Here is a 55,775-nt window from a genome sequence, read left to right as displayed (position 1 = left end):
GTATGAGTACCCGCTATTAACCGAAGTACAGGCTGGCTCATTTTGCCCGGTTAATACATACACAGAACGAGACGCGAAGGAATGGGTTTCAACTACTGTTAAAGCCAGTGATTCTGCCTTTTGGCTTGAGGTATCAGGTCATTCGATGACTGCCCCGCCAGGAGTAAAACCGAGTTTTCCTGAGGGAATGCTTATACTCATAGATCCAGAACAGGATGTTGAGCCTGGTGATTTCTGTGTTGCAGGTATCTTCAACGATTCAGAGGTCACATTTAAAAAATATGTTCGAGAAGATGGTAAGCCATGGCTTGAACCTCTAAACCCCAGCCCTCGCTATCAGGCCATTGAATGTAATGAGAATTGCAGGATAATCGGCAAAGTTGTTAAGGCCCAATGGCCTGAAAATATCTTCGAGTAAGGAGCCATCCGGCTCCTTTTTTTTGCATCTTTTTTCACCTTAACAATCATAAAGTTAACACTACTGATGATATTTTTATCACTACAGGTGTTGACCATTTAATTACTATTGGTGATACTCAATATGCGCCGGGGTGATGATGTTTAAGACCATCGGTAGGTTAGCAGTACGGCATATGGCACATGTGTCGCAGCGGTCCGGGGATTCCTTGCATTACTTTTTCCAGATCCAGCGGGTAGCCGGAATGTGCAAGCCAGGCAAGTACGACGGCCAGAGACGTTTCACCAGCGTGGCGATCAGGTGACAGCCCAGACGATATCTGAGTGGCTATAAAAACAGATGGGAGCCGGTGGAATCCCGGCACACAACATGAAAGCGCACTCCATCAACTATCGGTTGTGGATGGCAGGTAAGTAAACGAACGGAGTGCGCTTCCAGTTGTGTTAACCGTAGTAGCTGTACCAGATGCTGTGTGTAGTCTTGGCGGTGGCAGTGCTTTGTTTGTTTTCCTTGCTGACCACCGCATTTTTTCACAACTGAAAGCGCGTTCTGTATACATCTTGAGAGGCCTCAGTCGTTGAATCAACTCAGGAGAACGCGCTCTCAATTGTGGAGAAGTAACGTGTCGACATTGCAGTGTCGATTGTGGCTGCCAGCCTCAAGCATCCTCAGGGTGCTTGGTGATGGTAATAACGCCATCTCAACCAACAGGAGACGATGAGCCTGTTCTGGTTGGATTGGAAAAATGTTATTTGCCCGCTCAGCGGCGGGCGCTTTTTCTGGAGGTAGCATGTCTGCAAATGATTTGGCTGTTAAATATGGTACTTATCAGCCCGAGAATTTACTGGTCATTCTTCCACTTGAAGAAGCGTCAGACATTATTCGTGAAAGTCTTCGCGCTGAGGTTCGCCACGAGCTGGAATATGAATACGATGACCGCATTTCTTCTGCTGAAGAAGAGGCATCTGATTGGGAATCACGGGCAGACAGCTACGAATGCGATGCGATTAGTTTTGCCAGAGCGATAGAGAAAGCCTTGCTTGCACCAACCTTGGATGAAGCAAAAATTATTCTCGAACGCGTTCGTTCTGATAATCGAGAATATTTTTAATACCTAATGAATAAAAACGAATTTGGCAGCATTCAAGTGCCGGGATTCGTGCAACCAAAATTCAGCGCTGTGCAGAGCGCGTATAACACGGAGAAACTATCCATGACGAACACACAGAACGTCACCGAGTTACAACCACGCATGACCCGGGAGCAGCTGATCGACGCAGCGCGTAAGGCAGCCCCTCTCCTTCCTGCCGCTTATGGTTGGTTGGTTAACGAAATGGCAACGCGCCTTGATGTAACCAGCGTCGCGCTTTGTGAAGCGATGGCTCAGCGTAAGGAACTGGCTGTTCAGAACGCTACTCTGCGTGAAGATGTCGCAAGCTGGGCCAAAGAGTGTGACCGCATTGTTGAACGCCACACGAAGACCAGAACCAATATGCATTTATTGGAAGCCCAGCGAGAACTGCGTGAGTTGTCTACCGTCGTTATTTCCCAAAATAACGAGGTGGCTCTCTGATGGCTAACTCATTCAAGCAAATGACCCGTGACGGGACAATCAAGCGCACCGATACCGGGATGTTCATCAGCCTTGACCAAATCCATGTGCGTGAAGGTTTCAACAAACGCGAAGATGATGAACGTACCCGCCAGGCAGATGATGACCTTTTCAACTATCTGATGAATGGTGGCTCTGTTCCCCCGCTGGAGGTTATCGCCCGTGATGAAGGTGGAGTGTGGGTTGTTGAAGGCCACCGTCGGCGTCGCTGCTATGCGCGCTGTGCAGAAGCTGGTAAGCCAGTAGACCGGATCCACATCATGCCGTTCAACGGTAGCGATGTTCAGCGCCTGGCGCGCATCATGACCAGTAACAACCAGCTCCCGCTATCCGATATGGAACAGGCAGCTGTTATTCAGGAGCTACATAACGCCTTTAACCAGACCACCAGCGAGATAGCAAAGCTGGTGAATAAGTCTGTGGCCACCGTCGAGAAGCTGCTGCTCCTCAGCACGGCGAACCATGACGTTCAGCAGGAGGTTAAATCCGGCGCTGTGTCAGTCGATGTCGCGGTTGATCGCGTTATGGAGTATGGCGAACAGGCCGGGAAAGTTCTCCAACATGATAAAGCTGTAGCGGCTGCCCAGGGTAAATCGAAAGTAACCCGTAGCTCTATCGCGCCGGAACTGAGCGTAAAGAACGCACGCCGTTTCGTTGAGCTGATGGCTCAGGCCACGATTAGTGATGAAGGTGTCTTCACTCTTGAAGGCACTGCCCTGGCCGAGGCGCTGTCGATTATGGACGAACATAAAGCAATTGCCGAAGCGCGTGAAACTTACCGCCTTTCCCAGCCAGTCCCTTCAACAGAGATTATCGGAAAGGTCCTCTACGTCAGGATGAACGGTAAGGATATTGGTTCAGCCGTTATCTACCGAGGTAAAAATGTATGGCTGCACATGGATGACAAGAGAGTGCTTGTAAACCAGTCAAAGGCCGTTTCCTACTTTGTTAAAAAATACAAAATGCAACAGGAGCAAAATCATGACAGCCAATAAACCAATGACCGGCGAACAGCTGGATGAACTGATGACTATTGCTGTCAACATGCAACGAGACAGTGAAAAAGTTAGTGACCGCCCTGCTGCTATGTTCGCTTATGCAGTGCAGGTAGCTGTTCTGGAACTGCGTAAGGTTCGTAATGAAGCTGCGGTGATGGCTGCGGAGAATGCGGGGCTGAAGACAGCGATTGACGCAACTATCGGATGGCAGCAATCAACCGATTCGGAGAATGTCGAAAGCGTTCGAATGCTGGTCGACGTTAAAACCCCGGCTACCGACGCTTCCCTGGCTGAAGTGCGGGCTCAGGGTGTGGAGATGTTGACGTCCAAACTCCAATCCTTGATTGACGAGGGTAATTTCGAAGGAGACGAAATTGGCGTGATTGCCGGAGCCGTATACACAGGTGCGGACATTGCCGCCCAAATTCGCAAAGGAGTGCAGTCTTGAGCAACATCGACAAACAGGACAGCCAAGTGCAGCGCTATGCAAACTTCGGTGTCGACATGATGGAGTGGGCTGACGGTGGGTACGTAAAACACTCTGATTATCTGGCGCTGCTGGATGAGCTGGAAGCCGCTGAGAAGAGGATTTCTGAGCTGGAGAGCGACAACGCATACATCAAAAACCGCCACAAAGAACTGGACCTGTTAATCGGGAAAAACATTCTGGTAATGCAGGCCGCAATCATCGAATGGCAGGGAACTGGCGACGCCAAAAAGGGGCTGGCATGGATTTATAACACGCTGTTTGGTCCAGGTGAATTGCCGGACGAGGCGGAGAAAGATGCCCAAGCCTACTTTGACAGAAAATATGCTCCTCTCGACGAAGAACTCTTGAACCTTCACCGGTGGTTCTGGGAGCAGAGTGAGGCTGAGCGCGCCGCCGCAGCAGGTAAAGGAGAGTGATATGGCTAATCATTCAGCAGCATGGGGCATCACACTGCACACTGAATGCCCCGAGTGTGGGGAGTACTTCGACATTATCAGCGTGCAAGATGATTTCTGGACCGATGCTCGTTTTGGCGCTTGTGAACATGACACTCCGGCAACTACAGGCGTAGAGGTCGAGTGTCCTGAGTGTGAACACGAATTCAAAGTCGATTTCGATTACTGAGGACTAACCCATGAGCGAACTAACCAAAGAATGGCTCCTCAGGACAATCGCTGAGCTTGAAGATGAGCGCGATGCTGTGCCCGGCGCAGTAAACGAAGATGCGGCGATGGCGCTGGCGGCGATGAAAATGGCCTTGGGAGCGTTCGAAGCGGAGGAATCAGTACCGGAAGAGCTAGAGGAAACGCGCTGTGACGGGATAAGAAAATGCATTGCTGCATTAAGGTATCACCATAAACGCGCTGAAACTTGCTCCAATGGCTACACCGGTTCGACGCTTGAGGATGACACTTTAAAGAGTATTAACTTCCTTAAGAGCACAAACACTGCCCCGGCGCTGGTATCTGTGCCTGATGATGTTTCTGTTCCGCTTGCTCATGCCTACAAAGAGCTTACACCTACGTTCATGCGTAACCACATCGACATATTCGAGCGTTACGGGATTTACCCTGATGGTTCGGCAGGGATTCAGGCTATGCGCATTGCATTGGATGGTATGAACCGCCGCGCCGCCATTCTTCAGGGTGCCGAACAAACAAACTACCGCGCTATCGTTGAGCGGATAGCTGAAATAATTCATGGCAAAGTGACTGATATCGATCTGCTTACGGTAACAGTTAAGAGCATGAAGGATAAATTGCAGAAATAAACACCGGGTGCAGCCGGTTAAGTGGAGAGAAACGCATGGGGCAGTTAGTAACACTTCATGAGTGGGCATCTGGTCCTAATGGATTCAAATATCCATTAAGCAACTCAGCATTAAACAAAATAGCAAAGACCAAACAGACTTATCCGCCAGCCTTAAAGCAAGGTCGACGCTGGGTTATAGATGAAGATGCTCGTTTTGTTGGCATGGTTGGCAGTGTTGATATTTCGTCATCATTATCAGACAAGGCCCGCCAGTTAGTGGAGAAAGCAATAAATGGCAGCTCGCCCCAGAAAACATAATGTCAAAATACCCAACCTTTACTGTAAGTTAGATAAGCGTACTTCAAAAATTTATTGGCAATATCGCCACCCTGTAACAGGTTCATTTATTGGATTCGGAACAGATGATGAAGCGGCAAAAGCTGCTGCAATCGAGATGAACCGTATAACCGCAGAACAAGAAACTCAGCAATCTTATGCTCTGATTGATATGGCAATGAAGAGCTCAGGTAAAAAGGATCAAGGTATACGTGTTTCTGAGTGGATTAAAAAATACATCGAAATTCAGATGGAAAGGTTGCGTGACGGTGAGATAAAAAACCCTACTGTAAAATCCAGACGATTATGTTCTCAGATCCTCGCAGATAGAGTGCCAAACCTTCGCCTGAAGGATGTTGATACAAGACTCATTGCAAAAATTATTGATGAATATAAGGCAGAGGGAAAGCACAGAATGGGCCAGCTGATAAGAAGCGTACTAAACGACGTGTTCAAAGAGGCGCAGCATGCTGGCGAGGTTGATCCTGGCTACAACCCAGCCTTAGCTGTAAAAAATCCAATAGCCAAAGTGAAACGAAGCAGACTTAGCATTGAACAATGGAAATTGATTTTTGAAAGCGCAGGCTCTTTGCCGCCTTGCGCTCAAAATTCTATGCTTTTGGCTTTAGTAACCGGGCAAAGGATAGGTGACATAGTCGAGATGAAGTTTAGTGACATTTGGGATAATCACCTTCATGTTACCCAAAATAAAACCGGGATGAAGTTAGCTATCCCCTTAAATTTAAAGTGCGATGCAATCGGGTTGACTCTGGCTGATGTTATTAGTAAGTGTCGCGATAGAGTAGTGAGCCCTTATCTGATCCACCATGTTAAGCATCACGCTTACGGTAAAGCGGGATCTCACGTTCCCGAAAAAACAATATCAAGATATTTTAAGGAGGCAAGAGATAAAGCAAATATCACCTGGCCTAAGGATTGCACTGCCCTTCCGCCGTTTCATGAACAGCGCTCGCTTTCATCAAGAACATACAAAGCTCAGGGTATAGATGTCAAAACTCTTTTAGGGCATAAAACCGAAGCAATGAGCGTAATGTATGGAGATGATCGTGGTCTAGAATGGAAAAAAGTTGTGATTTAAACAGGGAGTTTTGGGGAATTATTTTGGGGATGTTTTGGGGAAAGAGTTTTACGAATTAAATTCAGTCACTTAGATTTTAGCGAATTGCTCCAGAAGCAATCGTCCACCAGCAATGCATGACCCAACAGCCAGCGCTCCCGCTGGCTGTTTTCTTTCAGCCCTCTCCGTCCCGTGCTAAGGTAGCAAGCTGCGTATTGGCAAATCACAGGTGAATTCATTATGTCTGGTGACGTGACTGGGACGACGACCCATCAGCAGCTTATCAGCTTATTAACCGAACAGGGTGCGCGCTTTCGCGTGATGGAGCATGAGGCCGTTGGCAAATGCGAAGCGGTCAGTGAAATTCGCGGGACCGATATCCGACAGGGTGCAAAAGCGCTGGTCTGCAAGGTAAAAGGCAACGGCGTAAAGAAACATATTCTGGCTATCCTCGCCGCCGATCGGCAGGCCGATCTGAGCCTGCTTGCCCGCCATTTCGGTGGGCTGAAGGCCTCTCTCGCCAGTCCGGCGGAAGTTGATACCCTGACCGGCTGCGTTTTCGGCGCCATTCCCCCGTTCAGCTTTCATCCGGATCTGACGCTGGTCGCCGATCCGCTGCTGTTTGAGCGTTTCGACGAGATCGCCTTCAACGCTGGCCTGCTGGAAAAGTCGGTGATTATGGATACCCAGGACTATCTGCGCATCGCCCGTCCTGAGCTTGTGACCTTCCGGAAACAATAAATACAGAGGCTGGCTAACGGTCAGCCGTTTTCCAGCAGCAGCACGGACGCGATCAAAATAATCGCGATGATAAAAAACGAAGAGGAGATAACCAGCGTTTCGACAAACATAGGATCGTTCATGATGCCCTCAGCGTTGCTCCGATCACCCCTTTTTTACCCCCGCCAAATGACAGCGACATGACAGCGATGCATCAATAAAATGACTATTTTGCCGCTGAAACGATTCTGAGCGAAATATGCTCTGCTGCGCAAAGTCACTCATTATATGATTTATTTGTTACCGGTATCACGAAAAGAAATTAACGTAACCCCGATGCCAGATCTCGCAATTGTTAACCTTTTCATCATGGTTAACTCTGTTAACGGAGCACCTCATAAATAAACCTTACACTGGCAAGGTGAATACAATGACCGAAATAATTACCCGTAAAGAAAAAATCAGTTATGGGTTAGGCGATATGGCGAGCCATATTGGGCTGGATAACGTCATTATTTTTCTGACGTTTTACTATACGGACGTGGTGGGTCTGCCTGCGGCATTCGTGGGCACCATGTTTCTTCTGGCGAGAACCGCCGATGCCATCATAGACCCGGCGATGGGCTATATCGCCGACAGGACGCGCACACGCTGGGGCAAATTCCGCCCGTGGATGCTGTGGCTGGCGCTGCCCTTTGGGGCCAGCTGTCTGCTGACCTACGCCGTACCGGAGTCGCTCGATCTACATGGTAAAATGATTTTCGCGACCGTCAGCTATACCCTGATGATGCTGATGTATACCGCGATTAATATCCCCTATTGCTCTATGGGCGCGGTAATTACCCCTGACAACGATGCGCGAATTTCCCTCCAGTCTTATCGCTTTTTCCTGGCCACGCTGGGCGGCGCGCTGTCGACATTCTTTATGATGCCGCTGGCAGAATTTTTAGGCGGCGACGATAAATTGCTGGGCTACCGCTGGGCGATGGCCATTATGGCGACCGTCGCGGTCGTCATGTTCTGGATCTGCTTCGCCAATACGCGCGAGCGTATTAAGGCTCCCGCCACCCACAATAATTATCTTGCGGAACTAAGGGATTTATTACGAAACGACCAATGGCGTGTTGTCGCCGTACTGGTAATAACCAACATTGGTTTTGGCGTTATTCGCCTTGGCGCAATGATGTATTTCGTCACGTATTATCTCGGTAGCGCGAGCTATTTTATGTGGATGCTCGGCGCGCATATTCTCGGAAAAGCCGCAGGCAGCGCGCTGGCTAAACGCCTGACGCAGAACGTGAGCAAAGTGCAGATGTTTGGCTACTGTTCCGTGCTGGCGGGAGTGCTCAGTATCGCTCTGTTCTTTGCGCCTAAGTCGGTGCTGATTCTGGTACCTATGACGTTCATCGTCTCCACCCTTTACCAGGCCACCACCACGCTGATGTGGGTGATGATGGCAGACGTCGCCGACTACGGCGAATGGAAACAGGGCAAACGCATGGACGGCGTGATCTTCTCCACCTTCCTCGCCGTACTCAAGCTGGGGATGGCAATCAGCGGCGCGATTGTTGGCTGGACGCTGGGCTTAAGCGGCTATGTGGCCAATGCCCCGGAACAGACCACCACGGCGATGTACTGCATCATTGCCCTCTTCACTCTCGTGCCTGGCATCTTGTCGCTCTGCGCGTTTGCCACGCTGCGCTGGTACAAGCTCGACGACAGCACCATGCAGTCTATCCATCTCGCCAAACACCCCGTTTAGAAGGACGCGTTATCCATGAGTGAGCTGATTCAACATTCCAACAGTATCGAGTGGCGTTTTGAACGTCAGATCCTGCGTATTGAACCCTGGGGGGAAAACAGCCTGCGCGTCAGGGCCACCTGTTCCCCGACGTTCGATGAAGCCTTGCAGGCGCTGTTACCCGCTGCACCTTGCCAGGCTGAAATCGTCGCCGAAGCGGAAAGCCTGACGCTGCGCAACGGCAATATCACCGCGAGGCTGAACCTTAAAGGTCAGCTGGCCTTTTACAATCAGCGCGGTGAGCTGCTGCTGGAGGAGATGTGGCGCCAGCGTTCTACGGTCGGTATCGGTGCCAGCGAGAAAAGTCAGGATAAATACGTCAGCGCCCTGAAGCTGGATGGCCGCGAATTTGAGCCGCTGATGGGCGGCAAATATCAGCTCACCGTCCGGTTTGAATCGCGTCCGGAAGAACGCCTCTATGGCATGGGTCAGTATCAACAGCCGTGGCTGGATCTGAAAGGCTGCACGCTGGAACTGGCGCAGCGCAACTCCCAGGCAAGCGTCCCCTTTATGCAGTCCAGCCTTGGCTATGGCCTGCTGTGGAACAACCCGGCGATTGGCGAAGCCAGCTTTGCAAAAAACCAGACGGAATGGCGCGCCCGGGTCACAGGTGAAATGGACTACTGGATCACCGCCGCTGACACGGTGGCGGAGATCACCCGCCAGTATGTGAAAGCCACCGGTATGCCCCCGGCAGCCCCGGCATTTATCAGCGGGCTGTGGCAGTGTAAATTGCGATACCGCACCCAGCAGGAGGTGCTGGAGGTCGCGCGGGAGTATCGCCGCCGTAACCTGCCGCTGTCGGTCATGGTCATCGACTTTTTCCACTGGCCGAATCAGGGCACCTGGTGCTTCGATCCCGTGGACTGGCCCGATCCTAAAGCAATGGTCGACGAACTGCGCGAAATGGGTATTGCGCTGATGGTGTCGGTGTGGCCAACGGTAGAGGCGCGCAGCCCCCTCTACCCGCAGATGAAAGCCAAAGGCTGGCTTGTCAGCAGTGAACGCGGCGTGCAGGTTAACCTCGATTTTATGGGCAATACGACGTTCTTTGACGCCACGCATCCCGAGGCGCGCGAGTTTGTCTGGGATACGGTGAAGCAAAACTACTACGACTTGGGCATCAAACAGTTCTGGCTCGACGAAGCGGAACCGGAGTACCGCGCCTATGATTTTGATAACTATCGCTACCACGCCGGTCCGGTGCTGGAAGTGGGCAACCGCTACCCGCGCGATTTTGCGCAGGGCTTTTACGATGGGCTACAGGCAAACGGTGAAACTGAGATAGTTAACCTGGTACGCTGCGCCTGGGCAGGCAGCCAGCGCTATGGCGTGCTGGCGTGGTCGGGTGATGTCCACTCTTCGTTCCATGCTTTTCGCAATCAGCTCGCCGCCGGACTGAATATGGGGCTGGCGGGTATCCCGTGGTGGACTACCGATATCGGCGGCTTCCAGGGAGGGAATGTCAACGACCCGGCGTTCCACGAATTGCTGATCCGCTGGTTCCAGTGGGCGGTGTTTACGCCGGTTCTGCGCATGCACGGCTATCGCGAGCCGCAGATCCAGCCCCCGGAGCGCTATCGGGACGGTATTCCTCAATGTAACAGCGGTTCGCCTAATGAGCTATGGAGTTACGGAGAAGAGAATTACGCCATCATGCAGCACTGGCTTACCGTGCGCGAAACCCTGCGCCCGTATATTGACGCGCTGTACCAGCAGGCGCATCTGCACGGAGACCCGCTAATGCGTCCGCTGTTCTGGCACTATCCGCAGGATAAGCAGAGCTGGGCGTGTGAAGATCAGTATCTGTTTGGCGAAGATCTTCTCGTGGCGCCGGTTATGCAGGCCGGTCAGCGTGAGCGCGATGTCTGGTTACCGAATGGCAATAGCTGGGTCGCCCTTAACGGCGAACGCTACCCCGGCGGGGAGCATATCCGGGTGCCCGCGACGCTGGAAACCATCCCGGTGTTTATCCGCGACGGGAGTCCGCTTATCCCGCAACTGGTGAACTGACTTCAGGCAAGCGCCCAAAAATAGACAATTTTTTCAGTAAAGCCTGCCTGCCGTCGCGTTTGCGCGTAAAGTAAGCAGGCTTACTATTTTTGGCAAGGATCCCGTCATGCTCGACCCTACTCTGCTTATACTTCTGGCCCTGGCTGCTTTGGGTTTTATCAGCCACAACACCACCGTCGCGATTTCCATTCTGGTACTGATCATCGTTCGCGTTACGCCGTTAAACACCTTCTTCCCGTGGATTGAAAAACAGGGGCTAACCATCGGGATCATTATTTTGACCATCGGCGTGATGGCACCGATTGCCAGCGGAACGCTGCCGGCCTCAACGCTGCTGCACTCCTTTGTGAACTGGAAATCGCTGGTGGCGATTGCGGTGGGCGTTTTTGTCTCCTGGCTTGGCGGACGCGGCGTGACGCTGATGAGCAGCCAGCCCTCACTGGTGGCCGGCCTGCTGGTGGGCACCGTGCTGGGCGTGGCGCTGTTTCGTGGCGTGCCGGTTGGCCCGCTGATTGCTGCCGGGCTGGTTTCGCTGTTTATCGGGAAGTCGTAGTCAGGCTGGCGATATAGCGGGCGGGCGTCTGCCCCAGCCCTTTCTTAAACATGGTGATAAAGGCGGTGGTGGAGTCATACCCCAGCGCCTGCGCCGCCTGCTGTACTGACTTCCCGCCGATCAAAAACTGCAACGCGACAATCAGCTGGAGCTGGTGTCGCCAGCGGCGAAAGCTTAACCCGGTCTCTTTCACCACCAGCCGTGCCAGATTGCGCTCGCTCATGGCAAAGTGGCTGGCCCACTGGGCCAGCGTCTGCCAGGCGGCAGGCTCATTTGCCATGGTCTCACTCATCAGGCGAATTTTCGGATGCGGAGAAACCGGCAGCTGGAGATGCTCCTGCGGTTGCAGGGGCAGTTCGTCAAACAGGACGTCAACCAGTCGGCCAGTCGCGGGAAGCGGCAGTTCTTCCCGCGACCTGTCCGCGAGCGCCAGCACCAGCTCCCGCACCAGGGGCGATATTTTCAGCGTACAGGTACGCGCCGGCAGGTCGAGCGCGCCGGGTTCAATAAACAGCAGGCAGAGCTGCGCGCCGGGCGTCGCCCTGTTGCTGTGCGGCGTTTGACCCGGGATCCACACCGCATACTGGGGCGGCACCATCAGCATCGCGTTTTCCACTTCGCAGGTTATCGCCCCACCCAGCGCCATAATCAGCTGCCCTTTGCGGTGCTGATGAAGCGGAATAAATTGTTCTTGTGCCACCACGCGGATGCGAAAAGCCACCGCCGCATCGTGCTGGCTGTCGGGATCGTAGCCGTCGAGCCCCAGTCCGTACATAAAGTTGTCCGATATTAGCGATAAACTGTCATTTTAGCCTGATTTCAACCACGACTTAAATCGGTATTGTATGCGCTCGCCTGAACGTAAGAGACAATAATGACTACTGCTATTCAACCTTCCGGGAAACAGGGTGCGCTGCTGGTTGCAGGTATCCTGATGATTGCCACGACGCTGCGCGTCACGTTTACCGGCGTCGCCCCCCTGCTCGACACCATCCGTCAGGACTATGGCTTAAGCACGGCGCAAACCGGTCTGCTCACGACGCTGCCGCTGCTGGCCTTCGCCTTAATCTCTCCCCTTGCCGCAGGCGTCGCCCGGCGGTTGGGCATGGAGCGCAGCCTTTTTATCGCGCTGCTGCTGATATGCATCGGGATTGGCATCCGTTCGCTGCCGTCGGCGTCGCTGCTGTTTATCGGTACGGCGGTTGTTGGCTGCGGGATTGCGCTGGGCAATGTCCTGTTACCCGGACTAATCAAACGCGATTTTCCGGGCCAGGTCGCAAAACTCACGGGAGCGTATTCGCTGACGATGGGGGCCGCCGCTGCCGCAGGGTCGGCGCTGATCGTCCCGCTGTCGCTGGGGAATGCCGGCTGGCACGGGGCGCTGCTGATGCTGATGTTCTTCCCGCTGGTGGCGCTGCTGCTGTGGTTACCGCAATGGCGCCAGAAGCCCGCCGCTACCCTGACGGGTGCGGGCGCGCTGCACAACCGGGCCATCTGGCGCTCCGCCCTTGCCTGGCAGGTGACGCTTTTTCTGGGCATCAACTCACTGATTTACTACGTCATAATCGGCTGGTTGCCCGCAATTCTGATCAGCCACGGCTACAGCGAAACGCAGGCGGGCTCCATGCACGGCCTTCTCCAGCTGGCCACCGCTGTTCCCGGTCTCGCCATTCCGCTTATCCTGCACCGTCTTCGCGATCAGCGTGGCATTGCCGGGCTTGTCGCCCTGATGTGCGCCGTAAGCGCGGCCGGGTTCTGGTTTGCGCCGCAGCTGGCCGTCGTCTGGACGCTGGTGTTTGGCTTCGGATCCGGCGCCACCATGATCCTCGGCCTGACCTTTATCGGGCTGCGCGCCAGTTCGGCCCATCAGGCCGCCGCGCTCTCCGGCATGGCACAGTCCATTGGCTATCTTCTGGCGGCCTGTGGGCCACCGCTGATGGGGAAAATTCACGATACCGCCGGAGACTGGCGCATTCCGCTGCTCGCCTGCGCGCTGGCTGCGGTGGTGATGGCCCTGTGCGGCATGCTGGCCGGGCGCGATCGGGAAATCACACCCCGCTGATACACAAGGGACCTTTCGGTCTGCTTTTTTTATGCCTGCGCCGCCCGCAGCATGGCCTGGGCCAGCACCACCGGGCGCCCTTGCAGCGCGGCTCGCTCATGCTGGAACAGGGTGATCACAAAGAAGGGGTGGGTCACCAGCTCTGCCGCGCGGATCTCGCCCTGCTCGTCCCAGCCCGTCACGCGCATGTCGCCCCGCTCAAGCTGCCGGGCAAACTCAGGCGAGACGCCGTAATTGCAGTGATACCCTTCCTGAATTTCCGGCTTTCCGTACGCTTTGGCAATCAGGGTGTTGTTCCGCAGTTCGATCGCGTCGGTTTGTTCCACCAGTGAGCAGGCCAGCGGCGCAATCACCATCCTCCCTTCGGTATCGGTTTCGGCATGGCCTGCATCGTGCCAGCCCAGCACGTTGCGCGCATATTCAATCAGCGCATGCTGGAACCCGCCGCAGGTGCCGAGAAAAGGGATGCTGTTTTCGCGCGCGTAACGCGCCGCAATAAACGCCGCCTCGGTGTTTTTATACGGGCTTGCCGGAACCAGCCAGATGGCATCGTAACCGACCAGGTCTTCGGGACTGGTGAGCTCAGGCGTGGCGAGCCAGTCATAATCCGCGGTGAGATCCAGAACCGCAGCGGCGTCATCAATCGCCAGCGGGATAGCCTGGTGCGCAATAACATCGGGATTGTAATCACCAACCAGCGCAATGCGCAGCGTCGTTTTAACCGGGGAGAGTTCCATGAGAGATTCCTTATGCCGGAGGATTTTCAGATAACATAAGGAACCTCAGACTACCGATCTTTTGCAATTATCACAATACCTTAAATTGGGTGGATAAAAGCCTGGTGCTATAGTGTTCTTGCTGAACGTCACACGGTAGGGAGGAAAACGGATGATTCAATGCAAACGCGTGTATGAAGAGGCAACGTCAGACGATGGTTACCGGGTGCTGGTAGACAGACTCTGGCCGCGAGGAATGAAAAAGAGCGATCTCGCCTACGATGAGTGGTGCAAATCGCTAACGCCGTCGAGCGAACTGCGTAAAGCCTTCCACGGTGAAGCGATCGATTTCACCGCGTTCAGTGAAGCCTATCGAAAAGAGCTGGCGCAGCATCAGGATGAAGGCAAGCGCCTGGCGGCCCTCGCCCGACAGCAGACCGTGACGCTACTCTTTGGTGCGAAAAATACGGAGCAGAATCACGCGCAGGTGCTGGCGGACTGGTTGCGGAGATTTTGATTAGCCGATCGCCAGCTCATCAACGATGCGTGGCATCTCGTCCGGCGTCAGCGGCATCAGATGTTCCGGGCGAACAAACGCAAAACCGTGCTGGTTATCAAATGCGTAGACATCACCGGTGACCAGCCACAGCGGGCGCGCTGACGTGGTGGGTAACTGCGTCATGACGCCGTTGACCGGGTTCACAAAACGCTGGCCTGGCTGACAGAGGCCAAACAGCTCAACGGATTTACCAATATTTCGACGGCCTGCCGTCGTACGCGCACCCACGATCATCGCCATGCTGCCCGGTTTTAACTGAAACATACTTCTTCTCGCAAACGTGCTGCCAGAAACTGGCTAAGAATAATCCTAAAGAGAAGTGTATCGCAGTTTTATTGCCGTTGTCATCTGGTCGGTTGCGGATGATCGCGGCGGTAGAGATCCCATTCATCGATCGTTTCTCCGCCTGGCAGTTTGCACTCGGTACGTACGCCCTGAGGGCTTTGAACAGGGATTTGCTCTCCCCCTTTCTCCAGACAGTACACTGACGCCGGGTTTGCCATACCAATAGCGTGCGGCGGCTCAGGCGCATCGGGAGGGGGTGTCTTTGTTGAGCATGCGGCCAGCGGTAGTACCAGTGCCAGGAAAAGATATTTCATTTTCACGATCCTTCAGGGTGTTGAAAACGTCAGAGTAACGGGTCATCGCCGTTTTCTCCATGATTTCTCCATTAAACCTGCACGATTAGTCCCTATAGTGGGGTCTGTTCTCACTCTGACCAGAGAACATCATTCCGTAATCAAGATGTTTTGCCCCGGCCTTCGCGTCGGGGCTTTTTTTTAGCACGCCCGCCCTGGTTTCCAGAAGAATATATAAAATTTCCCCTATTCATGTTTAACTATGACCGGAGTCTATAATTTCAGCATAACATGCAGTTACAGAGGTCTTCTGCATGGGAGTCAACCTGCTTTATGTCAGATATCATTCTTGCCCGTGTTTCAGAAACCCTCGCCACCGAGCAATCTCTCGACAGTCTGGTGCGTCAGCTACTGGAAATGCTGGAAATTGTGACCGATATGGAATCAACCTACCTGACCAAAATCGATATCAATGCGCGTTTACAGCACATTTTATATGCCCGTAACAGCAAGCAAATGCAGATCCCGGAAGGGTTCAGCGTGCCCTGGGACGAAACGCTGTGTAAGCGCGCCATGGATAGCGACACGTTGTTCAGTAACGAGGTGCCTGAACGCTGGCCAGAATGTGAGGCTGCTAAAGCGCTGGGGATTACGACCTATATGAGCGTGCCGGTTCACCTTGCTGACGGTACCTTGTACGGCACGCTATGCGCGGCAAGCACCGCACAGAAACAGTTCAGCGAGCGTGGCGAGCAGGTCATCAGACTCTTTGCCGGGCTAATTGGTCAGTACATTCAGAAAGAGTCGCTGGTGCTTCAGCTTCGCGAAGCCAACGCCGCGCTCATTGCCTACTCATACACCGACGCCCTTACCGGCCTGCCAAACCGCCGCGCCATTTTTGAAAATCTCACCACCCTATTCTCACTGGCGCGCCATCTTAACCGCAACGTCATGATTGCCTTTATTGACCTCGATGACTTCAAGCGAATCAATGACCAGTACGGTCATGAAGCGGGCGATCGGTTCCTCGTTCAGGTCGGCAATCGGCTGACGCACGAGCAAACGCAGGACGAAATTATCGGCCGGCTCGGCGGCGATGAATTTCTGGTTGCCAGCCTGAGTAACAACAATGATGGCGACACCAGCTCAGAGGTCAGCGCAATCAAAACCCGCCTCAACGGTCGTATCGCGGGCGAATACGGGTTAGGAAATGTCACTATTCTCTATCCCGGTGCAAGCTATGGCGTCGTTATTGTGGACCCTCACAGCACGGATGAAGATAGCGCCCTGCGCACCGCAGATCTCGCGATGTATCAGGATAAAAAGGGAAAAAGCAAAACAGGCTTTGTCGCGTTAGATTAAAACCGTACACTCTACGGCCTTATACAAACTCAAACAGGTGATGGCATGAGAATAGGGATCCTCTTTCCGGTTGTTATTTTTATCACGGCGGTGGTGTTTTTAGGCTGGTTTTTCCTTGGCGGATACGCCGCGCCGGGGGCATAAGTGAGAAAAACGACCCTCATCATGTTGATTGTGGCCATCGTAGCCGTAGCCGGTACCCAGCTGGGCTGGTGGTAACCCAAAGTAAAAAGGCCGCCATCAGGCAGCCTTTTTTAACACAGTTCAGATTTAGCTTTTGATTTTTCTGTAGATAAACAGAACAACCAGCGCGCCAATCACCGCGACGACAAAGCTGCCGAAGTTGAAGCCATCAACTCTGCCAAAGCCGAACAGGGTACTGATCCAGCCACCAACGACTGCACCCACAATCCCCAGAATGATCGTGACGATGAAACCGCCGCCATCTTTGCCCGGCATAATCCACTTCGCCAGGATACCCGCAATCAGCCCAAAGATAATCCAGGATAAAATTCCCATAGCTTTCCTCTCCGTATGGTTTTTGTCATTAAATCAACGACACAGAAAAGGATAGCACAGGATTTGAGAAAGGAAATTTGTGATAAGAATCACACGGTTCGTTTGAGTAAAATCTGAACAGTAAAAATTTGCCGTTCCACATGAATCGTGGGGTTGCATCTTTTGTTGAGAAAGATTATCTTTCTCAATACTGAATAGTTGAGCAAATCACTCAGGTATTCAGTACGACATTGCTCACATTGCTTCCAGTATTTCTTGCCCACTTTTTAGTGGGCTTTTTTTTGCCTGAACCCACCAAAATCTGGCGTTTTATCACAGGTGGCGAAACGCTATTCTCTGTGGCTACTGAACAGCAAAGAATTGATAACATGAACGTATCGAGCAAATTTGTCATCTGCCTGAATCTAATTTCTGCCAGTACGCTACTGTTACTGCTCTCCACACGGTTTGAGTGGTTATGAATGGAATGTAGCCTGCACGGCGATACCGTGCTGGCTCTTCTCTCATACTTGTAGCTTTTATGACCTGTGTTAAGATCCCTGCACCTCAGGACGTGGCGGGACAGCAGGAATATGAAGAAGGCCATTAGCGTTGCTATCATCTCAACCTTTCTGGTCGTCCTGTCGCTGTATGCTGTTAACGCCATCATCGTTGAACAGCAAAAGGACCGGCAGACGGAGATCTCCCACACGCTGTTACGCTATTCCGAAGACTTGACGCAAATTATCGCCAGCACGCTTAAAACGACTTCCGCGAAGGGATGCGATAGCGCGAGTCTGAACGACTACCGTAAATTAAAGATGCAGAGTCTCTATTTCGCCGATGTGGGGTTTATTGAAAATGGGAAAATCACCTGCACCGCATTTTGGGGCAAGCTGGCAAATCCCATCGCCCTTCCCTCTGAGCTTCATGACACTCTGAACGGATTCAGCCTGGCGCAATTTTCACAGAAAGATTTCTTTGTGGGCAATGCGACAATTTATAACCATCTTATTATCTTCACGTCACGTACAGCCTACGATAAATTTTCTCCCGTTACCGCCAACTATTCACTTCGTTCTTCCACGAAAGATTTCGACCGGACCTTTTTCACCGTTACGTCTCCTACAGATAACCTTAGCCGCCTGTCGTCTCTGCTATTCACGCAGACCGTGACGCAGTGCAGCACCCGCTGGGATTTGTGCGTTACCGTCACCCACCACAATGCCGGACTGGCATCGCTGTCCCGCATAGTGATGGTGCTCCTGTGCCTGTTCTTATACTTTATCTGGGTATCGCTGACGCTGTTTTCTCTGCGACTTTATGAAGACCGGCTATCTCTGGAACGAACGCTGGTCAAGGCGGTGAAAGCGAATACCATCAGCGTACACTTTCAGCCCGTTATTCGGGTTGCTGATAAGAAAATCGTTGGGGTTGAAGTGTTATCGAGATGGCAGGATAACAATCACAAAGAGGTTTCTCCCGAGCTGTTTATCCCGTTGATTAAAAAAATTGGGCTGTATAACGTTTATTACCGGAACATGATTAAAAAATCCCTGTCGGAAATTGCCGCGCTGGCCACTGAACATCAGCTCATGATTTCACTGAACGTGGGGCGAACGGAAATTGAAGACGGCAAATTCCTGGCGGTATTACGCCATGAATGCCTACAGCACGCGCTTCCCTTATCGTTAATAAAGGTCGAATTATCCGAGAATGGCGTGTCCACCTCGGCCATCCTTGAAGAGTTTTGTGAGGAGCTTAAATCGGCAGGCGTCAAAATTTCAATAGACGATTTTGGCGTGCAAAATTCTAATCTGGCCAGGCTGTCAAACCTCAAGTATGACGAAATCAAAGTGGATAAGTCGTTAGTGGATGGCATCAATGAGCATTATAAACAGGATATTCTGGCGATCTTTTGCGACGCGCTCGCTAAGCTGCACAAAACTCTCGTGTTTGAGGGCGTCGAAAGCGAAACGCAATATCAGTTTATCGCCCAGAGATATCCTGATGCCCTCGTGCAAGGCTGGTACTTTTCAAAATCGTTAACCCGGCGCGACCTGGCCAGCCTGCTGGCAGACTCAGCGCGATGAAGCGTTATTCATTGCCCCATTGATTCAGAAAGTTTGCGATATCGTCAATGCGCGCTTCATCAATATGCGCCTCGACGGCCATCTCCCGCTGCGCCTCTTCACTGATTTCCTCATTGTTGTATAAGCGAGTGAGCAGCAGCTGGAAATAGCGTGCCAGCGGCGTACGCTCTGCCTCTTCGACCGGTTTCGCCGTTTCAGTCGCATACTCATCGACGATGTCATAATACTTGAGCGGGATATCATGGTTCATAGCGTTTTTCCGTCTTTTGTGCATAAAAAACGGGAACCCTCAGGCTCCCGTAGTCATTTAACCCAGCGAGTGGATTACATGTTCGCGATAATCGCGTCGCCAAACTCTGAGCATTTCAGAAGTTTAGCGCCTTCCATCAGACGTTCAAAGTCATAGGTGACGGTTTTCGCGTTAATCGCGCCTTCCATACCCTTAACGATCAGGTCTGCGGCTTCGAACCATTCCATATGACGCAGCATCATCTCTGCGGACAGAATGATAGAGCCTGGGTTGACTTTGTCCTGGCCCGCGTATTTCGGTGCAGTACCGTGAGTGGCTTCGAACAGAGCGCACTCGTCACCGATGTTCGCGCCCGGCGCGATACCGATACCGCCAACCTGAGCTGCCAGCGCATCAGAGATGTAGTCACCGTTCAGGTTCATACAGGCGATCACGTCATACTCAGCAGGACGCAGCAGGATCTGTTGCAGGAACGCATCGGCGATCACATCTTTAATGACGATCTCTTTACCGGTGTTCGGGTTCTTAATCTTCTGCCATGGGCCGCCGTCGATCAGCTCACCGCCGAACTCTTCGGTCGCCAGCTGGTAGCCCCAGTCTTTGAACGCGCCTTCGGTGAACTTCATGATGTTGCCTTTGTGCACCAGGGTCACAGAGTCACGGTCGTTGGTGATAGCGTATTCGATAGCTGCACGCACCAGACGCTTGGTCCCTTCTTCGGAGCACGGCTTAATGCCGATACCGCAATGCTCTGGGAAGCGAATTTTCTTCACGCCCATCTCTTCGCGCAGGAATTTGATCACTTTTTCTGCATCAGCAGAATCCGCTTTCCATTCGATACCGGCGTAGATGTCTTCTGAGTTTTCACGGAAGATAACCATGTCGGTCAGCTCCGGGTGCTTAACCGGGCTTGGGGTGCCCTGGTAGTAACGTACCGGACGCAGACACACATACAGATCCAGTTCCTGACGCAGCGCCACGTTCAGGGAGCGAATGCCGCCGCCAACTGGCGTGGTCAGAGGGCCTTTGATAGCAACGCGATAGTCGCGGATCAGGTCCAGCGTTTCGGCTGGCAGCCAGACGTCCTGGCCATAAACTTGAGTGGATTTTTCACCGGTGTAAATTTCCATCCAGGAAATTTTACGCTCGCCTTTGTAGGCTTTCTCAACAGCGGCATCAACCACTTTCAGCATTGCCGGGGTAACGTCTACGCCGATACCATCACCTTCGATGAACGGGATAATCGGGTTGTGAGGAACGTTAATCTTGCCGTTTTGCAGGGTGATCTTTTTACCTTCCGCCGGAACAACTACTTTGCTTTCCATTAACCTCTCCTTCGAGCGCTTCTGGTTGTTACTGATCTTATGTTAATAAATTGTAATGAGCCTTCCGATAGTACCTGATTGTCCGACGCCATGAAAGGTCTTCGTTATTAGGCTATAATGCGGCAATTGATAAAGCCTGAAAATACCATGAAGAAAACTTCTTTTAGAAAACACCGGGTTGAGCGATTCAGCTCACAACAAGCGACCAGAAGAACGCCAGAAACCCAGCCGACGCGGGTCATACTGTTCAATAAACCCTACGATGTTTTGCCGCAGTTTACCGATGAAGCCGGGCGCAGCACGCTGAAGGATTTTATACCCGTACAGGGTGTCTACGCGGCCGGGCGACTGGATCGCGACAGCGAAGGGCTGCTGGTGCTCACCAACGACGGCGTACTACAGGCCAGGCTCACTCAGCCGGGAAAACGTACCGGAAAAATTTACTACGTGCAGGTTGAAGGCGAGCCGGACGGCGCCTCGCTGGCAAAGCTGCGCAACGGCGTGACGTTAAACGACGGTCCCACCCTGCCTGCGGGTATTGAGCGCGTGAATGAGCCCGAGTGGCTGTGGCCGCGCAATCCGCCGATTCGTGAGCGCAAATCCATTCCTACCAGCTGGCTTAAAATTACCCTTTATGAAGGCCGCAACCGACAGGTCAGGCGCATGACTGCGCACGTGGGCTTCCCTACCCTACGACTCATTCGCTACGCGATGGGGAGCTACACGCTGGACGCACTGGCAAACGGGGAATGGCGTGACGTTACCCCCAAGGAGAACTGATGTTTAAACCTCATGTTACGGTCGCCTGCGTGGTCCACGCGCAGGGCAAATTCCTGGTGGTGGAAGAGACCATCAACGGCAAAGCGCTGTGGAATCAGCCAGCCGGGCACCTTGAAGCCAATGAAACCTTACTCCAGGCGGCAAAGCGCGAGCTGTGGGAGGAGACGGGGATCCGTGCCGAACCGCAGCACTTTATCCGCATGCATCAGTGGATAGCGCCTGACCGCACGCCTTTCCTGCGCTTTTTATTCGCCGTTGAGCTTAACGAAACGTGCGCCACTGAACCGCACGACGACGATATCGATCGCTGTCTGTGGGTGACTGCCGAGGAGATCCTGACCGCGCCAAACCTGCGCTCGCCGCTGGTTGCCGAAAGCATCCGCTGCTGGCAGTCTGCGGGCCGCCTGCCGCTGGATGTCATCGGAGAGTTTAACTGGCCGTTTACAGAGGGTGTCAATGGTGGGGGGGCGTGATAGAATACGCCGCCTTGAAGTTCAATGTCGTGAGTATTCCATGTCAGATAACAGCCAAAAAAAAGTGATCGTCGGCATGTCCGGCGGTGTCGATTCCTCCGTTTCCGCCTACCTGTTGCAGCAACAGGGCTATAAGGTGGAGGGCCTGTTCATGAAGAACTGGGAGGAAGACGATGGCGAGGAATACTGCACTGCCGCTGCGGATCTCGCCGATGCGCAGGCCGTGTGCGATAAGCTCGGCATCGAACTGCACACCGTTAACTTTGCCGCAGAATACTGGGACAACGTCTTTGAGCTTTTCCTTGAAGAGTACAAAGCGGGCCGCACGCCGAACCCGGATATCCTGTGCAACAAAGAGATCAAATTCAAAGCCTTCCTGGAATTCGCCGCTGAAGACCTGGGCGCGGATTACATCGCGACCGGCCACTACGTGCGTCGCGCGGATGTGAATGGCAAAAGCCAGCTGCTGCGCGGTCTGGACGGCAACAAAGATCAGAGCTACTTCCTTTATACGCTGAGCCACGAACAGATTGCCCAGAGCCTGTTCCCGGTCGGCGAGCTGGAAAAGCCGGAAGTGCGTAAAATTGCTGAAGAGCTGGATCTGATCACCGCGAAGAAAAAAGACTCCACCGGTATCTGCTTTATCGGCGAGCGTAAATTCCGCGAATTCCTGGGCCGCTATCTGCCTGCACAACCGGGCAAAATTGTCACCGTTGATGGCGACGAAATCGGCCAGCATCAGGGACTGATGTACCACACCCTCGGCCAGCGCAAAGGTCTGGGTATTGGCGGCACCAAAGACGGCAGCGAAGATCCGTGGTACGTGGTCGACAAAGACGTCGAGAACAATATTCTGGTGGTGGCTCAGGGTCACGACCACCCGCGCCTGATGTCCGTTGGACTTATCGCGCAGCAGCTGCACTGGGTCGATCGCGAGCCGCTGAAAGGCACGCTGCGCTGCACCGTGAAAACGCGCTACCGCCAGACGGATATCCCTTGCACCGTAACCGCACTGGATGACGACCGCATTGACGTGCGTTTCGACGAGCCTGTTTCCGCCGTTACCCCTGGCCAGTCTGCTGTTTTCTACAGCGGCGACATTTGCCTCGGCGGTGGGATCATTGAACAGCGCCTGCCGCTGCCTGCTGTTTAAACCGTTTGCACACATAAAGGAGACCGTGTGGCGAAGAACTACTACGACATCACCCTGGCGCTGGCGGGAATTTGCCAGTCAGCCCGTCTGGTGCAACAGCTGGCGCATCAGGGTCATTGCGACGCCGATGCCCTGCACGTTTCACTGAACAGCGTTATCGATCTCAACCCGGGCTCCACGCTGGGCGTCTTTGGCGGCAGTGAAACCAACCTTCGTCTCGGTCTTGAAACCCTGCTCGGCGTGCTCAACGCCAGCAACCGTCAGGGATTGAACGCGGAACTGACCCGCTATACCTTAAGCCTGATGGTACTGGAACGTAAGCTGAACGCGGCAAAAGGGGCAATGAATACCCTGGGCGACCGCATCGCCGGGCTACAGCGCCAGCTCGACCATTTTGACCTCCAGTCTGAGACTCTGCTGAGCGCGATGGCGGGCATCTACGTCGACGTGATTAGCCCGCTCGGCCCGCGTATCCAGGTCACGGGTTCTCCTGCCGTATTGCAAAGCCCACAGGTGCAGGCGAAGGTTCGCGCCTCGCTGCTGGCAGGCATTCGTGCCGCGGTGCTGTGGCAACAGGTCGGCGGTGGCCGCCTACAGTTAATGTTTTCTCGTCATCGCCTGACGACTCAGGCAAAACAAATTCTTGCTCATTGTTAACCTCCCGGAGTTGCGAATTATGGAATTATCCTCACTGACCGCCGTATCCCCTGTCGATGGACGCTACGGCGATAAAGTCAGCGCGCTGCGCGGGATCTTCAGCGAATATGGCCTGCTGAAGTTCCGTGTTCAGGTTGAAGTACGCTGGCTGCAAAAGCTGGCCGCCCAGACAGCAATCAAGGAAGTTCCTGCTTTTGACGCAAAGGCAAACGATTACCTTGATAAAATCGTTGCTGAGTTCAGCGAAGAAGATGCCGCGCGCATTAAAACCATTGAACGCACCACCAACCACGATGTGAAAGCGGTTGAGTACTTCCTGAAAGAGAAAGTGGAAGGCGTCCCTGCCCTGCACGCGGTATCTGAATTTATTCACTTCGCCTGCACGTCTGAAGATATCAATAACCTGTCTCATGCGCTGATGCTCTCCACCGCGCGCAAAGAGGTGGTTCTGCCTTACTGGCGTAAAATCATTGATGCGGTGAAAGCCCTGTCCGTGGAGTACCGCGACATTCCGCTGCTGTCCCGTACGCACGGCCAGCCGGCAACCCCGTCCACCATGGGTAAAGAGATGGCGAACGTGGCGTACCGCATGGAACGCCAGTATCGTCAGCTGGAGCAGGTTGAGATCCTCGGCAAAATCAACGGCGCGGTGGGTAACTACAACGCCCACATCGCCGCGTACCCGGAAGTGGACTGGCACCAGTTCAGCGAAGCGTTCGTGACCTCTCTGGGCATTCAGTGGAACCCGTACACCACCCAGATTGAGCCGCATGACTACATCGCCGAGCTGTTTGACTGCATCGCGCGCTTCAACACCATCCTGATCGACTTCGATCGCGACGTCTGGGGTTATATCGCCCTGAATCACTTTAAGCAGAAGACCATCGCCGGGGAAATCGGTTCGTCCACCATGCCGCACAAGGTGAACCCAATCGACTTCGAAAACTCCGAAGGTAACCTGGGTCTGGCGAATGCCGTGTTGCAGCATATGGCGAGCAAGCTGCCGGTATCCCGCTGGCAGCGCGACCTGACCGACTCCACGGTGCTGCGTAACCTGGGCGTGGGCATTGGCTATGCGCTGATCGCGTATCAGTCTACCCTGAAAGGCGTGAGCAAACTGGAAGTGAACCGCGACCGACTGCTGGACGAACTGGATCACAACTGGGAAGTACTGGCGGAGCCGATTCAGACCGTGATGCGTCGTTACGGCATTGAAAAACCGTATGAGAAACTCAAGGAGCTGACCCGCGGTAAACGCGTTGATGCTGAAGGTATGAAGCAGTTTATCGACGGTCTGGCGCTGCCAGAAGAAGAAAAAGCGCGCCTTAAAGAGATGACCCCGGCAAACTATATTGGCCGTGCCATTACTATGGTTGACGAGCTGAAGTAATCGCCCTCCCCCTTTCCATCCGGAAAGGGGGCTGCTTTTCAACATCGTGCCGACGTTTTCACGCCCCGTTACAGGCTTTGCCGGGATTAAAGCCTGCTGTCAGGCTGATTGTTATTTTTTGTCGTGGAATAACTTTCCGGAATATAGCGTTTCAGGCCAAACGGGCACAGCCTGAACTGGCACGGCGTCTCAATGGTACACGGGCGATCCATCTCCTGCCGGTTGCCTGGACACGCGTTTTTCTTTTTGAAACCCATCCAACCTATTGATGTAAAGGGCATTGCCTGCGCTATCCATACTCTTCGGCGTCGGTCATTAATCAGGATCCCCTGGCTTGAGGTGGTGATGATTTCACCTGCACGAACGTAATAATCCCCTTTAAGCCACAGGATGTAATTCAGGCCGTAATGTGTTTCAACCTTGCAAAAGAGGGTACCGCTTTCGGGGCTCGCAATAGTCTCAACAACCTTCCATTCCATAAATGCCTCTTTACTCGATAAATTGCTGTTTAGTTGTGTAAAAATGCTGATTTACTGGTACATATTATGCGGATCTAATTTCGCACCATAAAATAAGCGTAGACAAAGATGGAAAGATCGAAAACATCCTTACAAAAAAAAGGGCAATATTTACAAAACTTGCCCGCAGCTTAAGTACCTCGCGGGATTTGTACCCCCCTCAATGCCCGTTCTGGCAAAAATGCCGCGCGCCCTCAACAGTTAATAAACAGATGGCTGTTTTATCCGGAATGCGGAAGCTTGCGAAAACAAGTCGGTTTATATTACTCGCGCTTTTTTAGGGCATGAAAAAACCATTTAATTTCATCACGCTGGTGTCAACCTGGATAATCAGCGTTAAACTATTCATACCATTTATATAGGGAGAAGTGATGATGCGCGTACTGGTTGTTGAGGATAACGCATTGCTACGTCATCACCTGAAAGTTCAGCTTCAGGAGATGGGCCATCAGGTGGACGATGCCGAAGACGCAAAAGAGGCCGATTATTATCTCAATGAACACCTGCCGGACATCGCCATCGTCGATTTAGGGCTGCCGGATGAAGACGGATTGTCCCTTATCCGCCGCTGGCGTAGCCATGACGTTTCGCTGCCGGTGCTGGTGCTGACCGCTCGCGAAGGCTGGCAGGACAAGGTTGAAGTATTGAGCGCAGGCGCGGACGACTACGTTACCAAACCCTTCCATATTGAAGAGGTTGCCGCGCGCATGCAGGCGCTGCTGCGCCGTAACAGCGGGCTGGCGTCGCAGGTGATCTTTCTGCCGCCGTTCCAGGTGGATCTCTCCCGCCGCGAATTTTCCATTAACGATGAAGTGATCAAGCTGACCGCATTCGAATACACCATTATGGAAACGCTGATCCGTAACAACGGTAAAGTGGTGAGCAAGGACTCCCTGATGCTTCAGCTTTATCCGGACGCCGAGCTGCGCGAAAGCCACACCATTGACGTGCTGATGGGTCGCCTGCGCAAAAAAATTCAGGCACAGTACCCGCACGACGTGATCACCACCGTGCGCGGTCAGGGCTACCTGTTCGAATTACGCTAAATGAAAGGAATTTTGCGCCACATTTTACCCCTTTCGCTGCGGGTTCGCTTTCTGCTGGCAACCGCCGCCGTCGTGCTGGTGCTGTCGCTCTCCTACGGAATGGTGGCGTTGGTCGGGTACAGCGTAAGCTTCGATAAAACCACCTTCCGCCTGCTTCGCGGCGAAAGTAACCTGTTTTATACCCTGGCGAAATGGGAGAACAACCAAATCACCGTCGAAATGCCGGAAAACCTGAACCAGCAGAGCCCGACGCTGGCGCTGATCTACGATGAAAAAGGAAAACTGCTGTGGGCGCAGCGTGATGTTCCCTGGCTGAAAAAACGCATCCGCCCGGAATGGCTGAAAACCAACGGATTTCACGAAATAGAAGCCGACCTCAACTCGACCAGCATCCTGCTGCGAGACGATCGGGCGTTACAGAACAAGCTCAATGAGATCCGCGCCGAAGATGACGACACGGAGATGACCCACTCGGTGGCCATCAACCTGTATCCCGCTACCCTGAACATGCCGCAGCTGACCATTGTGGTGATCGATACCATACCGGTTGAGCTAAAACGCTCGTATATGGTCTGGAACTGGTTCGTGTACGTTCTGGCTGCAAACCTGCTGCTGGTGATCCCTCTCCTGTGGGTCGCTGCGTGGTGGAGCCTTCGTCCGATTGAGTCCCTGGCCAAAGAGGTGCGCGAGCTGGAGGAGCATCACCGCGAGAAGCTGAACCCGGAGACCACGCGCGAGCTGACCAGCCTGGTGCGCAACCTCAACCGCCTGCTGAAAAGCGAACGTGAACGCTACGACAAGTATCGCACGACGCTCACCGATCTTACGCACAGCCTGAAAACCCCGCTGGCGGTGATGCAAAGCACCCTGCGTTCCATGCGCAGTTCGAAAATGAGCGTGGATGACGCCGAGCCGGTGATGCTGGAGCAAATCAGCCGGATTTCACAGCAGATTGGTTATTACCTGCACCGCGCCAGCATGCGTTCCGGAAGCGCCCTGTTGAGCCGTGAGCTGCACCCGGTAGCCCCGCTGCTGGATAACCTCACCTCTGCGCTGAACAAGGTATACCAGCGTAAAGGGGTCAATATCAGCCTGGATATCTCACCGGAAATTAGCTTTGTCGGCGAGAAGAATGACTTCATGGAAGTGATGGGAAACCTGCTCGATAACGCCTGTAAGTATTGTCTGGAGTTTGTCGAGGTGTCCGCGCGGGTAACGGATAACGAACTGCATATTATCGTTGAGGACGATGGTCCCGGCATTCCCCGTAATAAACGCGAAGTGGTATTTGACCGCGGCCAGCGCGCCGATACGCTGCGTCCGGGCCAGGGCGTAGGGCTGGCCGTCGCCCGGGAAATCGTCGATCAGTACGACGGCAAGATCGAAACCGGTGAAAGTTTGCTGGGCGGTGCCCATATGGAGGTCATTTTTGGCCGTCAACAGCCCGTATCGAATGATAGTTAACCCGGAATGTGAAAAATACGCGGATCTCGCCCCCAGGGTTCTTTGCTTCCGTTATAATCCGTCTCAGTAAGAGCCTGCGGAAAACAAAAATATGGATTATCAATTAACGCTTAACTGGCCCGATTTCATCGAACGTTACTGGCAAAAACGCCCGGTCGTTCTGAAACGCGGGTTCAGCAATTTTATCGACCCTATTTCCCCTGACGAACTCGCGGGTCTGGCGATGGAAAACGAGGTGGACAGCCGTCTGGTGAGCCACCAGGACGGAAAATGGCAGGTCAGCCACGGTCCATTTGAAAGCTACGATCACCTGGGCGAAAGCAACTGGTCTTTACTGGTGCAGGCGGTCAACAACTGGCACGAACCCACCGCAGCCTTAATGCGCCCCTTCCGCGCCCTGCCGGACTGGCGAATGGACGATCTGATGATCTCCTTCTCCGTTCCCGGTGGCGGCGTCGGTCCGCATCTGGATCAGTACGACGTGTTTATCATTCAGGGTACCGGTCGCCGTCGCTGGCGCGTGGGCGAAAAGGTGCCAATGAAGCAGCACTGCCCGCACCCTGACCTGCTTCAGGTCGATCCGTTTGAAGGGATCATTGATGAAGAGCTGGAGCCGGGCGACATTCTGTATATCCCGCCAGGCTTCCCGCATGAAGGCTATTCGCTGGAAAACTCGCTGAACTATTCTGTCGGTTTCCGCGCGCCAAGCGGCCGCGAGATGATCAGCGGGTTTGCTGATTATGTTTTACAGCGCGAGCTGGGCAGCTACCGTTACAGCGATCCGGACGTTCCGGCGCGTGAGCATCCGGCAGATATTCTGCCGGAGGAGCTGGATAAGCTGCGCGGTATGATGCTGGATCTGATCGGCGAACCGGAGCACTTCAGACAGTGGTTTGGCGAGTTTATCAGCCAGTCGCGTCATGAACTGGACGTCGCACCGCCAGAGCCACCGTATCAGGCGGATGAAATTTATGATGCGCTCCAGCAGGGCGATAAGCTGGTTCGTCTGGGCGGATTACGCGTGCTGCGCATTGGCGAAGAGGTATTCGTCAACGGCGAGCGTCTGGACTCCCCGCACCGTCCGGCGCTGGAAGCGATTGCCAGCCATATGGTGCTCTCTGCGGATACCTTTGGCGATGCGCTGGACGATCCGTCGTTCCTCGCCATGCTGGCCGCGCTGGTGAACAGCGGGTACTGGTTCTTTGAGGACTGATGTGTAATGTTTGCCGGGTGGCGGCTACGCCTTACCCGGCCTACAACACCACGATCCCGTAGGCCCGGTAAGCGAAGCGCCACCGGGCTTTTTTTTACCGCTTCGCGGTTAACTCGGCTATGCGCACAATCACCTGTACCGCTTTCTCCATCCCTTCCAGCGTCACGAACTCATGCTTGCCATGGTAGTTATACCCGCCGGTAAACAGATTCGGGCACGGCAGGCCCATAAACGACAGCTGCGAACCATCGGTTCCACCCCGGATCGGCTTCATCACCGGCTCGATGTCACAATCGCGCATCGCCTGCCGGGCGATATCCAGAATGTGCGGATGCTCCACCACCTTCTCGCGCATATTGTAATAGCTGTCTTCAATGATGAGCTCAATATAGCAATCCGGATGCAGCCCCTTGCCGACCTTTTTCGCGATCTCCATCATCTTACGCTTGCGCGCCTCAAAGGCTTTGCGGTCAAAATCGCGGACAATATAGTGCATCTGCGCGCTGTCCACGGTCCCCTTGATGCTGGTCAGATGATAAAAACCCTCATACCCTTCCGTCATCTCCGGGCTCTCTTCGGCGGGAACTTCCGCATGAATACGCGCGGCCAGCGACAGCGCGTTCACCATCACCCCTTTCGCAGAGCCCGGGTGGACGTTATTCCCGACGATTTTGATCGTCACCGATGCTGCGTTAAAGTTTTCATATTCCAGTTCGCCCACGCCGCCGCCGTCGACCGTGTACGCCCACTGAGCGTTAAACGCCTCAACGTCAAAGTGTTTCGCGCCCTTACCCACCTCTTCATCCGGCGTGAAGGCGACGCGGATATCGCCGTGCGGGATATTTTGTCCCTTCAGCACCGCCAGCGCCGTCATGATTTCGGCGATACCCGCTTTGTCATCGGCGCCCAGCAGGGTCTTGCCATCGGTGGTAATTAACGTCTGCCCCAGCAGTTGGTGCAGCACCGGGAACATCACCGGCGACAGCACTTCGTCACCAATCCCCAGCGCGATATCACCGCCGCGGTAGTTTTCAACAATCTGCGGATTAACGTGTTTACCGCTAAAATCAGGTGAGGTATCGACATGAGAAATAAAGCCAATCGCCGGGATATCCCCCTCAACGTTGGCCGGCAGCGTTCCCATCACGGTACCTTTTTCGCTCAGCGTGACGTTGACCAGCCCCATGGCCTCAAGCTGCTCTTTCAGCAGGTTGAGCAGCTTCCACTGGCCTTCGGTGCTTGGCACCTGTCGGACACCCGGCTTAGATTGGGTATCCAGCGAAACGTAATGTAAAAAACGCTCAAGTAGTTTATCCATGCAGTCACCCTCACTTTTTGTGACAACATTATCAATAAGCAGCAAAACGCAAATATTGCGTCAGGTCACTTTTATCCCGCAAACGAGAACTTTTTACGTTTATATCGTTCTGCGTTAATAAATGTAGCTTATGAATAAGTGAGAAGGATTGGCGATTCAATGGGTTTGCCGTAGAATGTCCGCCCTCATTACGAGTCACCAAGGTGGTTACACACAAACCCCGCTTCAGTCTGCTGCCTGAGGCGTCTATATGGGACAGCGCGAAAATTGAATACACAACCCCGTTCCCTTTCACCGCTGGTGCAACTGGAACGAATTCGTAAAAGTTTTGATGGCAAAGACGTCATTTCCGACCTGAATCTGACCATCAATGACGGTGAGTTTCTCACGCTGCTTGGCCCCTCCGGCTGCGGCAAAACCACCGTTCTGCGCCTTATCGCCGGGCTGGAAAGCGTCGATAACGGCCACATCCATCTTGAGAACCAGGACATTACCCAGGTTCCTGCCGAAGATCGCCACGTCAATACCGTCTTTCAGAGCTATGCCCTGTTCCCGCACATGACCGTGTTTGAGAACGTGGCGTTTGGCCTGCGGATGCAAAAAACAGCGGCCAGCGAGATCCCGCCCCGCGTCACCGAAGCCCTGCGCATGGTGCAGCTGGAAGAGTTTGCCCAGCGAAAGCCGCATCAGCTATCCGGCGGACAGCAGCAGCGCGTGGCCATTGCCCGCGCCGTGGTCAACAAACCGCGCCTGCTCCTGCTGGATGAATCCCTCTCTGCGCTGGACTACAAGCTGCGCAAGCAGATGCAGAACGAGCTGAAAGCACTTCAGCGTAAGCTCGGCATCACGTTCGTGTTTGTTACTCACGATCAGGAAGAAGCCCTGACCATGTCGGACCGTATCGTGGTGATGCGCGACGGCAAGATCGAGCAGGACGGCACGCCGCGTGAAATTTACGAAGAGCCGAAAAACCTGTTCGTCGCCAGCTTCATTGGTGAAATCAATATTTTCAACGCCACGGTGATTGAGCGTCTGGACGAGCAGCGCGTGCGCGCCAACGTGGAAGGCCGCGAATGCAACATCACGGTGAACTTTGCCGTGGAAAAGGGGCAAAGGCTCAACGTCCTGCTGCGCCCGGAAGATCTCCGCGTCGATGAGATCCACGACACGGCTGACGCCGAAGGTCTGATCGGTTACGTTCGCGAACGCAACTATAAAGGCATGACCCTCGAATCCGTGGTCGAACTGGAAAACGGCAAAATGGTGATGGTCAGCGAGTTCTTCAACGAGGACGATCCGGACTTCGACCACTCGCTGGATCAGAAGATGGTCATCAACTGGGTAGAAAGCTGGGAGGTTGTGCTGGCTGATGAAGAACACAAGTAAGTTCCAGAATGTGGTGATTGCCACGATCGTCGGTTGGCTTGTGTTGTTTGTCTTTCTACCCAACCTGATGATCATCGTAACCAGCTTCCTGACCCGCGACGACGCGAACTTCGTCGCGATGGTCTTTACGCTGGACAACTACGCGCGCCTGCTCGATCCGCTCTACTTTGACGTGCTGCTGCACTCGCTCAACATGGCGCTGATTGCCACCGTTGCCTGCCTGGTGCTGGGGTATCCGTTCGCGTGGTTCCTGGCTCGCCTGCCGCAAAAAGTGCGTCCGCTGCTGCTGTTTTTACTGATTGTGCCCTTCTGGACCAACTCGTTAATCCGCATCTACGGGCTGAAGATCTTCCTCAGCACCAAAGGTTATCTGAACGAGTTTCTGCTGTGGCTGGGGATTATCGATACGCCGATCCGCATTATGTTCACCCCGAGCGCGGTGATCGTCGGCCTGGTCTATATCCTGCTGCCGTTTATGGTGATGCCGCTCTACTCCAGCATTGAAAAGCTTGATAAACCGCTGTTGGAAGCCGCGAGAGACCTGGGAGCCAGCAAGCTGCAAACCTTTATCCGCATCATTATTCCGCTGACCATGCCGGGCATTATCGCCGGCTGTCTGCTGGTCATGCTGCCGGCGATGGGCCTGTTCTACGTGTCGGACCTGATGGGCGGGGCGAAAAACCTGCTGATCGGCAACGTGATCAAGAGCCAGTTCCTGAACATCCGCGACTGGCCGTTCGGCTCGGCCACCAGCATTACGCTGACGGTGGTGATGGGGCTGATGCTGCTGGTCTACTGGCGTGCCTCGAGCTTGCTGAACAAGAAGGTGGAGCTGGAATGATCGGTCGACTGCTTCGCGGCGGTTTTATGACCGCCATTTATGCGTATCTCTATATTCCGATAATCATTTTGATCGTGAACTCATTTAACAGTTCACGCTTCGGGATCAACTGGCAAGGTTTTACCACCAAATGGTATGGCCTGCTGATGAACAATGACAGCCTGCTCCAGGCCGCGCAGCACTCGCTGACGATGGCGGTGTTCTCTGCCACCTTCGCGACGCTGATTGGCTCGCTGACCGCCGTGGCGCTGTACCGCTACCGTTTTCGCGGTAAGCCGTTCGTCAGCGGCATGCTGTTTGTGGTGATGATGTCCCCGGACATCGTGATGGCCATTTCACTGCTGGTGCTGTTTATGCTGCTGGGCGTCCAGCTCGGTTTCTGGTCGCTGCTGTTCTCGCACATCACCTTCTGCCTGCCGTTTGTGGTGGTGACCGTCTACGCGCGTCTGAAAGGGTTCGACGTGCGCATGCTGGAAGCGGCGAAAGATCTGGGTGCCAGCGAGATGACTATTCTACGCAAAATCATCCTGCCGCTGGCGATGCCTGCCGTTGCAGCCGGGTGGTTGCTCAGCTTTACCCTGTCGATGGACGATGTGGTCGTATCCTCCTTCGTCACCGGGCCGAGCTATGAAATTCTGCCGTTGAAGATCTACTCAATGGTTAAAGTCGGTGTTTCACCCGAAGTGAACGCGCTGGCGACTATTCTGTTGGTGTTATCGCTGGTTCTGGTCATTGCCAGCCAGGTTATTGCTCGTGATAAAACAAAATCTCAGGGGACACAGAAATGAAAAAAATGCTTGCCGCTGCGGCGCTGGTGCTTGGTATGGGTGCCGCGCACGCTGATGACAGTAAAACGCTCTATTTCTACAACTGGACCGAGTATGTGCCGCCGGGCCTGCTGGAGCAGTTCACCAAAGAGACGGGCATCAAGGTGATCTATTCCACCTATGAGTCGAATGAGACTATGTATGCCAAGCTTAAAACCTACAAAGATGGCGCGTATGACCTGGTGGTGCCGTCGACCTATTTCGTCGACAAAATGCGCAAAGAGGGCATGATCCAGAAGATCGACAAAACGAAGCTAACCCATTTTTCAAACCTCGATCCTGAGATGCTGAACAAACCGTTCGATCCCAACAACGACTACTCCATTCCCTACATCTGGGGCGCGACGGCAATTGGCGTCAACAGCGACGCCGTCGATCCAAAAACGGTTTCCTCGTGGGCCGACCTGTGGAAGCCGGAATACAAAAGCAGCCTGCTGTTAACCGACGATGCGCGTGAAGTGTTCCAGATTGCGCTGCGTAAACTCGGCTATTCCGGCAACACCACCGATCCGAAAGAGATCGAAGCGGCGTATAACGAACTGAAAAAGCTGATGCCAAACGTGGCGGCGTTCAACTCCGATAACCCGGCTAACCCGTATATGGAAGGTGAAGTGAACCTGGGGATGGTCTGGAACGGCTCGGCGTTCGTTGCGCGTCAGGCCGGGACACCGCTGGAGGTGGTCTGGCCGAAAGAAGGCGGGATCTTCTGGATGGACAGCCTCTCAATTCCGGCTAATGCGAAAAACGTGGATGGCGCCCTGAAGCTGATTAACTTCCTGCTGCGCCCGGACGTGGCGAAACAGGTGGCGGAAACCATCGGCTATCCGACGCCGAACCTGGCCGCGCGGAAGCTGCTAAGCCCTGAAGTGGCAAATGATAAATCGCTTTATCCGGACGCTGAAACCATCAGCAAAGGGGAATGGCAGAACGACGTCGGTGACGCGAGCCGCCTTTATGAAGAGTATTATCAGAAGCTGAAAGCCGGTCGTTAATGCATAACGGGCGACACAAGGTCGCCCGTTACCCTTACAGCCCCTTCAGGAGTTTATCCACAAAGGCCGGCACCACCTCGCTTGCCAGACCGTAATGCTTCTCTTCAAACTCGCTGCCGACCTGGCTTGGCTCCAGATTGAGCTCCACCGTATGGGCACCTTGCAGCCGCGCTTCGTGCACAAATCCCGCCGCCGGATAGACATGGCCTGAGGTACCAATGGCGATAAAGACGTCCGCCATGGCCAGGGCACTGTAGATCTCATCCATTCCCAGCGGCATTTCGCCAAACCAGACCACGTGCGGACGCAGACGCGAAGGAAACTGGCAGCAGTGGCAGCGGTCTTCGTCCAGCACGTCCTCTTTCCAGTCCAGCACCTGACCACTCCATGCGCACCGCACCTTGAGCAGTTCGCCGTGCATGTGAATGACGTTGCGGTTACCGGCTCTTTCATGAAGATTGTCGATGTTTTGCGTCACCAGCAGAAAACGATCCCCCAGCGCCTCCTCCAGCTTTGCCAACGCCAGGTGCGCCGCGTTTGGCGCAATCTCCGGCTGCTGAAGCTGACGACGGCGGGCGTTGTAGAACGCCTGGACCAGCGCCGGATCGCGGGCGAAACCTTCCGGCGTCGCCACATCTTCAACTCGGTGTTCTTCCCACAGCCCGTCCGCCGCGCGGAAGGTCTGAATACCGGACTCGGCGGAGATCCCCGCCCCGGTCAACACCACCACTCTGGGTTTATCCATCGCTTCTGGCATCATCCTGTCTCTGAAAAAGATCCGCTGACGCAGGCGTTCACGTAAGCGGCGTTTATTTTTGCGAAAACGGCTGAGTCGACCCTGGCGACGCGACAGCATAGTAACCTCGTAAACTAATCGGTGAGATGAAGGAATGCGGCTCCGCGCATGCCTCCTGCGTCCCCGTGTCGCGCACGCTCAATGCACGGCACGCGGGCGACCGGCAATAAATGTCGGGGCAGACGCCCGGACAACTGTTCCGTAATCGCAGTGAAGTTTGACAGCCCACCCCCAATCACCAGCAGATCCGGGTCGACGATGGTCAGGATGTTGCCCAGACACACCGCCAGCAGGTCGAGATAGCGTTCAACGTGCTCTCGCGCCTGCGCATCCCCTTGTTCCCACAAGGTAATGATTTGGGGGGCCTCAAGTTTCTGATGATAGAAGTGTTCATACAGCCATGCAAACCCCCGTCCCGACAGATAGTTTTCAATGCAGCCGTGCTGACCGCAGCCGCAGCGGGTAAGCGGGAAATCGCGCCCGACCACGTCCAGCGCGTCCACCGGCAGACGAATGTGGCCAAATTCGCCAGTGATGTAGCTGCGTCCGGTAATAGACTTGCCGTTAATGACAATCCCGCCGCCGACGCCCGTCCCGAGGATCAGCCCCATCACCAGCGGATAGCGACGAAACTCGTCGTCCCAGGCTTCGGAAAGGGCAAAGCAGTTGGCATCGTTGTCTAAACGCACGTCGCGTTCAAGGAGGGCTGAGAGATTGGCGCGCAGCGGCTTGCCGCTGGCAGCGGGAACGTTGGCGGCATACAGCGTGCCGTCGTCGGTTTCGGGCATACCCGGAATTCCAATGCCGACGCTGCCCTTGACGCCAAACCGCTCATCCGCCTGCGCTACCAGCGCGGCGATAGCGGTTAAAAATTCATCGTAGCTTTCACGCGGCGTGGGCACGCGCGTTTCCCACTGGAGTGTGAGATCGGTATCAAACACGCCGAGCGCAATCTTGGTGCCGCCAATATCAAATCCGTAATACATGATGCATTCCTCTGCTTGATTCAGCGGCCCAAAGACCGCTAAACCATGACGAAATTACTGGCCACTTAATACCCTCGCCGGATCGATACGGCTTGCGCGACGCGCCGGATACCAGCTTGCCAGCAGACTCAGTAAAAGTGCTGTAACCAGCACATAAATAACGTCCAGCCAGTGCAGTTCAGACGGCAGGAAGTCAATAAAATAGATATCGCCGGACAGGAACTGATGGCCGATAAGCGTTTCAATCCCGTTGATAATCGGCGTCAGCTGAAGGGACACCACCACGCCGATGACCACGCCGCAGAGGCTGCCAAACAGCCCCGCCAGCAAACCGTACCAGACGAAAATGGCGCGAATAAGACCGTCTTTTGCCCCTAAGGTACGCAGCACGGCGATGTCGCCGCTCTTATCCTTAACGGCCATGACCAGCGTCGAGACGATATTAAAGCACGCCACCCCAATCACCAGCACCATCGCCAGATACATAATCGCGCGGATCATCTGGATATCGCGGTACATGTAGCCGTAAGTACCGATCCAGCTTTTGATGTAGACGTAGCTATTGGTCACGCTGCCGGCATCACGCACCAGCTTATTGGCGTTGAAAACGTCGTTAACCTTAATGGCTATCCCCGTCACGCTGTCGCTCATGTCCAGGTACTGACGGGCATCTTCCAGCGGCACCATGGCGAAGCTATGGTCGAGCTGGCCGCTTAACTGCAAAATACCGGTGACGTGCAGACGCACGCGTTTAGGCTGCTGCAATTTGTGGTCGGCGCTGGCGTTCGGGATCATGATCGATACCCAGTCGCCCTGCTTCACCTTCAGGGCATCGGCAACGCCTTTACCCATGATGATCTGCTGCTCGCCGGCCTTAAAGTTTGCCCATGCGCCATTTTGCACGTAGCGCGGCAGTGCGCTCAGACGCGCTTCCTGACGAGGATTTACCCCTTTCACCTGAATGGCGCGCAGGTTTACCCCGCTCTCCACCAGCCCGGTAAAGTTGATATAAGGTGCAGCCGCCGCGATGCCCGGCACTTTTTCCACTTTGTTCAGGGCATCCTGCCAGTTGGACCACGGCTGGTTAACCGGCTCGATTTCACCGTGAGGAACAACGGCCAGAATGCGGTTATTCAGTTCACGCTCAAAGCCATTCATGGCGCTTAAGCCGACGATCAGCACCGCCACGCCCAGGGCAATACCGATGGTGGAGATCACGGAGATAAGGGATACCATCCCACTCCGGCGACGACCGCGGCTAAAGCGTAACCCGATGAGTAACGATAACGGTGAAGCCATTACTCCGCTCCCATCAGCGTCAGTTCTGCGTTCAGACGACCGTCGCGCATTTCCAGCTGACGGCCCATCCGCTTAGCCAGCTGCAAATCGTGGGTCACCACCAGAAACGCGGTACCCTGCGCGGCGTTCAGTTCGCCGAGAAGCTGGAAAATGCTGTCTGCGTTACGCGCATCGAGGTTACCTGTCGGTTCATCCGCCAGCACCAGACGCGGGTTGTTGACCAGCGCGCGGGCGATCGCCACACGCTGACGCTCACCGCCGGAAAGCTCGGACGGACGGTGATTCCCGCGATGTCCCAGCCCTACCGCGTTTAGCATGTCGCTGGCGCGGGCATTAATTTCCGCCGGTTTCTTTTTACCAATCAGCAGCGGCATCGCCACGTTTTCCAGCGCCGTGAAGTCCGGCAGCAGATGGTGGAACTGATAGATAAAGCCCAGTTCGCGGTTACGCAGCTCGGCTTTCGCCGTTGACGACATTTTACTCAGCGGCTGTCCGGAGAAGATCACATCGCCTTCGGTTGGAGTGTCCAGCCCGCCCAGCAGGTGCAGCAGCGTACTTTTGCCGGAGCCGGAGCTGCCGACAATCGCCATCATCTCGCCTTCACCCACGCTAAAGCTCACATTGTGCAGCACGTCGGTCTGCACAGCGCCTTCCTGATAGCGTTTGGACAGGTTGACGCACTGCAACAGGATCTTATTCATAACGTAAAGCCTCAGCGGGTTGTGTGGCGGCAGCCCGCCAGGAAGGATAAAGCGTAGAAAGCAGCGCAATGGCCATCGCGGCCAGCGCAATACCGACCACCTGTAGCGGCTCGATAGCCACCGGCAGCGCCGCGCCATCGAGCAGCGCGCCGATGATCGGCATCAGATTGTTGAGCTGGCTGGCGAGCAGCGCGCCCAGCGCCGCCCCGAGCAGCGCACCGATAATGCCGGCGCTGGCGCCCTGAACCATAAATACCGCCATGATCTGGCGCGGGGTCAGGCCCTGGGTTTGCAGAATGGCGACTTCGCCCTGCTTCTCCATCACCATCAGCCCCAGCGAGGTGATGATGTTAAACGCGGCAACGGCCACGATCAGGCTTAACAGCAGCCCCATCATGTTTTTCTCCATGCGCACGGCCTGGAACAGCTCGCCTTTACGGTCGCGCCAGTCCTGCCATTTCGTCCCTTCCGGTAACGCCTGCTGGCTGAGGGTGTCTACCTTCAGCGGCGCGTCAAGCCACAGACGCCAGCCGGTAATATTGCCCGCCGGGTAGCGCATCAGACGCGAGGCGTCCTGAATGTTCACCAGCATCTGGTAACCATCGACTTCGCTGTTCGCCGCAAACGTGCCAATCACGTTGAACAGGCGCTGGCTTGGCAGACGCCCCATCGGCGTAAACTGGCTGGCTGAGGGCACCATAACGCGCAGCCGATCGCCACGGTTAACGCCAAGCTGCCCGGCCAGCTGCTCGCCGAGGATGACGTTATATTTACCCGGCTCGAGGTCGGTTTGCTTCACGTTAACCAGGAACGGCGTCAGCGGATCTTTTTGCGCCGGATCGATACCGAGCATCACCCCGACCGCCACGCTGCGGGCGCTTTGCAGCACCACATCGCCCGTTGTAAGGGGCGCAACGCGGGTGACACCCTGTAACTTCACCGCGCTTTCCGGCAGCTGTTGCGGGTTAACGGAACCCTGAGTGGAAGAGAGAACGGCCTGCGGCATCAGCCCCAGGATATTGTTTTGCAGCTCGCGCTCGAAGCCATTCATGACGGAAAGCACCGTCACCAGTGCCATCACGCCAAGCGTAATGCCAATAGTCGAAAGCCAGGAGACAAAGCGACCGAAGCGGTCCGCGGCGCGCCCACGCATGTAACGTAAGCCTATGAAGAGTGCGACAGGTTGATACATGAAATCCGTCTGTTTGCTGATAGCAGACCCACGAGTATATAAGCGAATCCGTTAAGCGTAAATGACTGAAACCGTAAGATTCGGTAATCATTTTTCCGAAAAATTCAGATAAATCATCATGCTACTGACCGAACTTCCGCCAGACAGCCTCCACCTTTTCCGAAAATCGTCCTGATACAGACTGTTACCCGTTACATCAGGGCTTCATTTTACAACAATCGGCGTTTCGTTTATGGCAACAAGGTCGTCACGCACCATGAAACAAAAAGCATTATGGATTAACCAGATAAAAGGCCTGTGCATTTGCCTGGTGGTAATTTACCACTCGGTGATCACCTTTTATCCTCACCTGGACGGGCTACAGCATCCGCTATCAGGCCTTCTCGCCAAATGCTGGGTCTACTTTAACCTTTACCTCGCCCCGTTCCGTATGCCGGTATTTTTCTTCATCTCCGGCTACTTGATCCGCCGATACATTGACGAGGTGAGCTGGCGTACCAGTCTCGACAAGCGCATCTGGAGCATCGTCTGGGTGCTGGCGCTGTGGGGCGTACTGCAATGGCAGGCGCTGACCCATCTGAACGCCTGGCTCGCCCCCGAGCGTGAACTGGCAACATCATCCAATGCCGCCTACGCCGATTCCGTTTCAGGGTTTGTGCTGGGAATGCTCACGGCCAGCACCAGCCTGTGGTATCTGTACGCGTTAGTGGTCTACTTCACGCTCTGTAAACTGCTGAGCCGCTGGAAACTGCCGATGCTGGGGGTTCTGGCGCTGGCAAGCGTCGCCATTAATTTCCTGCCGCTGCCGTGGTGGGGAATGAACAGCGTCGTGCGCAATATGATCTACTACAGCCTCGGCGCATGGTACGGCGCGCAGCTGATGGCGTGGATGAAAGGGTTGAATCTGCGCCGTAGCTGGCTGGCACTCGTTGCCTCTGCCGCGCTGTCCGTGGTGCTGTGGTTCGCTAACGTCCCTCTGCCGCTCTCTCTGCTGTCGATCGTGGTCATCATGAAACTTTTCTACAGCATTGAGCAGCGTTATGCCGTTCACCCTAATAATCTGCTGAACGTCATCGGGTCGAACACTATCGCGATTTACACCACCCACCGCATTTTAATTGAGGCGTTTAGCCTGATCCTGATCGGTGAAATGAATGCGGCGTACTGGCCGGTCTGGGCTGAACTTGCGCTGATTCTGGTCTATCCGTTTATCAGCCTGCTCGTCTGCACGCTGGTCGGGCTGGGGGCCCGTAAGCTCTCAACCGCTCTCTTTGGCGATTTTTTCTTCTCCCCACCCGCGCGTGTTTCATCCGTGCCCGCTACCCGCTAACCTGCCCCGCCCCCATCCGGGGGCTCTTTTCCTCTTGTGCGGTTACGATTTGCTAATGCAAAACGATCGAGGATAATAAAGACATTGCGTATCAGTGATATGCCCCAATACTGTTGGTATATCCCCAAGAGACTCTGACATAGCCATGCCTGAACACTATCGTTATTCCCTGCCTGTTAAACCAGGCGATCAACGCCAGCTCGGCGAACTCACGGGCGCGGCCTGCGCGACGCTGGTGGCGGAAATTGCCGAGCGGCATCCTGGGCCGGTGGTGCTGGTTGCCCCGGACATGCAAAACGCCCTGCGCCTGCACGATGAGATCCGCCAGTTCACCGACAGCCTGGTCTTCAGCCTGGCCGACTGGGAAACGCTTCCCTACGACAGTTTCTCTCCGCATCAGGAGATTATCTCCTCGCGCCTGTCGACGCTGTACCAGCTTCCCACCATGCAGCGCGGCGTACTGATTGTGCCGGTGAATACCCTGATGCAGCGCGTTTGCCCGCACAGCTATCTGCACGGCCACGCGCTGGTGATGAAAAAAGGCCAGCGCCTGTCGCGCGATGCCCTGCGCGTGCAGCTGGACGGCGCTGGCTATCGTCATGTCGACCAGGTGATGGAGCACGGTGAGTACGCGACGCGCGGCGCGCTGCTGGATCTCTATCCGATGGGCAGCGATCAGCCGTATCGTCTGGATTTCTTTGACGACGAGATCGACAGCCTTCGCGTGTTCGACGCCGACACCCAGCGCACGCTGGAAGAGGTGGAATCCATTAACCTGCTGCCCGCCCATGAGTTCCCAACGGATAAAACCGCCATCGAACTGTTCCGCAGCCAGTGGCGCGACAGGTTCGACGTGAAGCGTGATGCTGAACATATCTATCAGCAGGTCAGCAAGGGCACCCTGCCGGCCGGGATCGAATACTGGCAGCCGCTGTTCTTTAACGAGCCGCTGCCGGCGCTGTTCAGCTACTTCCCGGCAAACACGCTGATTGTGAATACCGGCGATATCGACGCCAGCGCCAGCCGCTTTGAAAGCGAGACGCGCGCCCGCTTTGAAAACCGGGGCGTGGACCCGATGCGTCCGCTGCTGCCGCCGGAAATGCTGTGGCTGCGTACCGATGAGCTCAACGCCGAGCTGAAACGCTGGCCGCGCATGCAGCTCAAAACCGACTCGCTTGCCGATAAGGCGGCGAACACCAATCTCGCGTTCCGTACGCTGCCCGATCTGGCCGTCCAGGCGCAGCAGAAATCCCCGCTGGATAATCTGCGCAAGTTTCTTGAGTCCTTTACCGGACCGGTGGTGTTTTCCGTTGAGAGCGAAGGTCGCCGTGAAGCGCTGGGTGAACTGCTGGGACGGATTAAGGTCGCACCAAAACGCATTCTGCGGCTGAGCGAGGCGACCGGTAACGGTCGTTATCTGATGATCGGCGCCGCCGAGCACGGATTCATTGATACGCTCAATAACCTGGCGTTGATTTGTGAAAGCGATTTGCTGGGCGAACGCGTGGCGCGCCGTCGTCAGGACAGCCGTCGCACCATCAATCCGGACACCCTGATCCGTAACCTGGCCGAGCTGCATCCCGGTCAGCCGATCGTGCACCTGGAACACGGTGTGGGTCGCTATCAGGGTATGACCACCCTCGAAGCCGGTGGCATCAAAGGTGAATACCTGATGCTGACCTACGCCAACGACGCCAAACTGTACGTGCCGGTGTCGTCTCTGCACCTGATCAGCCGCTACGCGGGCGGTGCCGAAGATAACGCGCCGCTGCATAAGCTGGGTGGCGACGCCTGGTCACGCGCGCGGCAGAAAGCGGCGGAAAAAGTACGCGACGTGGCCGCCGAGCTGCTGGACATTTACGCCCAGCGTGCGGCCAAAGAGGGTTATGCGTTTAAGCATGATAAAGAGCAATACCAGCTGTTCTGCGACAGCTTCCCGTTTGAAACTACGCCGGATCAGGCTCAGGCTATCAACGCGGTGCTGAGCGACATGTGCCAGCCGCTGGCGATGGACCGTTTAGTTTGCGGCGACGTGGGCTTCGGTAAAACCGAGGTGGCGATGCGCGCCGCTTTCCTGGCGGTTGAGAACAACAAGCAGGTGGCGGTGCTGGTGCCGACCACCCTTCTCGCCCAGCAGCACTTTGACAACTTCCGCGACCGCTTCGCCAACTGGCCGGTGCGTATCGAAATGTTGTCCCGCTTCCGCAGCGCCAAAGAGCAGACGCAGATCCTGGAGCAGGCAACCGAAGGCAAAATTGATATCCTGATCGGTACCCACAAGCTGCTGCAAAGCGACGTGAAGTGGAAAGATCTGGGCCTGTTGATTGTCGACGAAGAGCACCGCTTTGGGGTGCGCCATAAAGAGCGCATCAAAGCGATGCGCGCCGACGTAGACATCCTGACCCTCACCGCAACGCCGATCCCGCGCACCCTGAACATGGCGATGAGCGGCATGCGCGATCTGTCGATTATCGCCACCCCACCGGCGCGCCGTCTGGCGGTGAAAACCTTCGTGCGCGAGTATGACAATCTGGTGGTGCGCGAGGCGATCCTGCGCGAAGTGCTGCGCGGCGGCCAGGTTTACTATCTCTACAATGACGTCGAAAATATCCAGAAAGCCGCCGACAGGCTGGCAGAGCTGGTGCCGGAGGCGCGTGTTGCCATCGGTCACGGCCAGATGCGCGAGCGCGAGCTGGAGCGGGTGATGAACGACTTCCACCACCAGCGCTTCAACGTGCTGGTGTGTACCACCATCATTGAAACCGGGATCGACATTCCGACGGCAAACACGATCATCATCGAGCGCGCGGATCACTTCGGTCTGGCCCAGCTGCACCAGCTGCGCGGCCGCGTCGGGCGTTCGCACCATCAGGCCTACGCGTGGCTGCTGACGCCGCATCCGAAGGCGATGACCACCGACGCGCAAAAGCGTCTGGAAGCCATCGCCTCGCTGGAAGATCTGGGCGCGGGCTTTGCGCTGGCGACGCACGACCTGGAGATCCGCGGCGCCGGTGAGCTGCTGGGTGAAGACCAGAGCGGCTCCATGGAAACCATCGGTTTCTCGCTGTATATGGAGCTTCTGGAAAATGCCGTCGACGCGCTTAAAGCCGGACGTGAACCGTCTCTTGAAGATCTCACCAGCCAGCAGACCGAAGTGGAGCTGCGCATGCCTTCCCTGCTGCCGGACGACTTTATCCCTGACGTCAACACGCGACTGTCGTTCTACAAACGCATTGCCAGCGCGAAAAGCGAAGGCGAGCTCGAGGAGATCAAGGTCGAGCTGATTGACCGTTTCGGCATTCTGCCGGACGCGGCGCGCAACCTGCTGGATATCGCCCGGCTGCGTCAGCAGGCGCAGAAGCTGGGGATCCGCAAGCTCGAAGGCAACGAGAAAGGCGGCATGATTGAATTTGCCGAGAAGAACCACGTCGACCCGATGTGGCTGATTGGCCTGCTGCAAAAACAGCCGCAGCATTTCCGTCTTGATGGCCCGACGCGTCTGAAATTCACCCAGGATCTGACGGAGCGTAAAACACGCATGGACTGGGTGCGTAACTTTATGCGCCAGCTGGAAGAGAACGCTATCGCTTAAATGATTGCCCTCGCCAGCGTTCGGCTGGTGGGGGACAATTTACAAACTCTTTGCACTTCGCCCAATCTTCCCGACTATACATTCGCCATACTTATCATTAACGCCTTATAAAACAATAACCTTATCATTTGTATGGATTATGATAATGATGACCTCTTCGCGTTTTACCCGCTGGATCACGCTGTTTGCGCTGGCCGCAGCGGTTGCCGTTGCGCTGCCCGCGCGCGCTAATACCTGGCCTCTTCCGCCTGCTGGCAGCAACGTCGTGGGCCAGAACCGCTTCCATGTCGTTGAAAATGATGGCGGCTCGCTGGAAGCAATTGCCAAAAAATATAATGTCGGGTTCCTGGCGCTGTTGCAGGCCAACCCGGGCGTTGACCCCTATGTGCCCCGGGCCGGCAGCGTGCTGACGATTCCACTGCAAACCCTTCTCCCGGACGCGCCGCGTCAGGGCATTGTGATTAATCTCGCCGAGCTGCGTCTGTATTACTACCCGCCGGGCAAGAATGAAGTCACCGTCTACCCTATCGGTATCGGCCAGCTGGGGGGCGATACGCTTACCCCGACCATGGTCACCACCGTCTCTGATAAGCGCGCCAATCCTACCTGGACTCCGACGGCAAACATTCGCGCCCGCTATAAAGCACAAGGTATCGATCTGCCCGCTGTGGTTCCCGCTGGCCCGGACAACCCGATGGGGCACCACGCGATCCGCCTGGCGGCCTACGGTGGGGTTTATCTTCTGCACGGCACGAATGCGGATTTCGGGATCGGGATGCGCGTCAGCTCTGGCTGTATTCGCCTGCGCGATGACGACATCAAGACGCTGTACAACGTGATTACCCCTGGCACGAAAGTGAATATCATCAACACGCCGATTAAGGTGTCTGAAGAGCCGGGTGGCGTCCGTCTGGTTGAGATCCACCAGCCGCTGTCGAAAAACATCAATGACGATCCGCAGACGCTGCCTATTAATCTGAATGCGGCTATGGTGAGCTTTAAAACGAACGCCAACACCGACGGCGCGGTGATGGAGCGGGCGATGGAAGTGCGCTCGGGAATGCCGACCAACGTCACGCGGCATCATGAGGTTGCGCAACAGTCGATGTAAATCAGTCATAACGACAAACGCCCTGCATGAGCAGGGCGTTTTTTATTGCAGTGGCATAACGGAGGGTTGCGTTACGCTTATTTGTAGATAACTGCGGTACCGTGCAGAGTGTTAGGACCGGTCACAGAGGTGATGCGGAATGATTTCGCACCCATTTCGTCAGCTTTTTGCGCCAGCTGATCTTCCAGAGAGCCCAGGTTAGTCCCGGCGGTGGCAGAGATGGTACCGACTTTCTGCTGGTCTGCTGGAGTAGACTGAACCTCAACAGCAGCGAAGCTTGCGAAAGAGAGTGAACTCAGAACGGCGGCAGCGATGAGGGTTTTAACGTTTTTCATAATTTTTTACCTTTAGCAGATGATGGTGTGGTCGTTAGTTATTTAATTAACGATCGATAGGTAAATGATAGATGTGATCCAGGTCACACGTCAACCCATTTTTATAATGACCATTAAATTAATTTGTTTTGCCTTATATTTCATAAAGATAAATTAAAATTATTTTTCAGAAATCACTGCTGGTCGTAGCAGGCATTTATTTTTATAATGATTATTCAACAAATCAACAGAGGACCAACGGCATATGACAACCGACGTCACGAGTTGCGCAAAGAAAAGCCGTGGCCGACCAAAAGTGTTCGACAGGGATGCGGCGCTCGATAAGGCCATGACGCTCTTCTGGCAGCATGGGTATGAAGCCACGTCGCTTTCCGATCTGGTGGAAGCAACCGGCGCGAAAGCCCCTACCCTCTATGCAGAGTTCACCAACAAAGAAGGCTTATTCCGGGCCGTTCTGGACAGATACATCTCGCGCTTCGCAGCAAAACATGAAGCGCAGCTGTTCTGTGAAGATAAAACCGTTGAGCAGGCATTGCGGGATTATTTCTGCGCGGTTGCAACCTGCTTCACCAGTAAAGACACGCCCGCGGGCTGTTTTATGATCAACACCTCCGCCACCCTCGCCGCATCGTCTAAGGAGATAGCCAACACGGTTAAATCACGTCATGCGATGCAGGAGGAGACGCTCAGTACGTTTCTGGCTCAGCGCCAGCAGCGCGGCGAAATTCCGGCGCACTGCCGTCCGCAGGAGCTGGCCCAGTATCTGAGCTGTATTTTGCAGGGGATGTCGATCAGCGCCCGTGAAGGCGCGACGCTGGAAAAGTTGCAGGGTATTACGCAAACAACGCTGCGCCTGTGGCCGGAACTGCTTAAGCTCTGAAGCAAAAAAAAGCTCCTCAGCCTGAGCGCATGAGGAGCTAAGTTCAGAGAACATCTTTTTTACGCTTTGTTATTCAGTATCAGCTGACCATTACCGTCGAGCGGGATTTGCGTGCCAGGATCTTTATCCATACGGATTTTCCCCTGCTGGTCGCCGATTTTGTAGGTTACGTCGTAACCCAACATTTTTTCAGACTTGTCATACACGGTTTTACAGCGCTGCTGCGTTGTGGTGTAGGTGTCGTTTTCCTGCATCGCGCCCTGCACCTGGTTACCGGCATAACCGCCACCCAGCGCACCGACAACCGTCGCGACATCCTTACCACGGCCACCACCAAACTGATGACCAATCACCCCACCGGCAACCGCACCCAGCACGGAGCCCGCGATACGGTTTTCGTCCTGAACCGGACGACGATGGGTGACAGAAACATTACGGCACTCCTGACGAGGCGTCTTGACCGTCTCTTTAATCGGTGTAGCGGAAACCACCTGCGCATACTGCGGGCCACGATCAAGTACGTTCAGACTGGCAACGGCAGCCACACCCAGCGCAGCTGCGACGCCAATCCCTATACCCGCCAACATTGATTTATTCACGGGACTTCCTCCTTTGTTGCAATTGGTAGCAATTTTGCAGCGCGCTAGGCGCTTCGCCAATAAGACAAAGGATCAAAAAATGGGGCAATGACCTGGGATTACGCGCGTTTAGGAGAACTCTTAAGCGTCAGGAGCGGGATGAACAGCATGATGTGCTAAAAATTCCCTCCGGCGGGCCCGGAGGGAGAGAGAAATTAGTGCAGCTTCAGGCGTGGGCGGATCACGCGGTTGATACGGCCGACCAGCATCATTAAGCCGGTTTTGAAGTAGCCGTGCAGCGCAATCTGGTGCATACGGTACAGAGAGATGTACACGAAGCGGGCGATACGCCCTTCAACCATCATGGAGCCGCGCATCAGGTTACCCATCAGGCTGCCTACGGTGGAAAAGTTGGAGAGCGACACCAGAGAGCCATGGTCTTTGTAGACATAGGCTTTCATCGGTTTGCCTTTCGCCTGCGCCAGGATGTTGTGCAGCACGAGGCTTGCCATCTGGTGCGCTGCCTGAGCGCGAGGAGGCACAAACCCGCCTTCCGGACGCGCGCAGGAGGCACAGTCACCGATGGCGAAGATGTCCGGATCGCGCGTGGTTTGCAGCGTCGGCTCGGTCACCAGCTGGTTAATGCGGTTCGTCTCCAGCCCACCGATATCCTTCATGAAATCAGGCGCTTTGATACCAGCGGCCCAGACCATCAGGTCGGCCTGGATGTACTCGCCGTCTTTGGTATGCAGACCGCCCTCATCCGCGCTGGTCACCATGGTCTGGGTCAGCACGCGCACGCCCAGCTTGGTCAGCTCGTTATGGGCAGCGCCGGAGATACGCGGCGGCAGCGCCGGCAGAATGCGTTCACCTGCTTCCACCAGCGTCACGTTCAGCGCTTCGTTAGTCAGACCTTTGTAGCCGTAGCTGTGCAGCTGCTTAACCGCATTGTGCAACTCCGCCGATAACTCCACGCCCGTTGCCCCGCCGCCCACGATAGCAATGTTAACCTTGCCGTTGGCACCCATGTTATTGGTGTACTTCAGGAATAGGTTAAGCATTTCCTGATGGAAACGACGCGCCTGATGCGGGTTATCCAGGAAGATGCAGTGCTCTTTCACGCCTGGCGTGTTGAAGTCATTGGACGTACTGCCCAGCGCCATCACCAGCGTGTCATAGGCCAGCTTGCGCTCAGGGACCAGCAGCTCGCCTTTGTCATCCCGCAGCTCGGCCAGCGTGATGGTTTTATTTTCACGGTTGATATCCACCACGGAGCCCAGCTGGAACTGGAAATGGTGGTTACGCGCATGCGCCAGATAGCTCAGCGCATCCACGCCCTCATCCAGCGACCCGGTCGCCACTTCGTGCAGGAGCGGCTTCCACAGGTGGCTGTGGTTACGATCCACCAGCGTAATCTTGGCTTTCTTACCGCGACCCAGCTTCTTACCCAGCTGTGTCGCCAGCTCCAGTCCGCCAGCACCACCGCCGACAATCACTATCTTTTTCAATGGTGTAGTCAACGTGACCCCCTCAAATTATTAACCAATTGTTAATTAAAAGTTATAGAAATAACACTTAATTAACAACAGGTTACTGCGCTGAAACCATTCAGATTCATTGAGAATAGCACGTCAGGCGCATTGGTCATACCAAAATTGATATGTATCAAGTTTTGATGGTTTAAAAGTAGACAATTCCGACAAAAAAGAGGCCCGGCACGCTTTCGCGTACCGGGCCTCTATCAGGTTCAGGGAAATCAGCCCAGCGTTTTGAAGGCTTTAATACGCTGCAAATGCGGCGAGATGTTTTTGAACTTATGGGTCTGCTCTTCGTCCCAGACAATTTCGTAGTAATGATGCAGAAGCTCGGCGGCGCGGGAGCTGTTCAGCGCTTCATCATTGCGAGAAAGGATAACCAGACAGCGATCGCGGTTCTTTTCACGGAAATTGCTCACGCATTTGGTTGCGATATCGGCGTACTCTTCCGGACGGTCAATCTTGCCTTCCATGTTCTCGTTCGGGAACAGGTTAGGATTGAAAATGACCTGGCGCATATCGCACAAAAAACCGATGCGTTCTGCCCAGTATCCCCCCAACCCTACGCCGCAAATCAGCGGGCGATCGTCGATATTAAGCTGCAACATTTTATCCACTTCTTTCAGCAGATGCTGCATGTCATGCTTCGGATGACGCGTGCTGTAGCTAATCAGCCGAACATCCGGATCGATAAACTGCAATTGCAGCACTTTCTCATGATTACCAGGACTGTTTGAGTCAAAACCGTGTAAATAGATGATCATCGTCTCACCACGCTACGCCTTCCGGGATGAATTAAAGGGCTGCTTTATGTGCCTGCCAGCGCTCGTTCAGGGCTTCGAGCCGGGCGTTTACCGCTTTCCAGCGCGCCGAGTCCATCAGCTCCTGACGACTAAATGAACCTTTATGATACAATTGTGTAACACGCTCAGCATTGATCGGCGACAGGTTATCCAGCACACTCACCGCACCTTTACGATTATTGCAGACGAGGATCATATCGCAACCCGCATCCAGAGAAGCCTGTCCACGTTCAGCATAGCTGCCCATGATCGCCGCTCCTTCCATGGATAAATCGTCGGAGAAAATCACGCCGTTGAAGCCTAACTCCTGACGCAGCACGGTTTTCAGCCAGTGCGGAGAGCCGCTGGCCGGGCGAGGATCGACATCACTGTAAATGACGTGCGCAGGCATGATCGCGTCCAGCTTGTTATCGGTAATCAGCGAGCGGAAAACAGACATATCTTTAGCGCGAATTTCTGCTTCCGGGCGCGGATCGCGCGGCGTTTCCTTATGGGAATCCGCCGTCACCGCCCCGTGGCCCGGAAAGTGTTTGCCGGTGGTTTTCATGCCCGCGTCATGCATTCCGTCAATGAAGCGCGTCGCCATTGCCAGCGCGATACGCGGATCGTCATGATACGAACGCTCACCAATTGCCGCGCTAATGTGGCCCACGTCCAGCACCGGAGCGAAGCTGATGTCGATATCCATGGCGATCATCTCGCTGGCCATCAGCCAGCCAGCGTCCTGCGCCAGTTGACCGCCCTCTTCGGTTCCCAGCAGCGCTGCGAAAGATTGCGCGGCAGGTAAACGGGTAAACCCTTCCCGGAAACGCTGTACGCGGCCACCTTCCTGATCTACCGCGACCACCAGGTGATTGCGCGAAGCCGCGCGGATCTGACGAACCAGCTCACGCAGCTGCGCCGGATCGTGATAATTGCGGGTGAAAAGAATCAGCCCCCCTACCAGCGGGTGCGCCAGGATTTCGCGCTCTTCCGCATCCAGCTCAAACCCTTCAACATCCAACATTACTGGACCCACACCAACCTCTCTTATCCTTTCGTTTGTAACTGGCGCCAGGCATCATCTGCCAGCGCAATAAATTGTTCGTCATCTGTTTGCTGAAAGCGCATTTCAAACCAGCCCGCCATGAGCATGATTACCCATGGTCGCCAGCGCGCAACCTGCCGCGCAAGGGTGTGCGCATTCATGTTGGCGTTTCGGGCATAAGCGGCTATCAGCTGTCCGCGCGAGGCTTCGTCGGGCATCCAGACCGCGGCAAGTTCGAGCGCCACGTCACCGTCCCCGGCATATTCCCAGTCGATAAGTTTCTCGCCTGCCGCCGTATGAACGATATTCCCCGCGTGGACGTCCATATGCAGCGGTGCCAGGCGTAACGCCTGCGGCTCTCCTGCTTTACGCAGCCGCTTCAGCTGCGCCAGCCAGTATGGCGTGCGTCGTCCCGGCGCGGCCTGCTGCCAGTAGCGTTCCAGCAAGGGGAGCAACGTTACCCGCCAGCCCAGACGCGGCTGGCGATGCAGATGATACAGCATGGCTGCCAGCGTCGGGGGATCGGGTAGCTCGCGTTTGATCTCACCCGCAATAAACGTCACCGCCATCCAGTCCCTGATAAAGAGATGGGGCTGCGGCGCAAGGTCGGCGGGCAGGCGCTTCAGGGCGCGGAACTGACGACGAAAATGGGAGGCAGGCGCGGCGGCATCGTGATGCTGGCGTAAAACCAGCCGATGATCACCATGCTCAATAATGCAACTCGCGCCGCCAAGCCCGACGGGGGCTTGCGGCGCGATAACACGGTACTTTGGGAAATAGCGCGTCAGGACATCATGACGCGTGCGCTTATTGTTGCGTAACGGCACCTTTACCTGACCAGATAATTTCGCCGGTCTGAACCAGCATTAACTGCATCTGCAACGACGGCGTGTTCACGTTACCCGTCGCGTTAGAATAAAGGACATACTGCGCGCCAACGTTGCGGGCAATACCAATGGCTTTACTGCGCGAACCCAGGCTGTCCTGAGGCGACAGACCAAGCTGTTGCTTAGCGACCGCGAGCTGCTGGGCTGAGACCAGCGTAAATTTACCGTTGTTCGCCAGCGCATTGCGCAGCGTTTCCGTTGCTTCGCCCGCATTCAGGGAACCATTCGTACGGTTGTTCACGCTGTCCACCAGCAGCACGCTGCCGGGCGTAACGCCCTGTGCCTGCAACATTTTGCCGACCATCGGCTGCATCGCGCCGTTCCAGTCATAGTGGCGCACGCGCGGCGCAGGCTGTGCGGTATCGTCCTGATGCTCGATCGGGCCAGGCTGCGCCGGAATGGTCGGTACAGACGGCACGGTTGGCACAGGTTCCGCCGGCGTTGTGGGCTGTTCCGTCCCCGGCTTCGCCTGATCCACCGGTGCAGGTTCTTCAGTTCGCGTCACACAGCCTGCCAGAAAGAGTGCGAAGGCACTCAGGAGCGCATAACGGCTCATCGTTTTAATCAAGGTTCACCCCTTACAAATAAAGATAAAGTCTCACCTTATGTGCACCCAGATAGCTGGCGCTGCCGTAAAGCGTGACCGACGATCTTGCCGGAATGGTCACGCTGCGCGGCGCCTCAAGCGGATGCATCTCAAGACCTCTCACGTCATACCAGTAGAAGCGATAATGCACCGTCACTGGCTCTTGCCTTTCGTTATAGAGCGTAGAGGAGGCAGAAGACTGGATTTCGCTAATGGTCAGTGAAGGCTGCTCGGCCGTGATGCCCGCAGCAAGCACTGAAGACTCCATCACCAGCGTCTGTTCTTCACTGACCGGGATGGCAGGACGCGCGCTGCACCCTACCATTACCAGCGTCACGATCAGCGCTGCAATACGCCCAATTAACATATTAAAGACCTTTATGTGCCAGCATCGGTCCCAGTGGACGTCCACCCAGCAGATGCATATGAATATGATAGACTTCCTGCCCGCCATGGCGATTGCAGTTCATGATCAAACGGTATCCGTCTTCAGCAATCCCTTCCTGCTCAGCGATTTTCGCGGCCACCGTAAGCATACGGCCTAGCGCCACTTCGTGCTCGGTTTTAACGTCATTAACGGTCGGGATGAGAATATTGGGAATAATAAGGATGTGCGTCGGCGCCTGGGGAGAAATGTCGCGGAAAGCCGTGACCAGTTCATCCTGATAGACAATATCCGACGGAATTTCGCGGCGGATAATTTTACTGAAAATCGTTTCTTCAGCCATGACCTTTTCCTTTTAAATTTAATCTGGCGTCGTGCGTCCGTTGTTAACACACATTGTCTGTTTTACTGCATGACACAACACAAGAGTATGAGCGACTTTCTCCTGTCCTTTCAACCTTCTCCCGTGATTTCTTTCCTGATTGTCCGCCATCTGGCTGAAGAGGCATCGCTTTAGGACATTTCTATTCTGAAACCTGATTTCAGTTCATCCCGAAACATCTGTTTACAGCGTTAATCACAATGCGTATATTTCGCATTTGCATTTTCATGCGCATTTTTAACATAGAAAACGACGTCAGCCCGTGCTAGCGGAGCTGTCGCGCACCACCTTCACCATTCACTAAGGGTTTGATGATGTCTTTCATTAATCACACCAGGGATGGGCAACGCCAGCCTGTCGCAACACCTTCGTTGCTGGCAGCCTGCATTGCTATGGCATTGACGCCAACCGCCGCTTTCGCTGCTTCAACCGAAGATACCGTCGTCGTTGACGGAGGTTTTGACAACACACAGGATCTGTCTGCCAGCCAGGATCAGGATTACAGCGTAAAAACCACCACTACCGGCACCAAACTGTTGCTGGTCCCTCGTGATATCCCACAGTCCGTCAGCGTCATTAGCCAGCAGCGTATGGCTGATCAGAATCTGCAATCTATCGGCCAGGTGCTGACGAACACCACGGGCATTACGGCACAGGTGCAGGATAGCGACCGTACCGTGTTTTACTCACGCGGATTTTTCGTCAGCAACTACGCCTATGACGATCTTCCGACGTCCATCAGTGAAGTGTGGAACTTTGGTGATACCGCCGCCGACACCGCAATTTATGACCGCATTGAAGTGGTCCGTGGCGCCACCGGCCTGATGTCCGGTACGGGCAACCCGGCGGCGTACGTAAATATGGTGCGCAAGCATGCGGACAGCCCGGAATTTAAAGGCAACGTCTCCGCCAGCTACGGCAGCTGGGACAAGCAGCGCTACGTGCTGGATCTCCAGGCGCCGCTGGTGGAGTCAGGTAAGGTGCGGGGCCGTCTTATCACCGGTTATCAGGATAACGACAGCTTCGTGGATAACTACCACTACCGGAAGAAATTCCTCTACGGCGTGATGGACGCGGATGTCACCGACAGCACGACCCTCTCGGTAGGGTATGAGTATCAGGAAAGCCATACCGCCGACCCAACCTGGGGTGGCCTGCCGACCTGGTACAGCGACGGAAGTAAGACCAACTACAATCGCAGCCAGACCGTCGCGCCTGACTGGGCCTATTCGGATAAAGACAGCACCCGCATCTTCGCTAACCTGACCCAGCGTTTCGATAATGGCTGGGAAGCGCACATCAACGGCATGCATGCTGAAACCAACTTTGACTCTAAGCTGATGTATATGTCCGGTTATCCTGATAAAGAGACCGGCGCGGGCCTGGTGGGTTACGGCGGCTGGAACCGCGGGGAACGTAAACAGGATGCGGTCGACGCCTTCCTGCGCGGCGGCTTCGATCTCTTTGGTCGTCAGCATGAAATGATGTTCGGCGGCAGCTTCAGCCGTCAGCGTAACCATTACGACAATACCATGCCGGATGCGGTATACGGCATGGTTGACGTCGGCAACTTTAAGAACTGGAACGGGAACATTGCCGATCCGCAGTGGACCCCGTGGAAGCTCTACAGCAAAGATGATATTCGTCAGTCTTCAGCCTATTCCTCCGCGCGTTTCTCGCTGGCCGACCCGCTGCACCTGATTCTGGGCGCGCGCTACACCAGCTATAACATTCGCTATAATCCGGCAGGTTCCCCGAACACCCGTCTGGAAAGTACCGAAGATGACGTAACGCCGTACGCGGGCCTGGTGTATGACATCAATGAGGACTGGTCGACCTACGTCAGCTATACCTCCATCTTCCAGCCGCAGGATAAGCGCGACGCCAGCGGACGTTATCTCGACCCTACCACGGGCAAAAGCTATGAAGCGGGCGTGAAGGCCGACTGGTTTAATACCCGCCTCACCACCTCGCTGGCGATTTTCCGCATTGAGCAGGATAACGTCGCAAGCAACACCTATACCTACATGCCGAGCGGTGAGTCGATTTATGAATCGCTGGACGGCGTGGTCAGCAAAGGCGTTGAGTTCGAGCTCAACGGTGCCCTGACCGATAACTGGCAGCTGACCTTCGGCGCGACGCGTTACATTGCTGAAGATAAAAATGGCAACGCCGTCAGTTCCGATCAGCCGCGCACGACCATGAAGCTGTTCACCCGTTATCAGTTGCCCATGCTGCCGGAGCTGACCGTGGGCGGTGGTGTAAACTGGCAGAACAAGGTATGGACGGACGTGGAAGGCGGTCCGGCAGGACGTTCCCGCGCGGAGCAAGGCAGCTATGGGCTGGTGAACCTGTTCAGCCGCTATCAGGTCACCAAAGACTTTGCCGTTCAGGCTAACGTCAACAACCTCTTAGACAAAGAGTATTACGACTACGTCGGATCGTATGTGGTGTATGGCGCACCGCTGAACGTTTCGGTGAGCGCGAGCTACGACTTCTGAGTTTAAGCCCGGTGGCGCTACTGTATGACCGGATACATAGGTGACAGATCAGACCGGGAACATAGGTAACACTTTTAGTCTATCCGGAGCACACTCTG

General features: G+C 54.8%; 61 protein-coding genes (1 of these 61 running past the window's edge). 37 read left to right on the top strand and 24 right to left on the bottom strand.

Annotated elements, in window-relative coordinates:
• The 11 genes from INF58_RS04735 to INF58_RS04685 all read left to right on the top strand — a co-directional run.
• Positions 1-418: the 3' portion of a LexA family transcriptional regulator gene (locus INF58_RS04735; RefSeq protein WP_023305899.1), read on the top strand. Its footprint begins 302 nt before the window's first position; 418 of the gene's 720 nt are visible here — the last part of the coding sequence; its start codon lies off the left edge, out of view; it ends in the stop codon at positions 416-418.
• A 790-nt stretch (positions 419-1,208) separates the two neighbouring features.
• Positions 1,209-1,529, top strand: coding sequence for a hypothetical protein (locus INF58_RS04730; protein ID WP_022648915.1), 321 nt, complete (start codon positions 1,209-1,211; stop codon positions 1,527-1,529).
• Positions 1,530-1,535: 6 nt separating this feature from the next.
• The gene (locus INF58_RS04725) at positions 1,536-1,991 is read left to right on the top strand and encodes a hypothetical protein (protein WP_227415014.1); all 456 of its coding nucleotides are present in this window, start codon (positions 1,536-1,538) and stop codon (positions 1,989-1,991) included.
• Positions 1,991-3,025 (top strand): chromosome partitioning protein ParB, encoded by a 1,035-nt coding sequence (locus tag INF58_RS04720; protein WP_047737268.1) that lies wholly within the window; start codon positions 1,991-1,993, stop codon positions 3,023-3,025. The genes INF58_RS04725 and INF58_RS04720 overlap by 1 nt, the downstream gene beginning before the upstream one ends.
• The gene (locus tag INF58_RS04715) at positions 3,012-3,476 is read left to right on the top strand and encodes a hypothetical protein (RefSeq protein WP_190322512.1); all 465 of its coding nucleotides are present in this window, start codon (positions 3,012-3,014) and stop codon (positions 3,474-3,476) included. The genes INF58_RS04720 and INF58_RS04715 overlap by 14 nt, the downstream gene beginning before the upstream one ends.
• A gap of 56 nt (positions 3,477-3,532) precedes the next feature.
• A complete protein-coding gene (locus INF58_RS04710) occupies positions 3,533-3,934 on the top strand; it encodes an ead/Ea22-like family protein (RefSeq protein ID WP_370552642.1) in 402 nt (133 codons plus the stop codon).
• A gap of 1 nt (position 3,935) precedes the next feature.
• The gene (locus tag INF58_RS04705; RefSeq protein ID WP_193527124.1) at positions 3,936-4,142 is read left to right on the top strand and encodes a hypothetical protein; all 207 of its coding nucleotides are present in this window, start codon (positions 3,936-3,938) and stop codon (positions 4,140-4,142) included.
• Between the two features lie 10 nt (positions 4,143-4,152).
• Positions 4,153-4,788 carry a hypothetical protein gene (locus tag INF58_RS04700; protein ID WP_193527269.1) on the top strand — a complete coding sequence of 212 codons (636 nt, stop codon included), beginning with the start codon at positions 4,153-4,155 and terminating at the stop codon, positions 4,786-4,788.
• 35 nt (positions 4,789-4,823) lie between these two features.
• Positions 4,824-5,087, top strand: a complete 264-nt coding sequence (locus INF58_RS04695) for an excisionase (protein WP_022650818.1) — start codon at positions 4,824-4,826, stop codon at positions 5,085-5,087.
• Positions 5,062-6,204, top strand: a complete 1,143-nt coding sequence (locus INF58_RS04690) for a phage integrase Arm DNA-binding domain-containing protein (protein ID WP_032103854.1) — start codon at positions 5,062-5,064, stop codon at positions 6,202-6,204. The genes INF58_RS04695 and INF58_RS04690 overlap by 26 nt, the downstream gene beginning before the upstream one ends.
• 219 nt (positions 6,205-6,423) lie before the next feature.
• Positions 6,424-6,924 (top strand): YbaK/prolyl-tRNA synthetase associated domain-containing protein, encoded by a 501-nt coding sequence (locus tag INF58_RS04685; RefSeq protein WP_063866401.1) that lies wholly within the window; start codon positions 6,424-6,426, stop codon positions 6,922-6,924.
• 20 nt (positions 6,925-6,944) lie between these two features.
• Here INF58_RS04685 and yoaI read toward each other — a convergent pair whose 3' ends face one another.
• Complete coding sequence (gene yoaI / locus INF58_RS20905; protein WP_226842027.1) at positions 6,945-7,046, bottom strand: small membrane protein YoaI; 102 nt, start codon at positions 7,044-7,046, stop codon at positions 6,945-6,947.
• Positions 7,047-7,333: 287 nt separating this feature from the next.
• On the opposite strand from yoaI, the gene INF58_RS04680 reads away from it, so the two are divergent.
• The 3 genes from INF58_RS04680 (at position 7,334) to INF58_RS04670 (ending at position 11,270) form a co-directional block, all read left to right on the top strand.
• Entirely contained in the window at positions 7,334-8,665 is a 1,332-nt protein-coding gene (locus INF58_RS04680) for a glycoside-pentoside-hexuronide (GPH):cation symporter (protein WP_131638135.1), read from the top strand.
• Between the two features lie 15 nt (positions 8,666-8,680).
• On the top strand, positions 8,681-10,717 hold the full coding sequence (locus tag INF58_RS04675; protein ID WP_193527123.1) for a TIM-barrel domain-containing protein: 2,037 nt from the start codon (positions 8,681-8,683) through the stop codon (positions 10,715-10,717).
• Positions 10,718-10,823: 106 nt separating this feature from the next.
• Positions 10,824-11,270 carry a DUF441 domain-containing protein gene (locus tag INF58_RS04670; protein WP_063449023.1) on the top strand — a complete coding sequence of 149 codons (447 nt, stop codon included), beginning with the start codon at positions 10,824-10,826 and terminating at the stop codon, positions 11,268-11,270.
• Here the strand turns inward: INF58_RS04670 and INF58_RS04665 are convergent.
• The gene (locus tag INF58_RS04665; RefSeq protein WP_107535147.1) at positions 11,254-12,045 is read right to left on the bottom strand and encodes a helix-turn-helix transcriptional regulator; all 792 of its coding nucleotides are present in this window, start codon (positions 12,043-12,045) and stop codon (positions 11,254-11,256) included. The two genes, INF58_RS04670 and INF58_RS04665, sit on opposite strands and share 17 nt — an antisense overlap.
• Positions 12,046-12,144: 99 nt before the next feature.
• On the opposite strand from INF58_RS04665, the gene INF58_RS04660 reads away from it, so the two are divergent.
• Complete coding sequence (locus INF58_RS04660; protein WP_131638139.1) at positions 12,145-13,332, top strand: CynX/NimT family MFS transporter; 1,188 nt, start codon at positions 12,145-12,147, stop codon at positions 13,330-13,332.
• 29 nt (positions 13,333-13,361) lie between these two features.
• On the opposite strand, the gene INF58_RS04655 is transcribed toward INF58_RS04660, so the two are convergent.
• Complete coding sequence (locus INF58_RS04655; RefSeq protein ID WP_112791739.1) at positions 13,362-14,069, bottom strand: CTP synthase; 708 nt, start codon at positions 14,067-14,069, stop codon at positions 13,362-13,364.
• Between the two features lie 151 nt (positions 14,070-14,220).
• Between INF58_RS04655 and INF58_RS04650 the strand changes: the two genes are divergently transcribed.
• A complete protein-coding gene (locus tag INF58_RS04650; protein WP_193527122.1) occupies positions 14,221-14,565 on the top strand; it encodes a DUF488 domain-containing protein in 345 nt (114 codons plus the stop codon).
• On the opposite strand, the gene INF58_RS04645 is transcribed toward INF58_RS04650, so the two are convergent.
• Together INF58_RS04645 and INF58_RS04640 are read right to left on the bottom strand one after the other, a co-directional pair.
• Entirely contained in the window at positions 14,566-14,871 is a 306-nt protein-coding gene (locus tag INF58_RS04645; RefSeq protein ID WP_193527121.1) for a hypothetical protein, read from the bottom strand.
• An 80-nt stretch (positions 14,872-14,951) separates the two neighbouring features.
• A complete protein-coding gene (locus INF58_RS04640) occupies positions 14,952-15,206 on the bottom strand; it encodes a DUF333 domain-containing protein (RefSeq protein WP_077221079.1) in 255 nt (84 codons plus the stop codon).
• A 312-nt stretch (positions 15,207-15,518) separates the two neighbouring features.
• On the opposite strand from INF58_RS04640, the gene INF58_RS04635 reads away from it, so the two are divergent.
• The gene (locus INF58_RS04635; protein WP_193527120.1) at positions 15,519-16,547 is read left to right on the top strand and encodes a sensor domain-containing diguanylate cyclase; all 1,029 of its coding nucleotides are present in this window, start codon (positions 15,519-15,521) and stop codon (positions 16,545-16,547) included.
• Positions 16,548-16,592: 45 nt separating this feature from the next.
• Positions 16,593-16,691 (top strand): YoaK family small membrane protein, encoded by a 99-nt coding sequence (locus tag INF58_RS04630; RefSeq protein ID WP_015570793.1) that lies wholly within the window; start codon positions 16,593-16,595, stop codon positions 16,689-16,691.
• Positions 16,692-16,817: 126 nt separating this feature from the next.
• Here INF58_RS04630 and INF58_RS04625 read toward each other — a convergent pair whose 3' ends face one another.
• Positions 16,818-17,066 carry a GlsB/YeaQ/YmgE family stress response membrane protein gene (locus tag INF58_RS04625; protein ID WP_003857896.1) on the bottom strand — a complete coding sequence of 83 codons (249 nt, stop codon included), beginning with the start codon at positions 17,064-17,066 and terminating at the stop codon, positions 16,818-16,820.
• A gap of 368 nt (positions 17,067-17,434) precedes the next feature.
• Between INF58_RS04625 and yncL the strand changes: the two genes are divergently transcribed.
• Together yncL and INF58_RS04615 are read left to right on the top strand one after the other, a co-directional pair.
• Complete coding sequence (gene yncL, locus INF58_RS21065) at positions 17,435-17,527, top strand: stress response membrane protein YncL (RefSeq protein ID WP_227415024.1); 93 nt, start codon at positions 17,435-17,437, stop codon at positions 17,525-17,527.
• 111 nt (positions 17,528-17,638) lie between these two features.
• On the top strand, positions 17,639-19,138 hold the full coding sequence (locus tag INF58_RS04615) for an EAL domain-containing protein (protein WP_193527118.1): 1,500 nt from the start codon (positions 17,639-17,641) through the stop codon (positions 19,136-19,138).
• A 4-nt stretch (positions 19,139-19,142) separates the two neighbouring features.
• Here the strand turns inward: INF58_RS04615 and INF58_RS04610 are convergent, their stop codons facing one another.
• Together INF58_RS04610 and icd are read right to left on the bottom strand one after the other, a co-directional pair.
• Entirely contained in the window at positions 19,143-19,388 is a 246-nt protein-coding gene (locus INF58_RS04610) for a YmjA family protein (protein WP_063866392.1), read from the bottom strand.
• A gap of 74 nt (positions 19,389-19,462) precedes the next feature.
• Entirely contained in the window at positions 19,463-20,713 is a 1,251-nt protein-coding gene (gene icd / locus INF58_RS04605; protein ID WP_045327001.1) for an NADP-dependent isocitrate dehydrogenase, read from the bottom strand.
• 117 nt (positions 20,714-20,830) lie between these two features.
• On the opposite strand from icd, the gene rluE reads away from it, so the two are divergent.
• The 5 genes from rluE to purB are packed head-to-tail and all read left to right on the top strand — an operon-like array spanning position 20,831 to position 25,166.
• Entirely contained in the window at positions 20,831-21,493 is a 663-nt protein-coding gene (gene rluE / locus INF58_RS04600; protein WP_193527117.1) for a 23S rRNA pseudouridine(2457) synthase RluE, read from the top strand.
• Entirely contained in the window at positions 21,493-21,966 is a 474-nt protein-coding gene (locus INF58_RS04595; protein ID WP_063449033.1) for an NUDIX hydrolase, read from the top strand. The genes rluE and INF58_RS04595 overlap by 1 nt, the downstream gene beginning before the upstream one ends.
• Positions 21,967-22,006: 40 nt before the next feature.
• Positions 22,007-23,119 (top strand): tRNA 2-thiouridine(34) synthase MnmA, encoded by a 1,113-nt coding sequence (gene mnmA / locus INF58_RS04590; protein ID WP_063449034.1) that lies wholly within the window; start codon positions 22,007-22,009, stop codon positions 23,117-23,119.
• A 27-nt stretch (positions 23,120-23,146) separates the two neighbouring features.
• Positions 23,147-23,776: a high frequency lysogenization protein HflD gene (gene hflD / locus INF58_RS04585; RefSeq protein ID WP_006809213.1), complete on the top strand. Its 630-nt coding sequence runs from the start codon at positions 23,147-23,149 to the stop codon at positions 23,774-23,776.
• Positions 23,777-23,795: 19 nt separating this feature from the next.
• Entirely contained in the window at positions 23,796-25,166 is a 1,371-nt protein-coding gene (gene purB, locus INF58_RS04580; protein WP_193527116.1) for an adenylosuccinate lyase, read from the top strand.
• Between the two features lie 86 nt (positions 25,167-25,252).
• On the opposite strand, the gene INF58_RS04575 is transcribed toward purB, so the two are convergent.
• Positions 25,253-25,645 carry a hypothetical protein gene (locus INF58_RS04575; RefSeq protein ID WP_193527115.1) on the bottom strand — a complete coding sequence of 131 codons (393 nt, stop codon included), beginning with the start codon at positions 25,643-25,645 and terminating at the stop codon, positions 25,253-25,255.
• A 413-nt stretch (positions 25,646-26,058) separates the two neighbouring features.
• On the opposite strand from INF58_RS04575, the gene phoP reads away from it, so the two are divergent.
• From phoP to INF58_RS04560, 3 genes are all read left to right on the top strand, one after another.
• Complete coding sequence (gene phoP / locus INF58_RS04570) at positions 26,059-26,730, top strand: two-component system response regulator PhoP (protein WP_193527262.1); 672 nt, start codon at positions 26,059-26,061, stop codon at positions 26,728-26,730.
• Positions 26,731-28,194: a two-component system sensor histidine kinase PhoQ gene (phoQ, locus tag INF58_RS04565; protein ID WP_063866389.1), complete on the top strand. Its 1,464-nt coding sequence runs from the start codon at positions 26,731-26,733 to the stop codon at positions 28,192-28,194.
• Positions 28,195-28,285: 91 nt separating this feature from the next.
• Positions 28,286-29,407 (top strand): cupin domain-containing protein, encoded by a 1,122-nt coding sequence (locus INF58_RS04560; RefSeq protein WP_107535140.1) that lies wholly within the window; start codon positions 28,286-28,288, stop codon positions 29,405-29,407.
• Positions 29,408-29,501: 94 nt separating this feature from the next.
• On the opposite strand, the gene pepT is transcribed toward INF58_RS04560, so the two are convergent.
• Positions 29,502-30,725 carry a peptidase T gene (pepT, locus tag INF58_RS04555; RefSeq protein ID WP_063866386.1) on the bottom strand — a complete coding sequence of 408 codons (1,224 nt, stop codon included), beginning with the start codon at positions 30,723-30,725 and terminating at the stop codon, positions 29,502-29,504.
• A gap of 237 nt (positions 30,726-30,962) precedes the next feature.
• Between pepT and potA the strand changes: the two genes are divergently transcribed.
• Genes potA through potD form a run of 4 tightly spaced genes read left to right on the top strand, consistent with a single transcriptional unit; the run spans position 30,963 to position 34,771 of the window.
• Positions 30,963-32,111: a spermidine/putrescine ABC transporter ATP-binding protein PotA gene (gene potA, locus INF58_RS04550; protein ID WP_165498414.1), complete on the top strand. Its 1,149-nt coding sequence runs from the start codon at positions 30,963-30,965 to the stop codon at positions 32,109-32,111.
• Entirely contained in the window at positions 32,095-32,952 is an 858-nt protein-coding gene (gene potB, locus INF58_RS04545) for a spermidine/putrescine ABC transporter permease PotB (protein WP_193527114.1), read from the top strand. Before potA ends, potB begins: the two co-directional genes overlap by 17 nt.
• Positions 32,949-33,740, top strand: a complete 792-nt coding sequence (potC, locus tag INF58_RS04540; RefSeq protein ID WP_015570805.1) for a spermidine/putrescine ABC transporter permease PotC — start codon at positions 32,949-32,951, stop codon at positions 33,738-33,740. The genes potB and potC overlap by 4 nt, the downstream gene beginning before the upstream one ends.
• Entirely contained in the window at positions 33,737-34,771 is a 1,035-nt protein-coding gene (potD, locus tag INF58_RS04535) for a spermidine/putrescine ABC transporter substrate-binding protein PotD (protein WP_063449042.1), read from the top strand. The genes potC and potD overlap by 4 nt, the downstream gene beginning before the upstream one ends.
• Before the next feature lie 34 nt (positions 34,772-34,805).
• Here the strand turns inward: potD and cobB are convergent, their stop codons facing one another.
• From cobB to lolC, 5 genes are read right to left on the bottom strand one after another with little or no spacing between them, the layout of a single operon-like run.
• On the bottom strand, positions 34,806-35,627 hold the full coding sequence (cobB, locus tag INF58_RS04530; RefSeq protein WP_063449043.1) for a Sir2 family NAD+-dependent deacetylase: 822 nt from the start codon (positions 35,625-35,627) through the stop codon (positions 34,806-34,808).
• A gap of 14 nt (positions 35,628-35,641) precedes the next feature.
• A complete protein-coding gene (nagK, locus tag INF58_RS04525; RefSeq protein WP_193527113.1) occupies positions 35,642-36,553 on the bottom strand; it encodes an N-acetylglucosamine kinase in 912 nt (303 codons plus the stop codon).
• A gap of 54 nt (positions 36,554-36,607) precedes the next feature.
• Positions 36,608-37,852, bottom strand: coding sequence for a lipoprotein-releasing ABC transporter permease subunit LolE (gene lolE / locus INF58_RS04520; protein ID WP_063449045.1), 1,245 nt, complete (start codon positions 37,850-37,852; stop codon positions 36,608-36,610).
• Positions 37,852-38,553 (bottom strand): lipoprotein-releasing ABC transporter ATP-binding protein LolD, encoded by a 702-nt coding sequence (gene lolD, locus INF58_RS04515; RefSeq protein WP_193527112.1) that lies wholly within the window; start codon positions 38,551-38,553, stop codon positions 37,852-37,854. Before lolD ends, lolE begins: the two co-directional genes overlap by 1 nt.
• Positions 38,546-39,745: a lipoprotein-releasing ABC transporter permease subunit LolC gene (gene lolC / locus INF58_RS04510; protein ID WP_107535131.1), complete on the bottom strand. Its 1,200-nt coding sequence runs from the start codon at positions 39,743-39,745 to the stop codon at positions 38,546-38,548. The genes lolD and lolC overlap by 8 nt, the downstream gene beginning before the upstream one ends.
• 256 nt (positions 39,746-40,001) lie before the next feature.
• On the opposite strand from lolC, the gene INF58_RS04505 reads away from it, so the two are divergent.
• From INF58_RS04505 to INF58_RS04495, 3 genes are all read left to right on the top strand, one after another.
• Positions 40,002-41,075, top strand: a complete 1,074-nt coding sequence (locus tag INF58_RS04505) for an acyltransferase family protein (protein ID WP_193527111.1) — start codon at positions 40,002-40,004, stop codon at positions 41,073-41,075.
• Positions 41,076-41,220: 145 nt separating this feature from the next.
• Positions 41,221-44,667, top strand: coding sequence for a transcription-repair coupling factor (gene mfd, locus INF58_RS04500; protein WP_063866380.1), 3,447 nt, complete (start codon positions 41,221-41,223; stop codon positions 44,665-44,667).
• A 145-nt stretch (positions 44,668-44,812) separates the two neighbouring features.
• Positions 44,813-45,778, top strand: a complete 966-nt coding sequence (locus tag INF58_RS04495) for a L,D-transpeptidase family protein (RefSeq protein ID WP_193527110.1) — start codon at positions 44,813-44,815, stop codon at positions 45,776-45,778.
• A 77-nt stretch (positions 45,779-45,855) separates the two neighbouring features.
• On the opposite strand, the gene bhsA is transcribed toward INF58_RS04495, so the two are convergent.
• Entirely contained in the window at positions 45,856-46,113 is a 258-nt protein-coding gene (gene bhsA, locus INF58_RS04490; protein ID WP_006809234.1) for a multiple stress resistance protein BhsA, read from the bottom strand.
• Positions 46,114-46,357: 244 nt separating this feature from the next.
• On the opposite strand from bhsA, the gene INF58_RS04485 reads away from it, so the two are divergent.
• Entirely contained in the window at positions 46,358-46,993 is a 636-nt protein-coding gene (locus INF58_RS04485; RefSeq protein ID WP_063866378.1) for a TetR/AcrR family transcriptional regulator, read from the top strand.
• Between the two features lie 59 nt (positions 46,994-47,052).
• Here the strand turns inward: INF58_RS04485 and INF58_RS04480 are convergent, their stop codons facing one another.
• The 8 genes from INF58_RS04480 to hinT form a co-directional block, all read right to left on the bottom strand.
• Positions 47,053-47,592: a glycine zipper 2TM domain-containing protein gene (locus tag INF58_RS04480; RefSeq protein ID WP_074160888.1), complete on the bottom strand. Its 540-nt coding sequence runs from the start codon at positions 47,590-47,592 to the stop codon at positions 47,053-47,055.
• Between the two features lie 194 nt (positions 47,593-47,786).
• Complete coding sequence (locus INF58_RS04475) at positions 47,787-49,091, bottom strand: NAD(P)/FAD-dependent oxidoreductase (protein ID WP_107535128.1); 1,305 nt, start codon at positions 49,089-49,091, stop codon at positions 47,787-47,789.
• A 236-nt stretch (positions 49,092-49,327) separates the two neighbouring features.
• A complete protein-coding gene (gene ycfP, locus INF58_RS04470; protein ID WP_032624474.1) occupies positions 49,328-49,870 on the bottom strand; it encodes an alpha/beta hydrolase YcfP in 543 nt (180 codons plus the stop codon).
• 31 nt (positions 49,871-49,901) lie between these two features.
• Positions 49,902-50,927 (bottom strand): beta-N-acetylhexosaminidase, encoded by a 1,026-nt coding sequence (gene nagZ / locus INF58_RS04465; protein ID WP_193035372.1) that lies wholly within the window; start codon positions 50,925-50,927, stop codon positions 49,902-49,904.
• An 11-nt stretch (positions 50,928-50,938) separates the two neighbouring features.
• A complete protein-coding gene (gene thiK, locus INF58_RS04460; protein ID WP_193527109.1) occupies positions 50,939-51,763 on the bottom strand; it encodes a thiamine kinase in 825 nt (274 codons plus the stop codon).
• Positions 51,744-52,388: a penicillin-binding protein activator LpoB gene (gene lpoB / locus INF58_RS04455; RefSeq protein ID WP_102749776.1), complete on the bottom strand. Its 645-nt coding sequence runs from the start codon at positions 52,386-52,388 to the stop codon at positions 51,744-51,746. The genes thiK and lpoB overlap by 20 nt, the downstream gene beginning before the upstream one ends.
• A 13-nt stretch (positions 52,389-52,401) precedes the next feature.
• Positions 52,402-52,776 (bottom strand): YcfL family protein, encoded by a 375-nt coding sequence (locus tag INF58_RS04450; protein ID WP_063866373.1) that lies wholly within the window; start codon positions 52,774-52,776, stop codon positions 52,402-52,404.
• A 1-nt stretch (position 52,777) separates the two neighbouring features.
• A complete protein-coding gene (gene hinT / locus INF58_RS04445; protein WP_006809243.1) occupies positions 52,778-53,137 on the bottom strand; it encodes a purine nucleoside phosphoramidase in 360 nt (119 codons plus the stop codon).
• A gap of 353 nt (positions 53,138-53,490) precedes the next feature.
• Here hinT and fhuE point away from each other — a divergent pair, with 353 nt between their 5' ends.
• Complete coding sequence (fhuE, locus tag INF58_RS04440; RefSeq protein WP_193527261.1) at positions 53,491-55,677, top strand: ferric-rhodotorulic acid/ferric-coprogen receptor FhuE; 2,187 nt, start codon at positions 53,491-53,493, stop codon at positions 55,675-55,677.
• Positions 55,678-55,775 lie beyond the last annotated feature (98 nt).

Source organism: Enterobacter cloacae complex sp. P24RS (assembly GCF_014982165.1).
Classification (GTDB): domain Bacteria; phylum Pseudomonadota; class Gammaproteobacteria; order Enterobacterales; family Enterobacteriaceae; genus Enterobacter; species Enterobacter quasihormaechei.
This window is presented reverse-complemented; position numbering and strand designations above follow the sequence as displayed.

What these genes read in the sequence shown, in the direction of transcription:
- potC (WP_015570805.1), top strand. Translation starts at nt 32,949, where the DNA reads ATGATCGGTCGACTGCTTCGCGGCGGTTTTATGACCGCCATTTATGCG.
- icd (WP_045327001.1), bottom strand. Translation starts at nt 20,713, where the DNA reads ATGGAAAGCAAAGTAGTTGTTCCGGCGGAAGGTAAAAAGATCACCCTG.
- INF58_RS04575 (WP_193527115.1), bottom strand. Translation starts at nt 25,645, where the DNA reads ATGGAATGGAAGGTTGTTGAGACTATTGCGAGCCCCGAAAGCGGTACC.
- INF58_RS04635 (WP_193527120.1), top strand. Translation starts at nt 15,519, where the DNA reads ATGTCAGATATCATTCTTGCCCGTGTTTCAGAAACCCTCGCCACCGAG.
- cobB (WP_063449043.1), bottom strand. Translation starts at nt 35,627, where the DNA reads ATGCTGTCGCGTCGCCAGGGTCGACTCAGCCGTTTTCGCAAAAATAAA.
- INF58_RS04645 (WP_193527121.1), bottom strand. Translation starts at nt 14,871, where the DNA reads ATGTTTCAGTTAAAACCGGGCAGCATGGCGATGATCGTGGGTGCGCGT.
- pepT (WP_063866386.1), bottom strand. Translation starts at nt 30,725, where the DNA reads ATGGATAAACTACTTGAGCGTTTTTTACATTACGTTTCGCTGGATACC.
- INF58_RS04450 (WP_063866373.1), bottom strand. Translation starts at nt 52,776, where the DNA reads ATGTTAATTGGGCGTATTGCAGCGCTGATCGTGACGCTGGTAATGGTA.
- potB (WP_193527114.1), top strand. Translation starts at nt 32,095, where the DNA reads ATGAAGAACACAAGTAAGTTCCAGAATGTGGTGATTGCCACGATCGTC.
- INF58_RS04670 (WP_063449023.1), top strand. Translation starts at nt 10,824, where the DNA reads ATGCTCGACCCTACTCTGCTTATACTTCTGGCCCTGGCTGCTTTGGGT.
- INF58_RS04710 (WP_370552642.1), top strand. Translation starts at nt 3,533, where the DNA reads ATGATGGAGTGGGCTGACGGTGGGTACGTAAAACACTCTGATTATCTG.
- INF58_RS04665 (WP_107535147.1), bottom strand. Translation starts at nt 12,045, where the DNA reads ATGTACGGACTGGGGCTCGACGGCTACGATCCCGACAGCCAGCACGAT.
- hinT (WP_006809243.1), bottom strand. Translation starts at nt 53,137, where the DNA reads ATGGCTGAAGAAACGATTTTCAGTAAAATTATCCGCCGCGAAATTCCG.
- yncL (WP_227415024.1), top strand. Translation starts at nt 17,435, where the DNA reads ATGAACGTATCGAGCAAATTTGTCATCTGCCTGAATCTAATTTCTGCC.
- ycfP (WP_032624474.1), bottom strand. Translation starts at nt 49,870, where the DNA reads ATGATCATCTATTTACACGGTTTTGACTCAAACAGTCCTGGTAATCAT.
- mfd (WP_063866380.1), top strand. Translation starts at nt 41,221, where the DNA reads ATGCCTGAACACTATCGTTATTCCCTGCCTGTTAAACCAGGCGATCAA.
- INF58_RS04615 (WP_193527118.1), top strand. Translation starts at nt 17,639, where the DNA reads ATGAAGAAGGCCATTAGCGTTGCTATCATCTCAACCTTTCTGGTCGTC.
- INF58_RS04680 (WP_131638135.1), top strand. Translation starts at nt 7,334, where the DNA reads ATGACCGAAATAATTACCCGTAAAGAAAAAATCAGTTATGGGTTAGGC.
- INF58_RS04640 (WP_077221079.1), bottom strand. Translation starts at nt 15,206, where the DNA reads ATGAAATATCTTTTCCTGGCACTGGTACTACCGCTGGCCGCATGCTCA.
- INF58_RS04685 (WP_063866401.1), top strand. Translation starts at nt 6,424, where the DNA reads ATGTCTGGTGACGTGACTGGGACGACGACCCATCAGCAGCTTATCAGC.
- bhsA (WP_006809234.1), bottom strand. Translation starts at nt 46,113, where the DNA reads ATGAAAAACGTTAAAACCCTCATCGCTGCCGCCGTTCTGAGTTCACTC.
- INF58_RS04650 (WP_193527122.1), top strand. Translation starts at nt 14,221, where the DNA reads ATGATTCAATGCAAACGCGTGTATGAAGAGGCAACGTCAGACGATGGT.
- fhuE (WP_193527261.1), top strand. Translation starts at nt 53,491, where the DNA reads ATGTCTTTCATTAATCACACCAGGGATGGGCAACGCCAGCCTGTCGCA.
- rluE (WP_193527117.1), top strand. Translation starts at nt 20,831, where the DNA reads ATGCGGCAATTGATAAAGCCTGAAAATACCATGAAGAAAACTTCTTTT.
- INF58_RS04730 (WP_022648915.1), top strand. Translation starts at nt 1,209, where the DNA reads ATGTCTGCAAATGATTTGGCTGTTAAATATGGTACTTATCAGCCCGAG.
- INF58_RS04690 (WP_032103854.1), top strand. Translation starts at nt 5,062, where the DNA reads ATGGCAGCTCGCCCCAGAAAACATAATGTCAAAATACCCAACCTTTAC.
- INF58_RS04560 (WP_107535140.1), top strand. Translation starts at nt 28,286, where the DNA reads ATGGATTATCAATTAACGCTTAACTGGCCCGATTTCATCGAACGTTAC.
- INF58_RS04700 (WP_193527269.1), top strand. Translation starts at nt 4,153, where the DNA reads ATGAGCGAACTAACCAAAGAATGGCTCCTCAGGACAATCGCTGAGCTT.
- purB (WP_193527116.1), top strand. Translation starts at nt 23,796, where the DNA reads ATGGAATTATCCTCACTGACCGCCGTATCCCCTGTCGATGGACGCTAC.
- INF58_RS04655 (WP_112791739.1), bottom strand. Translation starts at nt 14,069, where the DNA reads ATGGAACTCTCCCCGGTTAAAACGACGCTGCGCATTGCGCTGGTTGGT.
- INF58_RS04595 (WP_063449033.1), top strand. Translation starts at nt 21,493, where the DNA reads ATGTTTAAACCTCATGTTACGGTCGCCTGCGTGGTCCACGCGCAGGGC.
- INF58_RS04660 (WP_131638139.1), top strand. Translation starts at nt 12,145, where the DNA reads ATGACTACTGCTATTCAACCTTCCGGGAAACAGGGTGCGCTGCTGGTT.
- phoQ (WP_063866389.1), top strand. Translation starts at nt 26,731, where the DNA reads ATGAAAGGAATTTTGCGCCACATTTTACCCCTTTCGCTGCGGGTTCGC.
- lolD (WP_193527112.1), bottom strand. Translation starts at nt 38,553, where the DNA reads ATGAATAAGATCCTGTTGCAGTGCGTCAACCTGTCCAAACGCTATCAG.
- lolE (WP_063449045.1), bottom strand. Translation starts at nt 37,852, where the DNA reads ATGGCTTCACCGTTATCGTTACTCATCGGGTTACGCTTTAGCCGCGGT.
- phoP (WP_193527262.1), top strand. Translation starts at nt 26,059, where the DNA reads ATGCGCGTACTGGTTGTTGAGGATAACGCATTGCTACGTCATCACCTG.
- INF58_RS04695 (WP_022650818.1), top strand. Translation starts at nt 4,824, where the DNA reads ATGGGGCAGTTAGTAACACTTCATGAGTGGGCATCTGGTCCTAATGGA.
- INF58_RS04610 (WP_063866392.1), bottom strand. Translation starts at nt 19,388, where the DNA reads ATGAACCATGATATCCCGCTCAAGTATTATGACATCGTCGATGAGTAT.
- potD (WP_063449042.1), top strand. Translation starts at nt 33,737, where the DNA reads ATGAAAAAAATGCTTGCCGCTGCGGCGCTGGTGCTTGGTATGGGTGCC.
- yoaI (WP_226842027.1), bottom strand. Translation starts at nt 7,046, where the DNA reads ATGAACGATCCTATGTTTGTCGAAACGCTGGTTATCTCCTCTTCGTTT.
- INF58_RS04715 (WP_190322512.1), top strand. Translation starts at nt 3,012, where the DNA reads ATGACAGCCAATAAACCAATGACCGGCGAACAGCTGGATGAACTGATG.
- INF58_RS04720 (WP_047737268.1), top strand. Translation starts at nt 1,991, where the DNA reads ATGGCTAACTCATTCAAGCAAATGACCCGTGACGGGACAATCAAGCGC.
- nagK (WP_193527113.1), bottom strand. Translation starts at nt 36,553, where the DNA reads ATGTATTACGGATTTGATATTGGCGGCACCAAGATTGCGCTCGGCGTG.
- INF58_RS04630 (WP_015570793.1), top strand. Translation starts at nt 16,593, where the DNA reads ATGAGAATAGGGATCCTCTTTCCGGTTGTTATTTTTATCACGGCGGTG.
- lolC (WP_107535131.1), bottom strand. Translation starts at nt 39,745, where the DNA reads ATGTATCAACCTGTCGCACTCTTCATAGGCTTACGTTACATGCGTGGG.
- INF58_RS04705 (WP_193527124.1), top strand. Translation starts at nt 3,936, where the DNA reads ATGGCTAATCATTCAGCAGCATGGGGCATCACACTGCACACTGAATGC.
- mnmA (WP_063449034.1), top strand. Translation starts at nt 22,007, where the DNA reads ATGTCAGATAACAGCCAAAAAAAAGTGATCGTCGGCATGTCCGGCGGT.
- INF58_RS04495 (WP_193527110.1), top strand. Translation starts at nt 44,813, where the DNA reads ATGATGACCTCTTCGCGTTTTACCCGCTGGATCACGCTGTTTGCGCTG.
- INF58_RS04485 (WP_063866378.1), top strand. Translation starts at nt 46,358, where the DNA reads ATGACAACCGACGTCACGAGTTGCGCAAAGAAAAGCCGTGGCCGACCA.
- INF58_RS04675 (WP_193527123.1), top strand. Translation starts at nt 8,681, where the DNA reads ATGAGTGAGCTGATTCAACATTCCAACAGTATCGAGTGGCGTTTTGAA.
- INF58_RS04725 (WP_227415014.1), top strand. Translation starts at nt 1,536, where the DNA reads ATGAATAAAAACGAATTTGGCAGCATTCAAGTGCCGGGATTCGTGCAA.
- INF58_RS04505 (WP_193527111.1), top strand. Translation starts at nt 40,002, where the DNA reads ATGAAACAAAAAGCATTATGGATTAACCAGATAAAAGGCCTGTGCATT.
- INF58_RS04625 (WP_003857896.1), bottom strand. Translation starts at nt 17,066, where the DNA reads ATGGGAATTTTATCCTGGATTATCTTTGGGCTGATTGCGGGTATCCTG.